This is a genomic window from Planotetraspora thailandica, from assembly GCF_016863335.1.
In the GTDB taxonomy this organism is placed as follows: Bacteria; Actinomycetota; Actinomycetes; order Streptosporangiales; family Streptosporangiaceae; genus Planotetraspora; species Planotetraspora thailandica.
Genome location: NZ_BOOR01000080.1, coordinates 1 through 48,578, shown reverse-complemented (window position 1 = coordinate 48,578; position 48,578 = coordinate 1). Strand labels below are relative to the sequence as shown.

Here is a 48,578-nt window from a genome sequence, read left to right as displayed (position 1 = left end):
TCGCCTTCGCCGGGCGGCGCCGGACGGCATCGACGTGTACTGGGACACCTCCGGCCACCACAACCTCGAGCAGGTCGTCCCGCTCCTCGCCCACCGCGGCAGAATGATCATGATGGCCAATCTTGAGGCCCGCCCTCCGCTCCCGGTCGGCGCGCTCTACACCCGGGATGCGAGCCTGCGCGGCTTCGCGATCTCCAATGCCTCGGCCGACGAACTGGCCCACGTCGCGGTGGCACTCAACTTCCTGCTCGACAGGGGAAAACTACGCGCACGGGAGCTCCAGACGCTGCCGCTCTCGCAGGCCCCACTAGCCCACACCCTGCTGGAGGAAGGGCGGGCGACGGGCCGCATCGTCCTGCTCCCGGATGCCTGAACCCCGTACGGCCTTATCACGACCGCGAGCGTCAAATGCGTGAGGTGTGACCGACCGCTTCCTCCGGAAGGCCCTTCATCTGGGACAACGCCGCCACGTGGAGTAGCTCATCGACGTTCGGCCCAACCAGGGAAGGCGCCCTCCATCGACACGAACTCCTCGCGCCGCCCCTCCCGAACCGCCTGCTCCGCCCGGTCGAAGTCGGGATCGGAGACCGCGGCCGCATGCAACCGCCACACGCGCAAGAGCTCCCGAAGCTGCTGGAACCGCCACACCTCGTGGGCCGCGTCCAACGCGCTGTGATACTCGCTGAGGAACTGCTCGTGCCACCGCTCCGGCAGCACACGCAAGATCTCCGCCGGGTCGTCCCCAGCGGATGCAGCGGCTCAGCAGTCATGCTCCCAGGCCACTGCGCTGCAACAGACGGGCACCGCGAATCTACGCAGGCGTCGATGACTCAACTGACGGTGCCCCCACCCGGAGCAGCACCAAGCCATCGTCATCCCATTCGGACCGACTCTGCGGCGGCGGCAACTCCACGCCCGCCAGCCCAGCTACGCAGGAGAAGTCCTCCAGAAGGTGATCTATAAGCTCCTCAGCCTGGCGGAGCGTAACCGCAAGATCGCCTGAAGCCTGGACACTGAGGCCGAGAACGGCCGCCCCTTCGTCAGTGATCGTGATGATCGCCTGGGAATGATCACGCCCCCTGAGGTACAGCGAGAACCCACCTCCCCCACTCTCGGGACGAAGCTCATCAAGAGCCCTCACATCCGCATCGCTAACCGCCCCCAGGAGATAGACCCGCCGAAACGCAGCGAAGCGCTCATCACCGGGATCATCCGCATCAACGTATGCAGAAATGAACCGATCAAGAACACGAGGCAGTGGATCCGCTACCCAGACGTACGCGTCGAGACAGAGCTGCACGGACGCAGCGTAGATCACCAAGGCCGGCGGCAGATCCGGAAGTCAGGTAGACATCGTCCAGTCGCGGTCCAACCTGAGGATCGTTCAGCCGGGGGGTCCCCCCCGGGGTTGGACACGGGGCGCCGGCGGCTGGATGCTCGACCCCATGAACACGGTCACCCGCCAGCGCCTCGTCGGGCGCGACGACGAGTTGCGGTCCCTATTCGGACATCTGGACGGTGTCGGTTTCCGAGGTCGCGCGATCGGGCTGCTCGGAGAGCCCGGGGTCGGCAAGAGCGCACTGCAGGCGGAGGCTGTGGAGCATGCGCGGTCTCTCGGGTTCGCCGTGCTCACTGCGCGGGGCAGTCAGTCCGAGACGCACCTTCCTTTCGCCGGCCTTCACCAGGTGCTCCGACCGTTGTTGCCCCGCGTCGACCGGCTGCCGACCACGCAGCGCGACGCGCTCCTCGCCTGCTTCGCCATGGGCGATTCGACCGAAATCAACCCATTCTTCACATTCTTGGCGGTCTTGGAGCTGCTCGTCGACGCGGCGAGACAGACGCCCGTCCTCGTGTGCCTCGACGATCTCCACTGGATGGACCAGCCGTCGATAGACGCCTTCGCCTTCGTCACACGCCGGATCGCCAGTGAGCGGATCATCGTCCTCTGCACGTCCCGCCCAGAGGCGCTGCCGTTCGCTGACGCGCACACGGTCGAATGGACGGAGCTAAACGGCATCGACGAGACCGCATCGGCCGCGTTGCTGGACGCGCGGGCGCCGCACTTGTCTTCGACGCTGCGCGATCGCGTGCTGTGGCAGGCCCGCGGCAATCCACTTGCCCTGCTGGAGTTCGCCGCTGCGCTGGAGTCGGGACGGTACGCGTGGACCGAGTTCGATGAGGACCTGCCCATGACCACTCGCCTGGAACAGGCGTTCGCCGCGCGTGCCGAGCACCTCGCCCCAGCCGTACGCGCGGTCCTGACCGTTGCCGCGGTCGACGACGGCGACGACATCAACGACGTCCTCGCGGCCGCGCAGATCCTCCATGGTTCGCCCCTCGACCGTGCCTTGGTTCAGCCGGCGTTCGAGCACGGGCTCTTGACCGTGGTCGGCGAGAGGTACCGCGTCGCCCACCCGCTGGTCGGCTCGGCCCTTCGGCAGGCCATGCCGCCGGCCACGCGCCAGCAGGCGCATGCGGCGCTCGCGCGCGTCCTGGCACCTCATCCGGACCGCGCGGTGTGGCACCGATCCTTCTCGCTGTCAGGACGTAACGAGCAGATCGCGGCCGAGCTGGAACAGGCGGCCGACAACGCCCAACGCCGCGGTGCGGTCGCCTCCGCCGCCGCCTGGCTCGAGCGGGCGGCGGCGCTGAGTCCGGACCCGCAGTCGAGAGCCGCCCGCCTGCTCAGCGCCGCAGAACTTGGTTACCAACTCGGCCGGTTCAGCCAGGTTGAGCAGATCAAGGCGCAGGTCACGGGAATGACACTGCGACAGCGGGATCGGTCCAGGCTGACCTGGCTCGAGGGCGTCTTCCACGACGGCTCAACGGGTGAACCTGCGGAAGTACGTCACCTGGTCGGCATGGCACAGCACGCCACGGACGCACAGGACGTCGACCTTGCGATGCAACTGTTGGTCGGCGCAGCCCGCAGGGTCTGGTGGCGCGACCCCGGTGAGACGGTGAGGCACGAGATCGTCCAGGCGGCGCAGCAGGTGAGCGTGCCGGCACATGACCCTCGGCTGCTGGCCATCTACGCGCTCTCCGAGTCCCACGAGCAGGGGCCGACGGTCATCGAGCAGCTCACGCGGTGGCCCGCGGACGCCGGCGGGCGACCGGATCTGGCCGGCCTGCTGGGAATCGCGGCATTCTGCACGGGCGATTTCCGCCGTGCCGTCGCCTTCCTGTCCACACCAGTCCAAGAGCTACGCGCGCAGGGCCGCATGAGCCTGCTCGCCGAGGCGCTGGCGATACGAGCATGGGCCGAGATCTACCTGGGGACCTTCGACGTGGCGAGTTCGGCCGACGAGGCCATGCGGCTCGCCGACGAGACGGGTCAGTCCTTGTGGGCTGCCACCGCACGCATCGCCGTAGCACTGATCGACGCGGTGGGCAGGGGCTGGGACGCAGGCCACGACCTGCTCTCGGAGGCCGAGCACGTGGCGTTGCGGACCCCGAACGCGGCATCGTCCCTGCTCGCCGGCGTCCAGCTCGCTCGTGGCATCGCCGAGCTGGGCGCGAACCGTCACGATCAGGCGTACGGCGAGCTTCGCCGCGTGTACACGCCGGCCGACCCCGCGTTCCAACGCGTACAGCAGGTGTGGACTCTCAGCTACCTGGCCGACGCCGCCGTCCGCACCGGTCGCCGCGCCGAGGCGAGATCCGTGTTGACCTCGGTGGAAGACCTCGTGGGCGCTTCCCCCTCGACGGGATCGACCATCGCCCTGGAGTATTCGAGAGCAGTGCTGGCGGACCCCGCGTCGGCCGAGTCGCTCTTCCGGACCGCCATGGAGGGCGCGGGTCGCCGGCTGCCTTGGCATCGAGCTCGGGCTGAACTGGCCTACGGCTCCTGGTTGCGCCGGCAGCGACGCGTCGTCGACTCCCGTGAACCACTGCGGGCGGCGCGGGCCACCTTCGACGCCTTAGGTGCCCGCACGTGGGCGCAGCGAGCTGACCAAGAGCTGCGTGCGACGGGCGAACGCGGGTGGCAGCCGACGTCGAACCCGCGCGAGTTGCTCTCGCCGCAGGAAGCCCAGATCGCCGAGCTGGCGGCCCAGGGCCTGTCCAACCGCGAGATAGGCCAGCGTCTGTTTCTGTCACACCGCACGGTCAGCTCGCACCTGTACCGAATGTTCCCCAAACTCGGAATCGTCTCCCGCAATCAGCTGGCTGCCGCGCCGAACAACCCCGGCAACCAGGCCAGGCGCGACCACCTTCAGTCAGGTGACGCTAGCTGATACCCCTGACGCCGGTTGCCCGGGGCAAATGACTCACGCCCACGACTGAAGCCGGCAGGTCCTCCGCCGTCCTACGGTCTACGCGACGGCTGTGGTGCGTTTGGCGCCCAGCTCATGACGAGTGGAGAAAACCGTGGGAACGCCCGTGCTCTTCATCCATGGTCTCTGGCTGCATGCCTCGTCCTGGGATCCGTGGGTGGAATATTTCCAGGACGCCGGCTACTTGCCGCAAGCTCCGGGCTGGCCCGGCGACGGCGACACGGTCGCGGCATCGCGGGCGAATCCCGACGCGATCGCCGGCCACGGCATTGACGACGTGGTGGAACATTTTGCCGGCATCATCGAACGGCTGCCTTCGGCACCGATCCTGATCGGGCACTCATTCGGCGGAATGATCGCCCAGAAGTTGCTCGGCCTCGACCTCGGCGCAGCGGCGGTGGCCATCGACGCCGCCCAGATCAAGGGCGTGCTGCCACTACCGCTGTCGGCGCTGCGGTCCGGCTTCCCCGTGCTCGGCAATCCGGCGAACAAGAACAAGTCGGTTTCGCTGACCCCCGAACAGTTCCGCTACGCCTTCGGCAACGCCATCTCGGAGCAGGAGTCCCTGGAGCTGTATGACCGCTGGTCCATACCCGCCCCCGGCAAGCCGCTCTTCGAGGCCGCCGCTGCCAACTTCAACCCGCACTCGTCAGCCAAGGTGAACACCGCGAACGAGTCACGCGGACCGCTGTTGCTCATCGCAGGCGGCAAGGACCACACCGTGCCCGAGACCGTGGTGCGCGCGACTCTCAAGCAGTACCGCCACTCCCACGCGGTCACCGACATCATCGACTTCCCGGACAAGGCGCACTCGCTGACCATCGACTCCGGCTGGCGCGAGGTCGCCGAGACGGTCCTGACCTGGCTGAAAGAGCAGAACCTGTGATAACCCCTCTCGAAGAGCCGACCGGTCGGGGCTGGAACGTCCGGGCCTTGACGTGAGCCCCTGCCGCCGCTTCGCTCTTGAGCACAGACGGCGGCGGGGCCGACCTCACTGACAGGCCGTCGTTACCTGCAGCGGGAGATGCTCGGCGGCTCAGCCCACCCTCGTCTGCCCCAGGATCGCCGATCCTGGGGTATCGGGGTCCTCACTGGTGATCAGCACCCAGACGCCCTCGGCGTACTCCTGGCGGGAGATCCTGCCGTCGCCGTCGGTGTCCAGTTGCGCGAAAGCCCCCTCGGCCACCTCGTGCGGGATGCCCAGTGCGCTGAAGAGGCGATCGAGTTCCGGCGCCGAGATGAACCCGTCTTCGTCGATGTCGGCGGCGTCGAAGCCCGCGCACGACAGCGCGAGGGTCATCTGCTGGAACTGCGGATGGCTCGCGACCAAGTGGTCCACCGCCTTGATGAATTCCGACTCGCTCACCACGGCGTCGCCATCGAGGTCGGCGTCCTCGCGGATGTGTTCCCACCAGTCCGCGCACAACTGCTGAAGTGCCTGGTGCTGACGCGAACCCGGGTCGAGGGCCAACGCGGCACATGCCCCGTCGGCGATGCGCTTGAAGTCATCGGCAGCGATCTGCCCATCGCCAGTGCTGTCAAGCAGGGCGAAAAGGGCAGCGACGTTGGACTCACGGAGAGAACGGGTCACAGGAGCACCTCTCGGATCGAACGGCATGGACCACGACCGCTCCCTAAGTATCCGGATCGCTCCGCTCAGTGACAGAAGGTGTCATGCTAGCGACGCGGCAACACTAATGTGCCTTGAGAGACTCCTTCGACACCGCTATGGCCACGGTCAGCGTGCCCAGCGGGCGGGGAGGCCTCTGCCGCCACAGCCGATGGCGGGTCCAGTTCGCCGAAGTGCACGCCTATGTCGATGGCGAGACTGACGGCCAGGCGCACGCGGAGTGCTACGACCCTGGCCGCCCCGGCGTACGCGCCATTCTCCAAGCGCTATCCATGACTCAGAAGACGAGGTCCGGTAAGCCGTTTCTGCTATCCAAAGAGATTAAACGGACGCATGGAAACATATGTCGCTCAAGAGTCATATGTCATCCTTATGGCGCCCTCATCCATACGCCGAGAGGATCTCAGGCCATGCACGATGACGCCGCCCTACGAGCGCGGTGGGTCGAATGGCACGATGCGGGTGAGGCGATAACGCGCCTCCGGCGGCGCGTGTACATGGCCGAGCAGGGCTTCGGCGAAGACATGGTGCATCACCCGAAGGACCCGGACGGCCTTCACCTGTGCGCCCTGTCCGGTGACGAGACCATCGGTGCGCTGGCCGCCTACGTCTACGAGCCCGGCGCACCCGAACTGACCCATCTGGAGTTGCCGAAAGTCGACGGCCTGTCGGTTCAGATCGGCAAGCGGCTGGAGGAGGCCCCGTATCGGGGCGCCCTAATCAGCGAACAGCTCGGCACGTCGATGATGCTGCAGATCTCCGAGTCGCTGCGCCCGGTCCGGTTCTTCCTCACCGTTCGTGGCACTCATCGCCGACTCATCGACAGGTACGCCAGGCGAGGGTTCGTCAGGCATGCCGACATCGGCTCCGGCGCCGACGCCGTCACGGTGATGACCATCGAGGGCGCAGCGGCCATGGAGAAGCTGTACGTCGAATACCGTGCGCTGGGCAAGCGGTCGATGCACAACGGAACCCGGATAGCCGTCCCCTCGCTCGTCCCCTTCCTTGCGGACACCGACCGGGAACACCTGCTGGCGGGAGATCTCCTGGGGGCGGAGAACATCTACTTGGACCCGCTGCCTCGTAAGGAGGAGCTGCCCAGACTCGCCGCACAAAGCCGGCTGATGGCCGCCGAGCAGCGGCCGCGGCTCATGGCGACCGCCTTCCCTCCCCCGCCCGCTTCGCTGCTCGACGTCGGCACCGGGCCGGGAGACGCCCTCGCGGCGGTCGCAAAGGAGCCGCCGTTCTCCGGCTACCGCATCCGGGGTGTCGAACCCTCACCCGACCTGCGCGCCACAGCGCGGTCCGCCTTCCCCCAGCTGGACGTACGGCGCGGGACGGCTTACGCCACCGGCGAGCCGGACGCGTCCCACGACGTGGTCATGGCGAGCTTCCTGTTCATCCACCTCCGCAGCCCTGACCTCGCTCTGCGAGAGATGTGGCGAGTGCTGCGGCCGGGCGGGCTGCTGTACGTCGTCGACGTGAACGACGACACTTTTACGGGGCCGGACGAGATCCGCCGCATGGTCGAGATGCACGACCACTACTACCCCGGTGACCGCACGATCCTGACCGATCTTCCGCGACGCGCTGGGGAGTTCGGTTTCGAGCTGGAGAACCATTTCGCCACCACCGTGCGCAACACCGGAGATTCCGAGCCGGTCTTCGGACAGGACGAGATCGTCCTGAGGCTGCGGGAGGGGTGGGGTCTTCTGGCTTTCATGCGCTCGCAGGAGACCACCGCCAAGCTGTTCGAGGAAGCCCAGAAGCACTATTTCCGTACGCAGTGCGAACTCAGCTTGGGCATCGAGACCCAGGTGTACCGCAAGCCCGCCGCTCAGCCCGACGAGCAACTCCAGCACTTGGAGAAGTGCAGCGCATCCCGAGCCGCACCCGCGGAGTCCTAGCTGTCCGAGCGTCCGAGTTCTGACCCGGACGCGGTCGCACCCCGCGAAGAAGGTCCCACCTGCCACGATCTCTCTTATGGGTATCCGTGGAGGAGTCGAGCGCTACCAATTGATCCAACGGATCGGGCGCGGAGGAATGGGAGTCGTCTGGCTGGCCCACGACGCTCTCCTCGACCGCTATGTTGCGGTCAAGGAAATGACCGTCACCTTGGACGACATCTCCGTACGCCGGATTGCGCTCCAAGAAGCACGGTCGGTGGCCCGGCTGGCGCGTCCAGGAATCATCACTGTCTACGACGTCGTTGAGAACGACGGACGGCTCTGGATCGTGATGGAGTTCGTCCGTGATTCACTCACGCTGGACCAAGTCATCCGCAGAAATGGACCGCTCTCCCCTCTCCTTGTCGCACGGATCGCCCGCCAACTGCTCGACGCCCTTGGCCACGCCCATGCCGAAGGCATCCTCCATCGAGACGTGAAACCCGGCAATGTACTGCTCACCCCGCGCAGGGTCGTCCTTATCGACTTCGGAATCGCCCGTACTTGCCGCGGCCCAGCCCGGCCAGTCACTCGACCACGCCGACCTCTATGCCGTGGTCTGGGCCGTCAACCACGTTCATGTGCTCACCCCGCTTGCGCTCCAGATCGCCGACAGCGGCGCCCCGTGGACGGCCGAGCGGTGGCAGCAACTGCGGGCAGCCGTCGTCACCGCCGTCGGCCGCATCGTCCAGGACTCGGCAGGTTCCTAGCCGAGCAGGAGTTCAGCCGCTCGTTCCGCGATGGCCAGTACGGCGGCGTCGGTGTCGGCCCCGATCAGCGAGGGCATCACGGAGGCGTCGGCGATCCGCAGCCCGGCGACTCCGTGCACGCGCAGTTGAGGGTCCACCACGGCCGACGCCGCGTCGGGTCCGATGCGGCAGGTTCCCACGGGGTGGGCCGCGCTGTGCGTCGTGCGGCGCAGGAAGGCGGGTTCGCTGAAGAAAGCGGGATCGATCAACGGGGCGGCCCCGGGGTCCGGCCGAAGCGAGGCGCACGGTGCCACGGCTGCGGGGTGCTCAGTACCGTGGGGATGATGCCGAAGCCGCAGTTCCACGGCCACCGCGATGGCGTGCTTGCGCAACTCGTCCGCCGGACCTATCCCGGACAACATCAGCACCTGCGCAGAGCCGAAAACTCCGCCGCACAGCACCCGCATCACCAGCGGCAACTTCCGGCTCATCACCCGCCTCGGCGTCGCCGACCGGATCCGCACCATCCAAGCCGACCTGGACCAGACGTGGCCGGCCCTCGGCCCTGCCGACCTCGTGTGGGCGTCCGCCTCCCTGCACCACATGGCGGTAAGCAGCATTGAACCTGGTCAACGGTCCGATCCATCAGGGGGGCGAGCGAGGACTTTCGAGCGTGAGCGTCGCGGATCAAAACCTCCTTAAACGACAAGCTGAGCAGCGAGATCAGATGGGGCGAGCCGGCCTGCTCACAAAGCGACCGTGGTCTGTCCCAGAATGTCGGCGAGGCGCGTGTAGTCGACATCCCGCCCTTCTTCGATGTCGACGGCCTTGCGTTCCCCTTGGCCCAGTGCTCGGATGAAGCCCTTGACCACAGGGATGTCCGTGGCGTTGAACACCATGAATGACACCTTGTTCCGGGAGACCGCTATGACGGCCGCGAATTGGCCGTTCTTGAGGAAGTGCGGCTTGCCGTATTGCAGCCGTTCTTCGACCGTGGGAACCGTCTCGTGGACCATTGCGCGCAGTTTCTCGCAGACGTCGATCTGCCAGGGCGCGGTCTTGTTGATGTACTGGGTGACGTCGTTGTTCATGCTGTTCTCCGAATGTCGCTTCCGCAGGTTGCCTTGCGCGGGTCCCTCCAGGGGGAGGCATCGCGTTCACGCTCGTCCCAGCCCGCGGCATCGGTCCGCGGGTAAGGGTCTATGCCTCCCCGGCACCTGTCGTGTCAGTCGACGAGGGCTCCGCAGGAGATGTTCACCTGCGTGGAGGTGATGCTCCTGGCGTGTTCCGACGCCAAGAACGCGGCGACTCGGCCGACATCGTCCAGGGTCGCGGCTCGCTTGAGAAGCGTCGCATCCACCATCTTCTGCTTGTAGGGCGCCATCTCGGGAAGGTCGCCCAGGGAATCGGGGATCCCACCGGTACGCATCGAGACCACGCGTACGGAGTGCGGGCCGAGCTCGCAGGCCCACTGGCGGCGCATGGCCTCGACCAGGTCGCAGCCGACCTGTACGGTTCCCAGGCCGGGCGAGGAGTTGGCCGGGTCCGAGCCGCCGAAGTGCAAGATGACTCCCGAGCCCTGCTTGACCATATGCCGTGCCGCGGCCTTTGCGGTCAGCAGAAACGAGCGCGCCACCTTGTCCATCGCGCGGCCGAAGTCGGCGACGGGCATGTCGAGCAGCGGCACGAACAGCGCGTCCTGGGAGATGACGTTGACCGAGACGTCGATGCTGCCGGTCTGTGCCGCGATGGAGTCGACCCAGCCGTTGACGGCGCTCTCGTCCAGGGCGTCCACGATCGCCGTCTCGGCCAGGCCGCCCTGACTGCGAATGTCCGCGGCGACGGTGTCGAGCTTGCCGGGAGTGCGTCCGGCGAGGAAGACTCGCGCTCCCTCGGCTGCGAAGCCCCGCGCCATCGCGCCGCCGATGGCTCCGCCGCCCCCATAGATCACCGCGGTCTTGTTCTCCAGAAGCATGTGCGTCTCCGTTCGTCGGTTCGATGGCTCGAATCTAGGGACAGCATGGCAAGGCGGGCATCGGCCTCACGACTGTTCTGACAGATCCGCTGACCAGGACGGGCGGCGACGAGAGCGGCGTACCTCAGGCCGGTCCGCGGCGGGTGCCGGCCATGGTGACGAGTAAGTAGGTCGACTGATACGGCTCACAGCTCGAGCTTGGCGAGCTCCATCCTGCGGGTCACGCCGATCTTCGGATAAGCGCGGTAGAGGTGATGTCCCACGGTGCGCGGGCTGAGGTACAGGCGCGCCGCGATCTCCCTGTTGCTGTACCCGGCTGCGGCCAGTCGCACGACCTGGAGTTCCTGTGGGGTCAGCCGCTGGAGCGGGTCGTCGGCCTGGGCGTGGGCCACGGGTCTGTCGCCGAGGACCGTCAGTTCGGTGCGGGCGCGCTCGGCCCAGCGTGCCGCGCCGAGCCTGGCGAAGGTGTCCTCTGCTTGCGCCAGAGCGGCGCGAGCCTCCGAGCGGCGGCGCTGGCGGCGCAGCCATCCTCCGTATGCGAGCTTGGTCCGCGCGAGTTCGTACGGCCGGTCGGGGATGAGCCGCAGCGCGGCGCGGTAGTGACGTTCGGCCTGGTCACCGTCGGTGAGCAGGGCCTGGCAGCGCAACTCCAGAGCCTTGCCGACGTCATTGTGCCCGGCCCACGCCGACAAGGCCGGCAGGTGTCGTCGGGCCAGGTCGGCGCGTCCGGTGCGGATGGCGGCTTCGACGTGATCCGGTACGGCCCTGATGAGCAGATCGTGCCGGGCAGGGCCCCCGCATGCTTCCTCGAACGCGTCGAGCGCCTGCTCGGAACGTCCCTCGGCGAGGTCGAGCAGTCCAACGCCCCACGAGGCGAGGGCCGCGTTGGTGGGGTGCAGGGCAGCGTGTTCACGCACCTCGGCGGCCAACGCACGGCACTCGGCGGCGTCGCCGATGACGGCGGCCAGCCACACCGCGATGGCCTTCAGTACGGTCACCTGCATGTCCATGCCGATGTCGGACGCCAGCGAGATGCCTTGAGCGAGGTCGGCCTGAGCGCCGCGGAAGTCGCCCCGCAGCAGCCGGCCGATGGCCAGCGGCTCCAGCACGTACGGAAGCCAGCCGAGCGACCCGTCCGCTCTGACGTCGGCCGCCAGCGACTCGAGCACGTCCGTCGCCGCCACGTCGTCGGCGGTCAGCAGCCCCATGAATCCGGCGATCACCCGCTCGACGAAGTCCTGGACGGTTCCGGTCCGGACAGCCTCGACCAGCGCGCGCATGGGCACGACCGCCGCGCCGAAATCACCGTCGGCGTGCCTGCCGTACCCGATCAGGGCCGCCACCACGGGCGCCAGCGCTGCGCCGGAGGGCAGCCGGACGGTCTCCAACTGGGCGACGGCTTCTTTGACGAGATCATGGGCGCATGCGTCGCGGGCCGCCCACACGGCCTCGGTCAGCATGGACACCGCCCGCTCCGGATGGCTGCCGGTGATCAGCATGGCGCCCTCCAAAGCCAGGGCTGCGTCGGCGGCCGGCGAGGTGCTTTCGTAGGCCACTTGCGCACGCACGTAGGTGGCCTCGGCGACGACAGCGGCCCTGCCGGTCAGCGCAGCGGCCTCGGTCGCCAGCCGGGTCGCCCATTCCGGGCGGCCGGCGTCGTAGGCAGAGCGGGCCGCGCGGACCATGCGCTGTGCCTTGCCCTCCTGGCCGGTGCTGAGCCGTGCGGCGCGCTCGTACGCCAAGGCGACCGCCACCGCCCCACCGCGATCTCGGGCTCGCTCGGCAGTGTGTTCCAGCTCGCCGGCGACTTCATCGTCGGGGCCGGTGGCCGCGGCGGCCCGATGCCACGTGCGGCGGTCGGAGTCCGCCACAAGCGACAGCGCGCCAGCCAGGGCTTGATGTACGGCGATGCGCTGATGATGAGGAGCGCTCTGATACACGGCCGAGCGGATCAGCGGATGACGGAACCTGATCTCGTCGGCTGACGTCACGACCAGACGGGCCTCTTCAGCCGGACCGAGATCGACGGGTGACACACCGAGGGCGACGCCCGCCCGCAGAACCACATCGAGTTCGCAGGCGCCGTCGGCCGCCGCCAGTAGAAGGAGCAGACGGGTGGCAGCGGGCAGCTCCTCCAGCTGGGCCCGGAAGGCGTCCTGCACGCGTCCGGCGATCCTCAGCGGACCGACCGGCGTGGCCAGGCCGTCCCTCGACGCGTGGGAAAGCTCCATCAGGGCCAGCGGATTGCCGCCCGCCTCGTCCAGGAGCCTGTCACGCACCGGAACGGTCAGCTCGGGCGCGCATTCCGCCAGCAGTTCCACGGCGGAGTCACGGTCCAGTCCGTCCAGCCGCATGACCTCGATCCCCGGCGTGAGGAACGGTTGTGCGGTGTCCCGTACCGCGAAGACCATCACGATCGGATCCTCATGAAGCCTGCGCGCTGCGAACAACAACGCGTCCGAGGACGCCCGATCCAGCCATTGAGCATCGTCGATCAGGCACACCAGCGGCCGCCGCGCGGCGAGGTCCGACAGCAGCGTCAGCGTCGCGGCGCCGACGAGGAACGGGTCGCGCACCGGAACCTCGGCCAGCCCGAACACTGACCGCATGGCGGCCGCCTGCTGGCCCGGCAAAACCTCCAGCCGGTCCACGAACGGATGCAAGAGCAGGTGGAGCCCACTGAATGGCAACTCGGCCTCGGTCTCGATGCCGGACCCCCGTAACACCCCCATCCCGTCCGCGACCGACGCCAGATCCTCGAGCATGGTCGACTTGCCGATCCCCGCCTCACCCTGCACGACCAACGCCCCGCTCCGCCCTTCGCGGGCCTTCGCCAGCAGCTCCTCCAAACGGGCGCGCTCAAGGTGGCGTCCTATCAACATGACGGCACAGTAGCGCCCACGCCAATGTGGCACATAAACGGGCACAGACCCCATCAACCACTCCATGAACTCGCCCCCGCCTCGACCCCGCTGCCGACCACAGGTCCCAGTCCCGGCGACGGCTCTCGTCTACCTACTGACCGACAACATGAGCGTCTACGCTCGGCACCACGTCTGGCGTCATCAGTCAGGCGAAATAGATCAGATCGAATGGGACTACGAGCCGGAGCCCTCTCCAGACCTATCTGATCCACCGCAGGTCAGCTTCCCCGCGTGGATCAAATCGGGCGCGAACTGACAACCTCGACCTCTGCAATTTCCAGCCCCAACATGGCGACCGCCCGACCGTCCTCGGCTGGCTGGCTGCTCCGCTTTCACCTTTCGGCGCGCACTTCCAAAGGAACTGCATCAACCTGTAGAACGAAACCAGGGGTTCAACGCTCCCCGGAGGCTCTCTTACTGCCGAGACCGTCAACGTCGTCAGGAAGGTGCGGGGCCATCACTGGACAACTTCGCTCCGTTGACCGCGAGGGCCCTTCCACTCCAGTGGATCAGGCCCTCGCCTTGCGACACCACAAGATCGACTACTTGATGAATCAGCCCTTCCGGGGCGGGCGCCGTCCAGGGACGCGGACGGAGGCAGCCTTGCGCCCATCGCCCCTACCTGCGCTGAGGGTTACGGTTCCACCCCTGCTGGCGAAAACGACAAGCAACACCACCAGGGATACGCCCGCCGCGGCCGCAATGCCGATAGTCACCCACGGGTACTCCGGCCACGCGGCCACAGCCGTGATCGGTGTCGCGATCGAGACGATCGCCGCCTTGCCCAGTCTCACTCGTTGACCCTTTCGGATTGAAGGAAACCGAAGGGATCAACCAGACAACCAACATACCGGCGCATAGGCAGGTAAAGTGGTCGACGTAAACGCCCTGTTTACGACTGAGGGAAATCACCTTCGGTACGAGAACGCCGGATCGTTGCCCGCGATCCGGCGTTCTTAATTTAACGGCCAGAGAGACTCATGACGCGCGTATCGGACAACGCGTTGACCGGCTAAGCAGAAATGACACACTGCGGCCAGTTTATCGCCCATTGAACTAGCCCCTACGTCTCAAGTGAATCGCCAGTCACCAGGTGGCTAGTCCCCAAGACCCGGAACCCGGTTCATGCGTGCGGATGTGATGCGACTTCGCGCGTCCAGCGTTGGCTCGCCGGAGAAGACCCACCCATGTCGCAGCTGTTCTAAAACCTGCAATTCAGCTGCGCTTTCATGCCGGGCGATGCCATCGCATAGGTCGGCGCACAAAAACCCACAGACCACCTTGGAGCACCGAGATCACCCAAAGAAGCGCTTGAGAAACATCAATATTGCGGAGTCACAGCTGAAACAACGTGCGTTCTTGCCTCAGGTCTCTGCATGCAAAAGCCCTGCAGAACGGAGCGCTGAAAATGAGTCGTTGGATACCCTCATCCGTTGGATTGTTGGGCCTCGTCGCGGCCGGGTGCGGCGCAATGTCCACGACATCCGTCGAGAACGCGACGAACGCCGCAACAGCACCGCATCCGATTGCCTACTCCGCTAACGCCACGACAGGCCAAGACGACGTCACCGACCTCTTCCTCACCCCCCACCGAGGCCGACCTGGCCGGCGGGCAAATGCGAACCGTCCCGGGGGGCAGCCTTACGCAGCTGAACGTCTGCGTCCTACTCAACCCAGCGCGAAGCCGATAAGGCCTGGCAGCGCGCCGAAGCCAAGCTCGAGGAGGCCATTAGGAGGGGCGGGCTGCCGTGCCCGCCCCTCTGGTGCGCGATCAGGCGCTGCTGGAGGCCGCGTAGATCTCCACGGCTCGCCGGGCATCGACCACGCCCTGGTAGACCCGGACCTCGTCCAGCGCTCCGGAGAAGAACTCGCTGCCGACTGAGCCGGTCAGCCTGCGCCCGACCTGAACACTGACGGTGGAGAAATCCCAGGTGTTCGGCCACACAACCTGCGAACCCCCGAACTGCCCGTTGACGTACAGGCTCACCACGCCGGTCACCGCGTCGAAGGCGAGTGTCAGGTGGTCACCCCGGCCCGTGGTCTGCGGTGACCCCGCACTGTCGTCAGCCGAGGTTTCCTGGGGCGTCGCGGCGTCCTGATCAGTGACCACCAGCTGCCACTTGCCATGGGCAGCGGAGTACCGAACCACCACGGCGGTGGCGTTCGGGCCGGCCAGCGACATCACCGTCTCGTCACCTCTCGGGAGCGCCGAACCCATCCGGGCCTGCGCCGCGATGGCGAAGCTGCCCCGACGGGCCAGGAGTCCGGCATCGCGTGAGGCGTAGGACTCAGGGGTGCCGTCAAGCAACAGGTGTCCGTCACCGGTCAGGGCCGACTCAGGAGCAGCACATTCGGGATCCAGCTCCGGTTCGCAGGAGGCGTCCACGTGGTAGATCGACGCGCCGCTGCCGAGGGCCAGACCGGCTTGGCCGGAGGCCTCCGGGGACACACCGTTGAGCACGTCCTCCAGCGGCCAGTAGGACACCAACTCCGGCGGACTGCCCTGTGCCGCGGCCAGTTCCTCCTCCGACACCATCCGGTCGTAGACCTGGACCTCGGACACCGAGCCGGTGAACGCATTGGTGTAGCCGGACATCGCCAGCTCCCGGCCGATCTGCAGGCCGCCGTCCGCGTTCCACGGGGTGGGGCGCGACACCGGAGCCGCCGCGGGAACGCCCTGCTTGTACAGCAGCAGCTGCTGCTTCACCGCGTCGTACTCACCGACCAGGTGGGTCCAGATCCCGGCTACCGCCGGCGTGCTGTCCACGACCCTCCAGTCACCCATCGAGTCCAGCGGCGTCACCGGCGTACGGAAGACCCACTTCTGGGTAGCGCCGTCGTAGCCGAGGCTGAAACCCGCGCCACCCGTGCCATCCTGGCTCACCACCGTCATGTCCTGGCTCGGCAACGACGGCAGGTAGACCCACGCCGCGACCGCGAACGACTTGTCCGTGGCCACCACCGGTCCGCTGGTGGACAGGTAGCCGCCGTCGGTGCCGTCGAGCTTCACAGCGACCCGGCTCTTCTGGTCACCCTGCTGGTCGACGCCGAAGATCGCGCCGGAACCCGCCGTCAGCACAGGATCACCCGGGCGTCCCGCAGCCTGCGGCGCGCCCGCAGCGTCGTCCAGCTTCCACACGGCCGCCGGCAGCCGGCCCGCGCCCACCAGGAACGGGTAGCCGTTTGGGTTCTTCTGGCTCTTGCCCGCTGCGTCCACCGCAAACACCGTCAAATCGTGCGGGCCCTCCCACATGGGCGTCCAGCGGATCGTCGCCGGCTTGCCGGCGCCAGTGCCCGCATTCACCGTGAGCTGAGGCTCACCATCGAAGAAGTATCGGTAGGCGACCACGTCCGAGGAGGCTGAAGTGAAGGTGAAGCTGCCCTCGTCACCCACGCCCGGGTGCCACTGGTCGTCGTCCGGGTACTGCGACGACGTCACCTCCGGCGGGGCCGGCGTGGTGTGGCCGTACATGAACTCGCATTTCACTGGGGACCAATCTCCCCAGGCCGTGCCATCATTGCCCCGCGCCCGCCAGGAGACCACGACGTTCTCGGGGATGGTGTAGGTGCTCGGCGCGGAGACCGTACCAGAGGTGCCGACCTTCGCCGAGAACATGTGCTGCCCGGTCTGGGTGTTGGAACTGCTGACGCTGGAGGTCGTCGCAGTGCCGGTGGTGAACGTCTTGGTGACCGTGCTGCCACCGCTCGGCGTCCAGGAGACCTCGAACTGAGCCTTCAGCGTCTCAGTCTGACCGGGGTTGTCGTTGTGGTCGTAGTCCTGGATCGTCGCGTACATCATCGGCAGGGAGTCGGTGTACGGACGGGACGCGCCGTGCACGCACGCTCCACCGGGGCTGATGGACATCGTGGACTGCGACGGCGCCAGCGGCGGCCGGTTGTAGGTGACCTCCAGCTGGCCGTTGCCGCAGAACCGGTTCCAGTAGGCGTAGCCCGACTCATCGCCCGCGGCCAGCCGGAAGGTCGTGGTCGCCCAGCCCGAGTCGGCCGCCTGCTGCACCGCCGACTTGGCGTTGAACCGCAGGTTCTGGTTGGTCGAGGTGCACGATCCCGCCCGCGCCGAGGTCGACGCGGTGTCGACGGCCGCCTTGGAGGAGGGCTGGTTGGACCAGTTGGTCGAGGAGCTGATCGCACTTGAGCCGGTGCTGTTCACTCGGGACAGCGCCACCGAGCGGGCCGTGCCGTTGTAGGCGCTGGTCAGCGTGATGGCGAACTCTGCCGAGATGATGTCCTTGCCTGCGAGGGACGAAGTCGGCACCGCATAAAACTGCCGCTTCACATCGTTGCTGCTCGCGCACAACGACGAGACATCGGCCGGGCACCGACCCACGCCCTCGTCATCGGAGAACTTCCAGTGCTCCTGCCTCGAGTGATACGACGAGACCATCGCCCAGCCGGACCGGGTGTAGGTCTTGGCCACCGGGTCGATGTAGAGCGGATAGGTCGCCGAAGCCAGCAGTTGAGCATCCGGCGTCAGTACGAACGCGTCGTCGCGCACCTCCAGTCCGACGGGAGCCACCTGGGAGTCATCGCCAGGACCTTCCCGCAGATCCCCCGGCTCGGACTCCCCGCTCACACCCGCCGAAGTCGCCCTCGACATCACACCGGCCGGTGCCGCCGCGGTGCTGCTGTCCCACATGATCGGCTCGGGAGCCTCGAACACCGGGCCTCCCGCGCCCGACTCCACCGCGGCGATCCCGCCCCCGGGCTGCTCCTCCAGACGCACTCCGCCGGTCTCGACCGGCAACTCGATCCGAGCGAGATCCGGGTTCGCAGCAGCCTCGGCGGACTTGACGACCAGCAGGTGCGAGTAGCCGTCAACGTCAGCCCGGACCACCAGGTCGACGTCCGGAAGCACATTGCTGAACGTTGCCGTGTTCCCCTGAACGTGCGGCTGCGGAAGCGACCCGGGCCAGCCCACCGACATCGTCTTCCCCGCCTGGCGCATGGTCACGAACGGGCTATCACCACCGCCGGATATGAACAATCCCACTGTCGCCGCCTTGGGCGACCACGTCCCGTCGGGACGCCGGACCAGTGTGGTGTCCAGATCCTCCCACTTGCCGCCCTGCCACGTCCGCACCGGCTGCACATGCTCAACCGTGGTGAAAGTTCCATCCGGCTGCGCATACGTCTCACTGCGATCCGTGCGCAGATTCAACGCCTCCACCCGCTTGCCAGTGGAGGTTGCCGCGCTCTGGGCGTCATTCTCCGAGTACGCAGGCGCAGCCGGGTCAGCCTCGACCGCTGCCGCAGGCGACGCCGTCACCGGGCCGTGCGCCGGGTAGCCCACCAGCCCCGCCGCAAACACCATCCCGGCCGTGGCAGAAACGAACCCACCACGCCATTTCCCGCGCTGCCACCTGGCTCCAGGCACGCTCTTGCTCCCCATCGTCCGTGCTGTCTCTACCTCTGCCCTACTGCGACGCCTCACTGGACCACCGCCCCGAACGCGACACCGTCCGCCGGGATGCCACCCTGGCCAGGCGCCCATACAGTGATCGGCGAGATGGTCGCGGCACCAACCGCGCTCCAGGGGATGCCGAGCACCGCCCGAGCACGGATCGGCGCGAACGACTGCTCCCGTGTGAACGACCTGTTCGGATTCGCCCACACGGTCGTGGTTTCGGTGCGTTCGTCGGTCACCTCAACGCGCGCCTTCTGCGTGCGCGCCGCCATCGACGCAGACACCGCGTCCTGCCGGAAGGCAACAGCAGCAGACTTAGACGTCGTATTCACCTCAGCGGCCTGCGTAGCCCCGCTCAACACGAGAAGTGGATCCACTAGCACCGTTGGCACCATGGCGACGAATGCCCTGCGGCCAATCCCTCGCCATTGCCGCGTTCTGACATGACGGCGCATATCGCCCCACACCATCGTTTCCCCGCCCTGGGCATGTTCTTCATGACCGGGCAAAGTCAAGCAATTAGGGACATAACGGTTCAAGCACGCCTAAGTGAACAAACGATCAACGTCACAACCTGCAGCATCGACGCTTACTCGACGGCACTAGGTAAGCGTCAGGTTAACCAGCCGTTCAGGGCCTTTAGAAATAAAGGGTAAGTAAGATCATCCGAGTCCGGGACACACCCCTGCGCACACGTGTGGCGAGAGTGATGTTGATCATAGTTTGAGTTTTCAGCATCCAATACAGTGTCGGCCTGCACCTGGTCAATCACTAAACGCATCCATTGACTCGAGGCTCCACAGGCTTCAATCGCTATGCGACAGCCCTTGGCGTGAACAATTCTTTGTGCCGCACGGAAATAAAGGACGGCATACAAATGCCCGATTCATCCCCCAATGCCCGATTTGGATAGGGCCTTGTGTCCCGGGCAGCGCCTACCCGAGACAAGACACCCTGGCGTGAGAGTCAGGGCAAGTTCTGCTTGAGAGCCCGCCGAAATCGTCGCAGCATGAGAAAGTCGCTGCAGAGCCGCCAAACAGCGATGAGCGACGCCGACCCCTACGGCTGAGCGTCGTAGCCACTACTCCGGCCGCGCTCCAGGCGCGCGGCGCTGATGATGAAGCCGGCCACGAGTTGGCGACCGCCGTCAGAGAGCTCGATCACGGTGACACAACAAAAAAGCCACAGCATCCGATCTTGGATACTGGCGAGTGACGGTCGATCCGAGGGTCAGATCGGGGTCAGACGATCAAAAGGCCGGACTCCCACACATGGGATCCGGCCTCTGAACTGCGACAACCTGGTGGGCGACACTGGGATCGAACCAGTGACCTCTTCGGTGTGAAGCAGATTGGCGAGATTGCCGACCTGTTGGGCAAGGGGCCCTGACCTCAGCCAACAGTCCACGGACGTCCGTACCACCCTGCGGGCGTCCGTGGCCGTTGTCACTCAAATAGTCACTCAGATCAAGAGCAGGCCCGACGGGACATCACCGAGAGCGCCGTCTCCCGACCTCACTGTCAGTCGTTGGGTCAAACCCCGCCGAGAGGCGCTCATCCACATCATCACTGCCAGTCGTCGCCATCGCCGACGCTGAACCGCCGGCGACTGATCGCACGACGGAGTTGAGGGGACGCGCCGGGCGGGGCGCCCCCTCTCGTCCGCTATGCCGTACGGTCGAGCGCGTCGGCGAGGTCGTTCAGCGACTTCGCCAGCGTGGCTTGCGCGCTGACGGAGGTGTCGAGCTGGTGGGAGACGGCGCGAAGCTGCGCCACGGCGGCCTTCTTCTGCGGCCCGTCGGTGAACCGCTCCGCCCGGTCGACGAACTTGCGAACGTTCGCGGCCGTATTGGCTTTCAGGGTGCCGGTGCGCAGTGCCTGCGCGTAGTAGGCCCGCACGAGTTCGAAGCTCGCCGGCCAGCTCAGCTTGGGCTGGTGCTGCGCGTTGAACCTGTCGAAGCCGACCGTCGCGGCGGCGTCGATCTCCGCCTGGTCCAGGTGCTCGCTCGGGGTCAGCGCGAACGCGTCGAACCCGCGGGCGATCTCGCTGCCGTAGATATGGCCGTTGTAGTAGTACGCGGACCAGAAGCCGCCGGTGACCAGGGAACTCGCGTTGATCGGGCCGCGGTCGAAGAACGCGATCTCGCGCGGGTGTGCGGAGTCGGTGAAGTCGAACGCCGAGACGCCGCCCTGGTACCAGGCCTGGACCATGATGTCCCGTCCGGGTACGGGGATGAGCGAGCCGTTGTGCGCCACACAGTTCTCCTGCGTCGTCTGCGCGACCGGGAGCTTGTAGTAGCTGGCGAACTTGAGCTTGCCGTCCACGATGTCGTAGATCGCGTCCGCGCCCCACGAAGGCTCGTCGGTGGTCCGGCAACGCGCCCCGGTGCCGCCGCCCCACTCGTCGGTGAAGATGACCTTCGTCCCGTCGTTGTTCAGCGTGGCCGAGTGCCAGTACGCGAAGTTCGGGTCCGAGACCTCGTCGAGCCGGACGGGATTGGCCGGGTCGGAGATGTCCAGCAGGAGCCCGTTACCCGCGCAGGCGGCCGCAGCCAGGCCGATCTCGGAGTACGCGGTGATGTCGTGGCAGTGGTTGGTGACCGGCCGGGGCGACCAGTTCGAGCCGGACGGGTGCTGAGGAGTGGCCGGGTTGTTCTGCAGGCCGTCGAGCGCCCCGGTCTCCGGGTCCGCGAACAGCCGGGGCTGGTTCACGATCGAGGCGTTCTGCGGGGCGGCCAGCGGCACCCGGATGATGTCGATCCGCCACAGGGACGTGTTCGGGTCGGTCGCCGCCGTGTTCGCGCAGCCGGCCAGTTCGGCGCCCGAGCGGACACCGGCCGTGCCGGAGACGTAGACGTAGACGTTCTCCGGGTCGTCCTTGCTGGTGACGAGAGTGTGCGTGTGAGACCCGCGGCAGGTCTGCACGGCGGCCACCTGGACCGGCTTGGTGATGTCGCTCACGTCGAAGACGCGGACGCCGCGGAAGCGGTCCGGGTTGACCGTGCCACTCGCGCCCTGGGTGCCGCAGTCCAGCCGTCCTCGGGTCTCCTCCACCGACATGAAAAGGAGGTTGCCGTACACGGACATATCGCCTTGGCCGCCGGGGCACACCACGGACGTGGTCAGGACCGGGTTCGAGGGTGCGGAGATGTCGTAGATGTTGAAGCCGTTGAAGTTGCCCACGAACGCGTACTTGCCGCTGAACGCCATGTCGGAGTTGGCGTACGACAGGTTGCCCGGGTTGGAGGGCTGGTAGAAGCCCTCGGGCCGATCCTGGTGGGCCAGGAGCTCCAGCCCGCTGGCGGCCTGCTGGGCATCGAGCCACCCGGCGCCCAGCCCGATTCGTGGATCGGCGTCATCGGCCATCGCCGTCGCGGGCATGAGTCCCACCAGGACCGTTCCCGCGGCGATGACACTGAGTTTGCGTAACCAAGCACGTCCCCAATGTGCCGTACGGCCGATATGCATCGGTCGCACCCTCCTTTTCTGGGTCTTTCTGGCATGACTACGCGCCGCGTGACTTAACCACTGGATGTCTTATGTCCAGCCAATCCGGCAAGATCTACGCGATGCTGGGGAGACAGTAACTGAATTTTCGGTAAATGTGCTATAGGTGTCACATCCTCCGGTTTAGCCCGGCCCCCAGCACGTTCGGAAGCAAGCGCAGACCATGAAGTCATCGAAACTGTTCCAGCGGTTCCTTCCGCCTCTGCTGATCGCTGCCACGCTCACCGCGTGTACGGCCGAAGGCCCGAAAGCGACCGTCGTTCAGCCGGGAGCGCCAGGACAGACCAGCAAGGTACTTCCCGCCGACGAGGTGCCGCGCTCCGACGGACGCGAGTACACCGACGCCGACGTGCGATTCATGCAAGGCATGATCCGACACCACTCCCAGGCGTTGCGGATGACCGGTCTGGTCGCGGGCCGTAGCGCGAGCAAGGACCTCCCGCGGCTCGCCAAGCGGATCGAGGTCTCGCAGCAGGATGAGATCGGGCTGATGGTGCGCTGGCTTCGGGCGCGGCTCCAGCAGGTGCCCAGCGTGGATTCCGGCCACGACCATCAGAGCGGCGATCTGATGCCGGGAATGCTCACCGAGGAGCAGATGGCCGAACTGCAGAACGCCAAGGGCGCGACATTCGACCGGCTGTTTTACCGGTACATGATTCAGCACCACATGGGCGCGCTGCAGATGGTGGAGCAGCTCTATGCCGACAAGGGAGGCCAGGAACCGGAAATCGACCAGTTCGCCGGCCATGTCGACGCCGACCAGCGCATCGAGATCGACCGGATGCAGAAACTGCTCGCCCCGATGGGGGGATAAACGGGACAACGGGTCATTTCCATGATCGGGTGACGTGGAAACGCGGGGTCCCGGCTCATACCGGGGCCCCGCGCCGTATCCGGTTCAGGCATCGACTACCGAAACGAGGCCTATCACCGGGATCACCATCGGGTCGAAGTCAGCCGGCCTGTCGTCCTGATCTACTTCGATGCCGCCTGCACGGTTCTCGACCACTACACCTCTCGGTGGCTCGTCGACAGCCATTCATTAGGCCCTGAGCTGGCGCGCTTCCAGGACGGCCTCCCGGCCGAAGGAAGTGGTCATGCCCGGGTAGCACGGCAGCGACAGCTGCCGCGCGGCGGCGGACTCGGTCACCGGCAGCGGCCGGTCAGCCACGCCGGTGTAGGTTGCTGTAAAGCACGCCGTCCGATGACCAGCCTTTGTCATCCGGTCCCTAGCTGGTGGACCGAGACCCTAGGGCCGCCAGGCCCGATCGCAGGTTCCGTCTTCCGCCGCCACGCCCGGTCTACTCGGGGATCGGGCCGAGCCCGAGAACGGCGCGCAGAGCGTTCTCCAGGTCAGTGGCGCGATCGAAATCGCCGACATGGCCGGTGAGGAAGGCGAAAGTGTAGCCGTCGGCGGCGCCGGCATAGTTGCCGCCCAGGCCGCCCATACCGTAGTCGTCACCGTAGATGCCGAAGCCCAGCCCCCAGGTCGCCTGTGCCCCGAAGACCGCGTCCATCCCCGAGCATTGGGCGGTGGTGGCCTCGGCGAGCAGGTCGGCTGACAGCAGCCGCGGCAATGCGGCGTAGAACCCGGCGGCTGCCCGGGCGGTGCCGTGGCCGTTGATAGCGGGGATCTCGGCGGCCCGCCAGGCGGCGGAGTTGACCACAGCCGGGTCCTGGGCACCGGGCGGATTGCCGATCGCCCGGTGGTAGAGGTCGGGTTTGCCGTCCAGCGCGGCAGCCCGGTAGGCCGAGGTCAAGCCAGTCAGCTCGATCGCCCGTGCCTGTTCAGCTGGGCCGAGGCCGATGTGAAAGTCCAGCTCGTGAGGGCCGCAGACCTCCTCAGCGAGAAAGCGGCCGAGCGTCCGCCCGTCGGTGCGCCGGACCAGTTCGCCGACCAGGTGCCCGTAAAACAATGCCGACTCGCCGTGCGCGGTGCCCGGCTCCCACGACGGCTCCTGCGCGGCAAGAAGCACGCATATCCGGTCCCAGTCGTAGAAGGTCTCGGTGGGTACCAACTGGTCCAGTGCCACCACGCCCGCCTGGTGCGACAGGACATGTCGTACGGTCGCCGGCACAGCGAACTCGGGCCAGTAGCGCCGCATCGGGGCGTCCAACTCCAGCACGCCCCGATCCACGAGGAGCAACACACAGACCGCTGCGAACGGTTTGGTTACGGAGTACGGCATGACGATGCTGTCGCGTGACCAGCCGGGGCCGCCCCACAGGTCGACGATCCATCGGCCGTCCAACTGGGCGGCAACCGCCGCCCCCGCTCCTCCAGCCTGTCGCTTCAGGACATCGGCGAAAACGTCCCTTACCTGCTCGAAACCCGGTTCCACGGTTCCGTTGACCATGGTCACCCACCCTAGGAGCGGAGGTCAGCCGAAGCCAACCGGGATTCGGTCACGACAGTACGGGCGGCAGCCTGGTCGCGAACCAACCCGATCAGGCTGTAGAGTCCCGCGACCGTGGCCAGCCTTGCGGCGGCGTCGAGAATCGCGTTCCGGCTGCGGAGGCCGTCCGAACGAGGTCGGCGCTCAGCTCGCGCGTTTGGCGGACCGAACGCTGCGGAGATCGACAGGCTATGGCTGGACAGGCTCCCGAGGCCGGTCCAGCAGCGGGAGCCGGAGCACGAACCGCGCTCCCTTCGGGGAGTCCTCGATCGTGAGAGACCCGTGGTGGGCGTTGACCATCTCATGGCAGAGGGCCAGGCCGAGCCCGCCACCGCCGGGATCCAGGCGCCGCCCCTCTGCCAGGCGGACGAACGGTTCGAAGACCCGTTCCCGGTCCTCCGGCGCGATGCCGTCACCGTCGTCCTGAACGGTCACGACGGCCTGCTCGCCGGCGCACGCCACGGTGACTTCGACGCGGGAGTGCGCGTGCCGCTGCGCGTTCGTCAACAGGTTGCGCAGTACGCCGGCCAGTTGCACCCGGGCTCCGAGAACGGTGGGGCGGCACGTCGCCTTGAGAAGGATCGGCCTGCCGAAGGACAGTGAGCTGATCTCCTCCTGGAGCAGGGCCGGCAGGTTGAGCGGCTCGCCGGCGGACACGCGGGTCTCGATGATCCTGGTGTAAGCCAACAGATCGTCGAGGATCGCCTGGAAGCGTTCCGTGGTGTGCAGGGCCGTCTCGATCGTCTCACGCGGATCCACCTCCTGGGGGTAGAGCAGGGCCTCATCCAGCTGGGTGTGCAGGGCGGCGACCGGCGACCGGAGCTCGTGCGAGGCCGTCGAGGCGAAACGCCGCTGGTAGGACACTGCCTCCTCCAACCGTTCGAGGTACCTGTTCGAATTGCGCGCGAGATGGGCGATCTCGTCGTTGCCGGGCGGTGTCGGGACCCGCAGGCTCAGGTCCCTGGCCGTGGCCTCGCCCATCTTGTCGCTGATCGCCCGCACCGGGCGCAGGGTCCGGCCCACCAGCAGCCAGGTGGCCCAGGCCCCAGCGGCGGAGCCGAGGAGGATCGCGGCTCCGATGCCGACTTCCACAAGGTGGTCCCCCAGGCCGGAGGGTTGCGCGACACCGGCGTAGACGAAATGTGGCCGGCCGCTCCACACCGTGGAGGACGCCTGCGGACTGAGCCGGAAGACCGTGACGAGGATGCGACTGTCGCTCCAGGACGGGTGCACGGAGAGGTCGAGGAGCCGGTCGTCGGCGGGCGGGCGGACCGTGCTCAACGGTGGCTTGCCCGCCGCCGCCGGGTTGGCCGCCGTCACCCGTCCCTGGTCGTCGACGAGCTGGAGGTAGTCGACGTGCCGCACCGACTCGGTCGGCGGTATGTGCCCGGGGCGCATCGCGTCGGCCCAGGAGAAGGCGGCCCGGCGCGTGTCGTGGAAGACGTCGTTGTCGATCGTGGAGCGGATCCAGCCGTCAACGAAGATGCCGATGACCGTGAGCACGACCAGCAGCACTATCCCCACGATGAGGGCGTATCGGAGACGGATGGAGTGAGGGAAGAATCGAAAGTCGGCGCATGACCAGTGGTCGCGTCGGTCGGCCACGGTTCCTCCTCGGCGCCGAAGAATACATACAGATCATTTGATGGCACCGGCCCCGTCGCGGAGTCGGCAAGGTGCTCACGTCCCGAGCAGTCTCCCCACGCCCTGCCACAGCCGCGCGACAGCGTCGGGATCGTGGAACAGGTGCACCGACATGTTGAAACCGGTGAACAGGCCCATCAGCTCGAACGCCAGCTGATCGGGGTCGGCACCGTCCGGCAACTCGCCCACGTCTGCCGCTTCACGTGTCGCTTCGACCAGGTAGGCGCGCCATTGCATCATTCCGTCGACGACCGCGTCGCGGACAGGACCGGCGAGCGCGTCGTACTCGAAGGTCGCCATGCTGAACAGGCAACCACCCGGGCAGCGTTCCGGTTCTCCGGAGATGTAGCGGATCCAGCCCTCGGTCAGAGCCCGAAGCCGCGCACGGCCCGGAGGCGCCGCCGCCGTCGGCTCCAGCACGATCTCGACGATCAGCTCCCCTACTCGTTCCAGGATGGACAGCTGCAGCGTCTCCTTGCTCTCGAAAGGCCCGATCAGATCGGCCTCGCTCATATCCATGTCAGCCGCCAGACGCCTGATCGACAGCGCCCGCAGCCCTTTCACTAAAGCGACGGCCACCCCGCGATCGAGGATGTGCCGGCGCGCCGCAGCCGGGCCTTCCTGCGAGTTGCGAGGACTCATGACACACAGCCTGTTCGAGCTGAAGAACACCAGCAGACGAACGTTCGTGTGTTATCAGTCACTCTGAAGGGGCCGAGGCCGGCCGCCTCGGCGATCGGTTCGACGCGCGACAGGTCGGCGGCCACCCGTGACTCGATCAGCTCGCCGCCCGAAGCGGCCGCCTGAAGTCCGACCTCGACGACGGCGGCCTCGATCCGGGACCGGGCCGAGGTCCGCGTGGCCAGTTCGATGAGGTACAGCGCCATGACGTCTCCAGAGGTCCGGCATCGTACAGACAGGTCGGTCTTATGCATGGTACGGCATGGCGCAGAGGCACGTAGACTTCCAGGGTGTCCGCCCTCTCACCCGCACGCCCGGCCGAACGTCTGCTGGAGACCGCGAGCCGACTGTTCGCCCTCCAGGGCATCCGCGCCGTGGGGATCGACCAGATCATCGCCGAGGCCGGCGTCGCCAAGTCGAGCCTGTACCAGGCGTTCGGGTCCAAGGAGGCCCTTGTCGTGGCCTATCTCGAACGGCAGGACTCATTCGACCGGGCCGCCTACCGGGCCGCCGCGACCGGTGTGCCCTCTGGGCCGGGCCGGGTGCTGCTGTCCTTCGACCTGGCCTGTGTCGCGGCACAGCGGCGCAACTTCCGCGGCTGCCTGTACCTGAACGCCTTGACCGAGTTCCCCGACCCCCGCCATCCCGTGGCCGAGGCCGTGGAGACGCACCGGGTCTGGGTCCGGGCCCGTTGGGCCGAGGCGCTGTCCGCCCGGGGTGGCGACGGCGCCGCGCTGGTCGAGCGGGTGCAGGTGGTCTACGACGGCGGGGTCGCGGGGGTGAAGACCGCACGATCCACAGCGTCCATCACGCTGGCCCGCTCGATGGTCGCCGACCTCCTCGCAGCGGGCGGCCATGGATGAAACCTTTCTGTCTGGTAGGTTTTTAGCGACGGGCGCTCCTGCCGGACCGATGGGTCACGTTGCTGGCGTTTCCGTGATGAATCGACGCGGCGTGCTGCCGCGTCGTGGAAAACGATCGTTCTACGACTTCTAGGGGAGACATCGTGCCGTTCATCAACGTGGGGCAAGAGAACAGCGCCGCGATCGAGATTCACTACGAGGACCACGGTTCGGGCCAGCCCGTCGTGCTGATTCACGGCTACCCGCTCAACGGCGCGTCGTGGGAGAAGCAGGAGCGGGTGCTCCTCGCCGCGGGCTACCGGGTCATCACCTACGACCGTCGCGGCTTCGGCAAGTCCAGCCAGCCGACCGTCGGCTACGACTACGACACCTTCGCGGCCGACCTCGACAAACTCCTGACACACCTCGACCTGACCGACGTGGTACTCGTGGGCTTCTCTATGGGCAGTGGCGAGGTCACCCGCTACCTCGGCACCTACGGCTCGTCGCGCGTCTCGAAGGCCGTGCTGATGGCTGCAATCCCGCCGTTCCTGCTCAAGACCGACGACAACCCGGAAGGCGTCGACGGGTCCGTCTTCGAGGGCATCAAGGCCGCGGTCGTGCAGGACCGGCCTGCCTACCTCAAGAACTTCCTCGACAACTTCTACAACGTCGACGTCCTGGGCGGCACTCGGATCAGCGAGCAGGCCTGGCAGAACAGCTTCGCCGTCGCCATCGGCGCCTCCCCGTACGCCGCACATGCCTGCGTCGACGCCTGGCTCACCGACTTCCGTGGTGACCTGCCCAAGTTCGACGTTCCCACGCTGCTCATCCACGGCAACGCCGATCGGATCCTCCCCTACGAGGCGACCGCCGCCCGACTGCCCAAGCTGATCAAAGACCTGACCTTCGTCACGATCGAAGGCGGTCCGCACAACATCGCCTGGACGCACGCCGACGAGGTCAACTCCGAGCTGCTCGGCTTCCTGGCCAAGTAGCCGCCGGCAAGACCGGGACCGGGGATCGACACGGCTTCGCCGTCTGCCGGTTCCCGGTCACCGACCAGTCCGGGCGCGGTCGCACGGGGGCAGACGTGCCACGCGGAATCCGGTCCGCCGTTGTGCGGATGTGCCCGCTCCCCCAGGCCGCTCGAGTTGGTCGGGCGCTCGGGTCGCCGTCACCAGAGGTGAAGTAGCTGTGAGTGGCGGGAGCTCCGGGCGCCTAGACATAAAAGTCGTTAGCGGGTGAGAGACAAACTATGACATCGCGGCAGTACGCTGGCGAGGCAGGCAGCGCGGGAGATGTCTACGAGCGGCTGATCGTCCTTGCGGTCTTCACCCCCTGGACGCCCGAGCTCGTCGCGCTGGCGGCCGTCCGGCCCGGCGAGCGGGTCCTCGACCTGGCCTGCGGCACCGGGATCGTCACGCGAGCGGTGGCACGCACCGATGGCACCGATCTGATCGTCGGGCTCGACGTCAATCCGAGCATGCTGGCGGCGGCCCGCGACGCCGCGGCCGACCTGCCGATCGAGTGGCGGGAGGGCGACGCGGCCGCCCTGCCCTTCCCCGACGGCGCCTTCGACGTGGTCCTATGCCAGCAGGGACTGCAATTCTTCCCGGACAGGCCCGCCGCACTCGCGGAGGCCCACCGCGTGCTGGCGCCGGGCGGGCGGGCCCTCTTCAGCGTCTGGCGCTCCACGCGTGACACCCCCGGCTGGCGCGCGCTGGAGGAGGCGCTGGCACGGCGGGTCGGAGCCGAAGCGGCGGTACTTCCGCCCTTCTCACTCGGCGACGCACGCCGGCTACGCGCTCTGCTGTCGGACGCGGGATTCCGCGACATCCGCATCCGCTCCGAGGCGCACATGAGCCGCTTCCCCTCAGCCGAGGCATTCGTGCACGCGGCGGTGGCGGGCGCGCCGTCAATGCTCGGACCGTTGGCGGATCAGGGCGAGGCGGTGCTGGAGGCGATCGTGGCCGAGGTGGCCGCCGACCTGGCGACGGCGCTGGACGACGACGGCCTCGCCTTCCCGCAACCGAGCAACGTCGCGACCGCGGGCAAGCCCTGACGGCAGGGTGCCATCGCCGTAGCGCCGGCACAGGGTGGCGGAACAAGCTCTAGCTCACGCGCTGCTTGGGTCAGATCGCCCACAAGGCACTGACGACGATCGCTGGGCTGCTGGAGGGCGTCCGCGATACTCAGCTCCTGCTCACCCAGGTCACCACTGACCTGCTACGCCCGCCGGTGTCGGAGTTCAAGGCGTGGACGGACTTCGAGTTCCGCTCCCCCGAGTACTACATCCTGCTCACCGAGTTGGCTGGAGAACCCGTCGATTCGCCTCAGGGTCTGCTCCCCGACGATCTGGCCGGGAAGGTCAACGCTCAAGCGCTCGATGACACCCACCGTAGGGTCTCCCGTCGCGGCTACCAGGCTTTCGGCGCCCACTTCGCCCTCGCCCAGCGTCGCGTGATCCTTGGTGACGAGATGGGCCTGGGCAAGTCGATCGAGGCCATTGCTGCTCTCGCGCATCTCAAAGCCAAGGGCAGCGATCATTTTCTAGTGGTGTGTCCAAGGGGGCGGCACGTGGCTCGCCCCCTGGCCCTCACATCCGCCGCCCCTTTTGGGCAGCTCCTAACATTTGCCGACTTGCGGGCACCTGACGTGACCCTTGCTATCCCTGCAGCACTTGAGCTTGTGGTGGGAGCTGCATCTGTACCAGCACTTCGCGCCGGGCTTCGACTTGGCGCTCACAGCCGTCGGCACCTGGCACGACTGGAGCGTCATCGTCCTGAAGTGATCCGCGCCAGCCGACGCGGTCTGAGGACTCCGATCTGCATGATGGCGAGAGTGAGCAGCGCCGAGCCGAAGGCCAACGACATGGGCTTCCCCCGCATGAGTGCCTCCCCCCAGGTCGGGCCGATAGGCGGCGACCGGAAATTGGCGGTAGCGTCACGTCCGCGCAGCCCATCAGGGAAAACGCGCAGGTCGTTATGCGGGCCTGCCGTGCTCCGGTGACCACGGTCGCCGAGCTGTGATCCGACCTCGGCCCCTGACGGTCCCTACCGCCGGACGCTCCCGAGGAAGTCGAGCAGCAGCGCGTTGACCTCCTCGGGGGCTTCCAGGGTCATCCAGTGGCCGGCACCTTCGAGGCGTTCGTAGCGCCACGGGCCGGTGACATGGCGTTCGGTACCGGTTACCTGCTCCTCGATCAGGAAGCGGTCGCCGCTGCTCCACACACCCATGGTGGGCACCTTGAGCTGCGGAAGCGTGTTCGCGGGAAGGAGGAGCGACTCGGGGGTGATATTGGCGCGGTAGAAGCCGAGGGCCGAGGTGAGCGCAGCGGGGTCGCTCAGCCGGGCGACGACCTCGTCCGCCTCGGGGTGTCTGGTCCAGTCGCGCAGGGCGGCGAAGTCGTCCCGGCTGAGCCATTCCTCGGCGAGGCCGGGGAAGTGGAAGGCCAGCATGTACCAGGACTTCTCGCGTTGTGGGAGGCCCGCGGCGGCGAAGGCGGAGGCGTGGCCGACGGACAGGCTCGTGAGGCTCACGACCCGCTCAGGCAGGAAGGCAGCGAAGGCTATGGCGATGGCGGCGCCCGTGTCGTGCCCGACGAGGTGGACCTCGGGCACGCCGAGCACGCCGAGGATGCCGGTGAGATCGCGGATCTGCTCCTCCATCCCATAGTCGGCCACTTCCTGTGGTCGGTCGGAGGCTCCGTAGCCGCGCTGGTCGGGGGCGATGGTCCGATATCCGGCGGCGTTCAGCGCGTGCACCTGGGCGCGCCAGAGCGCGTGCGTGTCGGGGAATCCGTGGACGAGCAGGACAGCCGGTCCTTCGCCGCTGTCCTGAACCTCCAGGCTGACGCCGTCGACGTGGATTCTCATGGCAGGTCTTCCTTTCCATGGCCCGCCCGTGCCGTTGTGGCCGCGGGCCTCGTTCCTTCCGAAGGCGCGGCTGCGGCCTTCGTGATGTCCGGCAGCAAGGCCTTTCAAGATTGGCTGAAGAAGTCGACTGCGATCTGGGCCAGTGCCGCTCCGGCTTCCTCCTGCACGGAACGCCGTCCGGATCGGAGGGGGGACGGCGTGGTGGGCCTGTCAGGTGAGCTGGAAGCCGCAGTAGTCGTTACGGACGACGTCGGTGACGGCCTCCCGGTAGGCCGGTATCCCGGTGAGCCAGGCGAGCATCGTTCTGGGCTTACTTGGGCCGGACCCGATCCTGAACTGCGTTGCCTACGTCCGTCGTATCAGTACTTTCCCTGGCGCTGGTACGGCGGGGGTCCTGGCCGCGGAGCCGGTCCATCTCCCGCCATTCGGGCCGCAGCCCCGTCAGGCGTGTGGTGGGCGCGTAGGCCGCCCCGCCTGTGATCAGCACCGGTGCCGGCCCTGCGGGCGCCGCCGCCACCCGCCCACCAGCCCGCTGAGCGGGATCGGCCCAGGCGAGGGAGTCCGTCAACGCGTTGAAGGGATGAACGTGGAGTCGGCTTGGCGCCTACGTTCCGAGCAGTCTCCCGACGCCCTGCCGTAGCCGCGCGACAGCGTCGGGATCGTGGAACAGGTGCACCGACATGTTGAAACCGGTGAACAGGCCCATCAGTTCGAACGCCAGCTGATCGGGGTCGGCGCCGTCCGGCAGTTCGCCCAGCTCCGCCGCCTCACGTGTCGCTTCGACCAGGTAGGCGCGCCATCGATTCATCCCGTCGACGACCGCGTCATGCACCGGGCCGTCCAGTGCGTCGTACTCGAAGGTCGCCGTGGTGAACAGGCAACCACCCGGAAAGTGTTCCGGTTCCGCGGAGATGTAGCGGATCCAGCCCTCGGTCAGAGCCTGAAGCCGCGCGCGGCCCGGAGGCGCGGCTGCCGCCGGCTCCAGCATGATCTCGGCGATCAGCTCTCCTCCTCGTTCCAGGATGGAAAGCTGCAGCATCTCCTTGCTTCCGAAGGGCCCGATCAGACCGGCCTTGCTCATCCCCACCTCAGCAGCCAGACGCCCGATCGACAGGCCGCGCAGCCCTTCGACCGAAGCGACGGCCACCCCGCGATCGAGGATGCGTTGGCGCGCCGCTGCCGCACCAGCCAACGAGTTACGTGGACTCATGACGTACAGACTGCCTCACTCCGAGGCCGATAGCAACCGAACGTTCGCATGCTATAAGTCACTACGACCTGGTCAGGGCCCCGTCGTTCCCACGCCACCCTTGCCGGCCCCTGCCATGCCACCCAGTCGCCGGGGGCGGCCCTCGTCGAGGCGAACATGCCCGGTCCGACCCGCCCCGCAGACCACCGTCACGCCGGAGCCCGCTGCCGTTCACCCCTGCGTGCCCTGGCTGTCGTGGAACGGGCGAAGCCCCACACCGGCGTCGGCCCGGTGAAGGCGTAGCGACCCAGGAGGTTGATGTGCTCGTAACAGATCGGCAAGAGCCGGGCGCACACCGCTCGTGCCTATACGACCATCCACAATTCGAGTTCCGGGCGGGACACAGTCGCGCCACATTCGTGCAGTCGCCGATAACGACTACCTCGATGCGGTTGTCGGCGACTGCGTGCCCGTCAGGTGAACGCGGACAGGAATAGTCCTCGCCCCAGGTGGCAGACCACTGCTCCCCACAGCCGAGCGTCTCACCCATTCAGTGCATCGGGCGCATTCCGCCCGCTGCTCGGCCTCTTTGAAGAGGAGTCAGACGTCTGGTGACGGCACCCACGACATGTACGAGCCCGGCCCGCTCGATATTGGCGAGCGCGAACGAGACCGCGGGCTTGGACAGTCCCGACCCTCGGGCGAGTTGGGCACGGAAAGATCATTGACATTCGTTAGGGAGATTTACAAACTATCAACGACGGCAGTTTCGCTGGGACACCTCCTTGGTAGTCGCAGACCCGGGAACGGAGGTCGCCGTGTCACATCAGGTGCGAACACCGCCACAGCCTTCTCCTTTCCTGGTCTCGCCCCCCGTGCAACGGAGATCGGAGTGTTGCTGTTGAAGAGTCCGCGATCATTATCGGCGCGCCGCAGCCTTCGCCGCAGAACGGCCTTCGCGGCCGTTCTGGCGATGAGCCTGAGCTCAATCGGTATCACCTCGGCCGCCGGCGCGGCCGATGGGCCTCCCGTGGGAGCCGGTCAGCCCACAATCGTTCAAGGAGCGGTCGGGAACGCCACCCCGATCGCCGGATGGAAGCTTAAGTCGTCGAGCGCTGTGAGGTCGGGCGGTGAGGACGTATCTCAGCCCAACTTCAAGGACACGGGGTGGCTGCCGGTGTCCCCGCGCTCGACGGTGCTCGCCGGCCTGGTGGAGAACGGCCGCTATCCCGACATGTTCTACTCCACGAACATGCGCGATAACGTGGACAAAGCGGACTTCAAGGTTCCCTGGTGGTACCGAGAGGAGTTCGTTGTCACCGGAAAGCCGGGCCTGACGACGACTCTCCGCTTGAACGGCATCATCTCCCGGGCGGACATCTGGCTGAACGGACAGCAGGTGGCCACGAAGGATGAGGTCGTCGGCGCGTACAACATCAAGGAACTTGATGTGACCGACCTCGTCCGCCCTGGCAAGAACGCGCTGGCGATCGAGTCGTATCCGGCAGATCCCGACCGGGACCTGTCCATCGGCTGGATCGACTGGGCGCAGTCCCCTCCGGACAACAACATGGGGATCTGGCGTGACGTGGAGATCGTCCGTTCTGGGCCGGTGTCGCTGACCGAACCGCGGGTGCTCACCGACGTCGCCCTGCCAGGCCTGGACCATGCCGACCTGACCGTCAAGGTAGACGTGCGCAACGCCGGTGACCAGCCCCGCACCGTGTCCGTCGAAGGCAAGATCGACAACATCGCGGTCAAGAAGGCGGTCACGCTGACGCCGCGGGAGGTGCGGACGGTCGTCTTCACCCCTGAGGAGTTCGGTCAGCTCTCGATCGACAACCCGCGGATCTGGTGGCCCGCGCAGATGGGCAAGCAGCCACTTTACGACCTCGATCTGACGGCGCACGTGGACGGAGATCTCTCCGACCGGGCGCACACCACCTTCGGTATCCGCGACGTCACCTCGCACGTCAACTCCGACAACGGTCGCCAGTTCGTCATCAACGGCAAGCCGCTGCTCATCCGGGGCGGGGGCTGGGCGTCCGACCTCCTTCTGCGGCCCGAGCTCGGCAAGATGGAAGACCAGTTCCGCTATGCCGTCGACCTCGGACTGAACACCATTCGCACCGAAGGCAAGCTGGAGAGCGACGAGTTCTACGCACTCGCCGACCGCTACGGCATCATGATCATGCCGGGCTGGGAATGCTGCCATAAGTGGGAGAAGTGGACCGGCACGAACAAGTGGACCGATGAAGACCGGCGGGTCGCCGGGGAGCTGATGGCCAGCGAGGCGAAGTTGCTGCGCAACCACCCGAGCGTCATCGCCTTCCTGATCGGCAGCGACAAGGTTCCGCCGGCGGACATCGAAAAGCTCTACGTCGACACGCTTCGGGACAACGACTGGCGCAACCCGATCATCCCCTCCGCCGCGACCACGACGGGGGCGATCACCGGCAAGTCGGGAATGAAGATGTCCGGCCCATACGACTGGGTACCGCCGAACTACTGGTACAACAAGCAGGTTGGGGGCGCAGAGGGCTTCAACGCCGAGCTGAGCGCGGGCAAGAGCATCCCGACGCTCGACAGCCTGCGCAAGATGCTCTCCCCCGCCGAACAGGACGCCTTGTGGCAGGACTTCAACGCCGCGCAGTATCACGCCGCACCCTCGTCCACGTTCACCAATCTCAAGCTCTTCAGCAACGCGCTGGCGGGCCGCTACGGCGCGCCGAAGAGCCTTGAGGACTACGTCGCCAAGGCGCAGCTGGCGAACTATGAGAACGTGCGCGCGCAGTTCGAGGCATATATCCGGAACATGAACGACACCAGCAAGCCGTCGACCGGGCTCATCTACTGGATGCTCAATAATGCCTGGCCGTCGCTGAACTGGCACCTCTACGACTACTACCTGAACCCGGCAGGCTCGTACTTCGGCGCAAAAAAGGCGAATGAGAACCTGCACGTGCAGTACTCCTATGACGACCGTTCCGTCGTCGGGGTCAACCAGACCGCCGAACCCGCGAAGGACCTGACCATCTCGGCGGAGGTCTACAACCTCGACGGGACATTGCAGTACAGCAAGCGGGTCGGCGACGTCAGCCTGTCCGCCAACCGGTCCGAGAGGTTGCTGACCCTCCCGCAGCTGAACGATCTGTCGCGGACGTACTTCGTCAAGCTCGTCATGACCGACCGCGGCGGGGCCACCGTCAGCCGCAACGTCTACTGGCTGTCGACGCAACCCGACGTCATCAACTACGCCAAGTCGGACTGGTACTACACGCCGACGACGCAGTACGCCGGGCTGTCCGACCTCGCCGACCTGGCTCCGGCCACGGTGAGCACGAGCACGAGTTCGCGCGAGAGCCGCGACGGCACCGGGGAGACGACGGTCGCCCTCACCAATACCTCCGACAAGATCGCGTTTTTCGTGAACCTCACCCTTCGCCAGGGCCCCGGCGGAGACACCGTCACACCGGTCACGTGGAGCGACAACTACGTGTCGATCTGGCCTGGAGAGTCGCTCACTGTGACGGCCACGTACCGTCAGACCGACCTGGCCGGCAAGACCCCCAGCATCGACGTGTCCGGCTGGAACACGCCGACCGTGACCCTGTCAGGGCGCTGACCAGCACTGCGCCAAAAACGAGGGTGGGTCCCTGAGCATCGACGCAGGGACCCGCCCTTTGACCCGGATCCACGAGCGGCCGGACCAGCGATGGTTACTGACCGATGCAACCTTGGCAGCCGGATCAGTCGGACAAATATGGGAGAACTTCGCATGAGATGCTTCTCTAGGGCGCGGGGTCGAGGGACACGCTTGATGTCGCGTCTTAGCCTCCTAATCGCCACGGTCTTCACGGTTTCGTTTGTGCACGTGCCGGCATCTGCTGCGCTGGCGGCCCCGAGCCTCACGATCTCCGCAACCCACAGCCTCGACACATTTCTCAAAGGACAGCCCGACAACACAACCGTGTACTCCGGAACTCTTCAGCTGACGGTCACGAACTCCGGGGATGGCCTGACCCAAAGCGCGGTTACCGTATCCGACGTGCTACCGGCCGGCCTGTCAGCGCTTGTCAACAACGCTGGGTTCGGTGCCGGGCCGGTCGCCGCGTCCGGGAACGGGTGGACCTGCTCCGGCGCATCGTCCATCACGTGTACGCGCAGCGACCCATTGCGCGCGGGGTCCTCCTACCCTCCGATCACGATCACCGTGAAAGTGGCCACCAATGCAGCGGCGTTGCTGACCAACACCCCCACGGTTGCCGGTGGTGGGGACGAGACTCCTAGCTCCGCCACCGATTCCATCCCGGTGACGCGGGACGCCTGTCCCAATGGGTGGTCGCCGGAGGAGGCGGTGTCGTTCGCGCCGCCGGTACCGGCGATTGACTCGGGCGTCCGCAACCCTGAGCGCGCCGACGGGTGCACGCTGCTCGACGTCATCTGGAATGCGGAACCCTTCAAGAACCACGGCAGCTTTGTCTCCACCGTGGCCCACGCTACCGATGAGTTCGTCAGGGAAGGGCTCCTGTCGCCGGCCCAGCAACGCGCGATCCAAAGGGCCGCCTCACGCTCGGACGTGGGTACGGAGAACGACAACCAGATCCCCAACTCCTGCCCCAACCGCCTTGCGATCACCTTCGACGACGGGCCATCGGTCTACCGACCACAGACCCTGCAGATCTTCCGTGACAACCAGGTTCATGGAGTGTTCTTCGATCTCGGCATGAGAGCAGAGGCCAACCCGCAGATCGAGAGGTTTACACGGAGCGAGGGCCACGTCCTGCTCAACCACACGTATAACCACACCGATATGAACGCGCTCTCCGACGCGGCGAAGATCGAGGAAGTGCAACACAACGAGGCCGCATTCGATGCGATTGGTGCCCCTTTCACCTTCAAGGGGATCCGAACGCCGTTCGGCAGCGCCAACACCCATACGCAGGAGGTCGTGAGCTCGCAGGGCTACACCTACTTCCTCACCAGAATCGAAACGGGTGCCGACTACGAGCCGGACACGACCGCGGAGCAGACGCGCGACTCGATCCTCGGCCAACTGCATCCAGGTGCCATCATCGGTCTGCACGATGGCCCGATCGACACGCCGGCCGGGGCCGCGACGGTGGATGCCGTGAGACAGATCCTCCCCGCGGCCCGCGCCATGGGCTACTGCTGGGGCAAGGTCGATCACACCGGCCAGGTCGTGGCCGATCGGTATGTCTCCTCCGGCAAACCCATTCCGCAGATCACCAACCCCGTGCCGTACAACTTCCTGGAACGCCCCGGCACGCCCCCGGAGCCCTGGTTCGTCGCTCCGGACCCCATAGCAATCTCCGCAGCCCACAGCCCTTCTACGTTCGTGCCGGGACAGACCGGCACACTGACGCTGACGGTCACGAACACCAGCGGCAAGCCGAGCGATCCCGATCCCATCGGCGGAAGCACGGTCACGGTACAAGACGTGATCCCAGCCGGCCTCACGGCCACGGCGGCGTCGGGTCCAGGTTGGACCTGCAGCGGATCGAGGACGAGAACGTGCACCCGTAGCGACACTTTGGGCCCGTATTCGGACTATCCGCCGATCACGATCACCGTGAACGTAAGCAACAATGCCCCGACGACAATCGTGAACGACCCCACGGTCACAGCTCACGGGCAAGCGTGGAAGGACCAGGCCCGTGACACGATCAGCGTTGCTCGGCCGTAGCTTCACGGGGCCAATCCCCGGACCGCTGTAGTCGGAGCAACTGTGCAAGCGGGGTCGACCCGAGCCGGTCGACCCCGCGCGGTGAACCGCGCTGGGGTTGCTGGAGGCTTCATCGGTTGGAAAGGATGAAGCCCATGTCGGGTCGATCTGGTTCGTCGCATCCCTCCCTGCGTCGGTATCCGCCGGGTGATAGAGCGGGCGGTTCGGATGGTGCAGGAGGCCACTGAGCAGTCCGGAGTCGTTCGGTGTCATCACTCGCGTTGCCCGGCGTTGGGCATCGGGTCGGAGTCGCTGCGCAACTGGGTCAGGCAGGCCGAGATCGATGGTGGTCAGCGGCCGGGTACCACGACAGAAGAGGCCAAACGGATCGCTGAGCTGGAGCGCGAGGTCCGCGAGCTGCGCCGGGCCAACGAGATCCTCAAGGCGGCGTCGGCTTTTTTCGCCAGGGAACTCGACTCTCGACCGCCCAGATGAACGCTTTCATCGACGCTCACCGCGACCGGTTCGGCATTGAGCCGATCTGCCGGGGTCTTGCAGGCCGCGCCCTCGACGTACTACGCAGCTTCTACCCGGCCGCCGTCCGCGCGAGCAGTGCGCGACGAGCAGCTCAAGGCGGAGATCACCCGTATCTATCAGGACAACTATTCCTCTTACGGCGCTCGCAAGGTTTATCGGCAGTTACGCCGTGAAGGGCATGCGGTCGCCCGGTGCACGGTCCAGCGGCTGATGGGCGAGCTGGGCATTGTCGGGCTGGTCCGCGGGAAGGCCCGGAGCACCACCACCACAGCCGATCTGGCCGGTCGGCCGGCCGACATGGTGAACCGCCATTTTCACGCGCCAGCGCCGAACCGGCTGTGGGTCACCGACCTCACCTATATCCGCACCTGGTCGGGCGGGTGCCGACCTGAACGGCCCAGCCTGCCAGCAGGGCGCCGAGCGAGATGCCGACGTTGGTCACGGCACGGAGGTAGGCACGGAACTCCTGTGGCCGGTCTCCTCGGAAGTGCCTGATGAGCGGACTGCGGGCAGCCAGGCCGGCCGCCTTCGCACCGGTGGCTACACCTACCGCGAGTACAAATAGGCGGCGAGGACGCGTCGTGGTCAGGCGTCCGGCAACAGTTCGGGCATTGAGGCGGCTCGCGTCCAGGACAGGCTTCAGATTCAGTTCAGCTTGGGTCATGTGCCCTGCATGTGCCCTCGGCGGCGTCCACGACATCGATGAGACCCCGTCATTAGGCGAACCAATTCTCTGCCCGCGGGTACGGTCCGCTTTCGTGGAATGCGACGAGGTCATGGCCCGCCTCGTTCTGCCAGTGCTCGGCGACGATGACCGTCGGTACGGTCCGTTTACGACTCAGTCGCTGTGCACGTCTCCAGTCCACCATGTGTACCAGGAGTTCTGCGGCGGGCACGTCTGAGGAATCGCCCCAGGTGAGGCCTTCATCGCACCATTGCACGAGCCATGTAGCGCCTTCTGCGAGCAGTCCAGCCGCCTCGTCCGGCTCTAACCATTGGGCCATACGGTGCCACGGCCGGCCGCTACGGTCCCACAGACGCCCATCTCCGAAGTCGTTCACGTACGGCATGCATAGATCGTTGTCCTCGGTCGTTGGCATCGCAAGCGGCTTCTTTGCCAGAGCATGAGTGAGGCAGGAAAAACCCCAGTGCCGGAGTGCCCTCGCCGGAGGCGTCACCACACCCGTGGACGCAACCCAGCGCCGCCGCCTGGCGGCTGTGCAGCTACTTGGGGTGAAGTTCTCGGTGTCCAGCATCAGGTGCAGGCCGCCTGGCAGGTGAGCACCAGCGTGCTCGGGGTAGGGCGGGTCGACCTTGAACTCCACGCCGAGCTTGGCGTAAAAGGCGACGGAGGCATCCAGGTCGGACACCACGATGTCGATGATGCTCATCGTCGGGTTCATGTCTCCTCTCCTCTGTGAGGGCTTCTACAGCGGAGACGGTCGGGAGCCGACGCCACACGACAGGCTTAGGTAGATCTTTAAGCCCACGTGAGGCGCTCTTCCAGCAGCGCCTGCTGGGCCGGGTTGGCGGTCAGTTCCAGCGCCCGCCGGTCGGCCTCCTGCGCCTTGTCGTGCCTGCCGAGCTCGCGCAGGAACTCGGCGCGGGTGGCGTGGAAGAGTGCGTACCTGTACAGGGCGTCACCGATCCGGTCCAGCTGCGCCATGCCTGCTCTCGGTCCTTGCGCATGCCGTACGGCTATCGCCCGATGCAGCCGCGTCACCGCGGAGGGAGCCAGGAGCAGCAGCATGTCGTAGAGGACCACGATCTGCTCCCAGTCGGTGTCCTGCCAGCGGGGCGCCTCCGCGTGACAGGCCACGATCGCCGCCTGCATCTGGTATGGGCCGGGCGACAGGTGGCGCTGTGCCGTACGAGTCAGCAGCCGGATGGCGGCGGCGATACCGTCGTGGTCCCACAACGAGCGGTCCTGGTCGGCCAGGAGGACCAGGTGGCCAGCGGCGTCGAAGCGGGCCGCCGTGCGGGCCCGGTGCAGGCGGATCAGCGCCAGCAAGCCACCCACCTCCGGTGCGTCCGGCATGAGCCCATGCAGCAGCGCAGCCAGCCATTCGGCGTCGTCGACCAGGTCACGACGGTGCGCCCGCTCGCCCGCAGTGGCCAGGTAGCCCTCGTTGAACAGCAGGTAGATGACGGTCAGCACCTCGTTGACGCGCGCGGGCAGGTCCTCGCCGCATGGGATCCGGTATGGGATGCCAGCATCGGCGATCTTGCGCTTGGCGCGGGTGATGCGCTGGGCAACAGTGCCCTCGGGCACCACGAAGGCGGCGGCGATCTGCGGCGTTGTCAGCCCGCACACCACGCGTAGGGTCAGAGCGACCTGCGCCTCCCGTGGCAGCGCCGGGTGGCAGCAGGTGAAGATCAGCCGCAGCCGATCGTCCGGCTCCGGCATGATCGGCCAGATGACCTGGGCCAGCTTCGCCCGGTAGTTGGCCTCGCGGCGCAGCATGTCGAGCCCGCGCCGGCGCGCCACGGTGAACAGCCAGGCGTCCGGCCGTTCGGGGACGCCCTCCACCGGCCACCGCCTGAGCGCCGTCTCGACTGCATCCTGGACCAGGTCTTCGGCGGCGGAGAAGTCGCCGAGCAATGACATCAGTGCGGCGGCTAGGCGGCCCGCGTGCTCGCGGACCGCCTGCGCCAGCGCCTCCTGCGCGTCGCTCATCCCTCGACCGGGCGGATCTCCACGACGGGGCAGCCCGGCCAGGACTTGACCATCGCGATCGCCTCGTCCAGATCGGCCAGCTCCACCTCCAGGAACCCGCTGATCACCTCCTTGCCCTCGACGAACGGCCCATCCGTGACCAGCGGCTCGCTGCCCGTGTCCAGCCGGACCGTCGTGGCAGTGTGGGCGGGCTGCAGCTTGGCTCCCCGCTGCGTGATCTTGTCCTGGTGCTCGGCCAGCCAACGGCCGACCTTCTCGAAGGCCGAGTCCCGCTCATCGGCGTCCATGGCGGCCAAGTCCTTCTCGAACTGCTCGGTCTCGATGAACATCAGCACGTACTTCACGTGCATCACCTCCTTGCCCTACAGACGATCGGGAACGACGTCCATACGACAAGCGTCAGCGCCGTCCCACCGAATTCTGAGGCCCCTTGATTGTCGGACGTCAGGCGCAACATGACCCCCCTGGGGGTCTGACCCAAAATCTCACCTTGGCCAGGCGGGCGGCAGCGAACCCTTGGCTGTGAGTGCCGTCATAGTCGGTCTGAGCAGGGTGTCAATCAGGCGTGGTTGGACTCGTTGATGACTGCCTTCCCGCCTCCCTCCCCATCCAGCGGAGGTCGCTCGCATCTTCCTCCCATCGCCGTAAGGCTGGCGACCGCATACTTGGGAGCCACCCTGGAAGCCACCAGAGCGGACGACGCGCGCTCTTGCCCTAGCGACCCTCATGTTGTCAGGTGCGATTCTCCTACCGCGGTGAGCGTGGTCGGGTGGACTGCCGCCGTCGACGGCGAGTCTGCTCCTGCGGGGCCAGGTCCTGCTCCGACATTTCCGGCCGTTCGATACGGGTGGGATTGCCGCGTACGAGCTCATCGTGGATGCGCCAGCGAGCGGTGGTGACGGCGCGCCCCGCCGCCACGTCGCCCTGCTCGATGCGCTGTCGCAGCAGCTGCATGGCGATGCGGCGGTTGAGGCTGAACTGTCGCTCGGTGTCGACCACGACGACGATCCCCGAAGGCCGGTGAGTCGCCCGTACCGCCGTGCTGGCCTTGTTGCGATGCTGACCGCCGGGGCCGCCGGTGCGGCAGGCGACGATGTCGACATCTGCTTCCGCGAACGTCGTGCGCGGGGTGTCGACCTGACACGCTTGGGCGATGACGTACCAGTTCTTTCGGCCGGTGTTGGCCCGGTAGGGGCTGGGGGCCTGCCAGCACAGAGTTCCGGTCCACGAGGCAGCGAACATCTCGGCGCCGGCTCCTGCGATCTGGACCAGGACCGATCGGTAGGTGCCGGGCCGGTCACCGGCAACGGTCTGGGCCCGACGGGTCTCCAGATCCTGCCGGGTGGCGTCGGCTTCCAGCCGGCGCAGCAGCCGGGCCAGCGCCCAGGCACACTCCTGCGGACCACGCCCGGCCGACAGGAGCAGGTGGACGCTCACGGCCGGCCTCCCGTGCGGCGGCGATCCCGGCGATCCCGTCGGGGCGTGGACCCGAGGTCGGGCGTCTTGTAGGTGACCAGGGGGACCGTGGTGGCCACGGGCGTAGCCAGGTCATGGTCGACGAGGTCGGCGATCACTTGCTCGATGCGCTTGTAGGCCGTTGGTGCCTCCTCGAAGAGCAGCTGCCGGTCGCCGCACACCACCAGCGACCCCACCGGCGTACGGCGCAGCTCCTCGACCGTGTGCTTGGCCCGGCCCCGGCGCAGGGCGTCCGCACGCGACATCTTGCGGCCCGCGCCGTGCGCCACCGAATGGTTGGCGTCCGGCCCGGCGTGGGCGGCCACGAGGTAGGAAGGGGTGCCTCGCGTGCCGGCGATGAGCACGTCGCGGCCGTCACCCGGCGCCGCCCCCTTGCGATGCAGGTAGACCTCGTCGCGGATCTCGACCAGGTTGTGGCACTGGTCGACGATCGGCTCGGTGGGCTCGGCCCCCAGGGCATGGGCTACCCGGGCGGCCATCAGCCGCCGGTTGAGCGATCCCCAGCGTACGGCGTCGTCATGCATCGCCAGGTAGGCGGCGGGATCAGGGGCGGGCCCCGCGCCGTGGACCTCGGTGTGCGCCCGCAGGATCCTCTCGCCCAGCCCTCGGGAACCGCTGTGGACGATAAGAACGAGGTCGCCGGCGGCGAGCCCGAGACGGCTCGCGTGGCCCGGCTCCAAGACGGTCTCGATCCGCGCCAACTCGACGAAGTGGTTGCCCCGGCCGACCGTCCCGAGGCCCTCGAGGTGACCGGCGGGAATATCGCCCTTCACAACGGCCCAGGCCGGGTCATCGGCATTCTGCTCAGGGTCCAGCGCGCGGTCGAGGTCGGGGAACCGGGCGGCAAGCTTCGCCGGTACGGCGCGCTTGAGCTTGATGGGGAACACGGCGATGCCGCAACCGATGTCGGAGCCCACCAGAAACGGATACAACACGGTCGACGCCATGGCGGCGCCGATGGGGGCGCCCTTGCCGGGGTGCAGGTCCGGCATGGCGGCGACGTGCATCATGCCGTCGAGGGCGGCCACCTGGTGGCACTGCGCGAGGGCGCCGGACTCGATCCAGCTTGTGGGGGAAGCGAACACGGTGACTGTGGCCGAACCCATGACGGAGTTGGACGGCAGCGGGAACTCCTGCCGGGAGTGTTGCTGAGACAAGACGCACTCTTCGCTGAGAAGGGTATGGGCGGACGGCATTACGGCATGGGTCGGCGCCGTGGGATCTCGAAGTAGCAGGTGCTGCTGTGTCCGTCAGAACGTCATGGACACCACGTTCCCCTGAGCCCGCCGCGCGAGGCAAACGGTTTTCGGCCGTACAGAACCGCACTCCTGCACGGCTCACCCTGTCGTAGCCGGCTGCTAGCCTCCCGGCCATGCTGGAAATGGGGGACGTCGCGGCCATGCCCCTTCGGCTAGGCGGTTACGGTGCTTGTCAGGTGAGCGGGCTAAACGCCGATGGTTTCCTGACTGTGTGCGCGCTCGACTGGCATTCTGATGCGATACCCACCCTGGATGACCTGGCCTCGGCTGGCCCTATGACTCTCGACCACCACAACTGGTCGGCCAGGCCGAACGCTTGCATGGTCTCCCGTTCCGATGCCCTCCGCCTGATTTCGTCTGGCTCGGACACCTACCGGTTCACCCTGACGCACCAGGCACGGTGAACGCTTTCGGTGCATGGGAGAGCCTCTCGTTGCATGTCGTCTCCCAGCGGAGATGGGACCTGCTGGTGCCTGCGGAGGCTAAGGCGGCCTACAAGAACGCCACCAACAACCCAGTCGTGGTCAATCTCGGTGACGAGCCGCAGACCATGCGAGCGACAATCTGGGATGTCGACCTTACAGCGCACCTCCCCCAGGTCCGCTGGTCGGGCCTGGACGCGCTTCCGCGCCTGACCACCCTGAGGTGGTCAGGACCTGATCACGGCCTTACCGAAGCTATCGCCGCCCGCCCCCTCATCGTGGATCTGATCTGGAACGACCCGCCGAGCACCATCGACCTGAGCGCGACACACCTCACCGCAGTGACGATCTCTGGAAATGGGCTGCGGCGCCTTCGCCTTCCGCCCGGGCTGATGAATTTGCGGCTGACCTCTGATCCGCCCCAGGTAGTTGAGGCAGCCGAGGACGGTCGATGGATCCGACTGTTGGCCACCTCACCTGGCCATGCCATCCCGAGCGGTCTGCACGGGGTTCGCCGTCTCGATCTCCAGGTGGCCGGTGACCTGTCCCTGACCGGGTTAGGTGCCGCGGCCGACCTGGAGGAACTGACCATCACGTGGACCGGGCCACATGGTCAACTGCTGGACGCTGTCGACCTGCACGGGCTTCGGCGGTTGCATACGTTGCAACTCACCGATGCGTACGGTGTCGAGGCGTCATCGCTGCCGCGCCCCGGGACACCCCTGCGCCGACTGAGCATCGGGGGAATCCGGCGCAGTCAGGCCAAACTCGTCAAGGCTCGCTACAAAGGCACGCCCGTGTGGGTGACTGTCTGGGGCGCCAAGTCCGACACCTGGCTGGCGGCCAATGTCAGCAACCCCCTGCGCGACTGGGTGGACGACGACGAACAGGCGGGCACCGCCGCCTGCAAGGCCTACGCCGCCGCACTTCGCACCATCGACCGTCTACCCTCCGGCGACGCCATGGGCACTAATGCACGGCCGGTCCTTCACAAGTTGATCGCGGAACTCAACGCAATCGATGAACGCTACGAGATCATCGACACGCTCCGACGGGAACAGGCCGCCGACGCGTTCTTCGACCTAGCGCGGCGCGCCAACATCCCCGACTCCGAAGCAGCTGACTGGTTAGACGAGTGGCGCGACTTCTAGGACCGCAAGAGCACACCACGGACAGGCCCACAGACACTGGCCCGCGGAGGGTCAGGGCCAGCGCCGACCGAATAGGTCGAACCCAAGATCCCCCTTATTACGAGGAAAGGGCAGGTGCTTCGTTCAGGGACACGCCGCCCTGTTCGGTTGGTAGATGGGGACCGGTGGCGCGTAACTGTGTAAGGCGACGTTGCTGTACGGGTTGCTGTACAGCACTCCTGCGGGTCACGACCCCTTCGATGCGAACCCTGGGTAAGGGTGCCGGAGCAGATGTCCAAGCGCCAATCAGTGCCGTCAAGTGCAACCCGGATGCTGCCCTGTGGGGTGCGTGGCCGTTCAGTGTCAGCAGGTTCGCTGACTTTTCGCTGACTCGCTGCACGGTCGCCGGGCGAAGGTCGACACCCCGGCGTTGTTGATGAGCAAGGTCGTATCGGGCGGCCGTGCCCGCGGCCCGGATCACGGCCACGTCATCCGTCACATCCAGGGCCAGCGGCACGACGCCCGGGATGTCGGGGACGGTCTCGGGGCGATCGCGTGTCCGCGAGCGGTCCAGCATCGACAGTTTGACCAAGGATCAGCCAGCTTCCATCTTCCACAGTCTGCTGTTGCGCTGCTGGTCGTCGACGGCCAGTGGACGGCGCTCTCTTGCAGAACCCGCCGTCCGCCGGCAGATCGCCGCCCTAGCGTCGGGCGGGTTCCTCACCGAAGCCCGCAACGTCGTCTTCCCACGTGCGGTATATCCCGCCGCCGCCAGCGTCGTCGAGCACGCACGTCGGCTGCTGCAGGCACCCGGAGGCGGTCTCATGTTCGATTCCGCGAGAGGAAGCTCCGACCGAGCTGCTCAACTCGCACCGAGCAACTCGGTGATCTGTGCGTAGAACGCGGCGGGGTCGCCCACGAGCGACGCCTTCACCATTGCGGTCCAGTCATCGACGATCACCTCGATCAAGCCGGCGGCCAGGCCGTCGAGCGAGCGGCGCGGCACGTCGCGGGGATCGATCTTGGGTCCGTCGTATCCGGCCATGATGTCCGTGTCGGCGGCGCCGAGGAGGACGCCTTGGACGAGCGTGCCCTGAGCCGCGAGCTCGAGACGGACGCCGTTCGTCATGTTCCACTCCGCAGCCTTGGCTGCGGAGTACGAGCCGGTGCCCGGGCCGGCGAACCACGACAGCGCCGACAGGATGTTCACGATTGCACCTCCGCCGTTGGCCGCAAGGACGGGGCTGAACTCGCGGATCACGTCGAGCGTGCCCCAGAAGTGCGTGTCCATCTCGCGGTGGACCTCGTCCACATCACCCGTGACGAGGGCGGCACCGGTCGCGATGCCGGCGTTATTAACCAGGAGGGTCACATCCCGCGCGGTCGCCGCTGCCGCGATGACGGACTCATGGTCGACAATGTCGAGTCGCAGCGGCACCACCCGGGTGTCGTCGAAGTCGAGGCTCTCGGGGCGGCGAGCCGTCGCGTAGACCTTGCTCGCCCCGCGCTCGAGCAGTTCGTGCACGAACTGACGGCCGATACCGCGGTTGGCTCCGGTGACGAGGGCGATCTGGTCGGTGACGTTCATGGGTTCCTTACTTCCTGCATAGGTCTCTCGGGTTCGGCGAGCCGCATCCGGCCCGGCATCGGCTACCCTAAAACCTCACATTGACGTCAAGGGCAAGTCGAGAACCGCGAAGCCGGAGGAGGACGCAGATGCGGATAGGCGAGATCGCACACCAGGCGGGGGTCAGCACCAGAGCTCTCCGGTACTACGAAGAGCAGGGTCTGCTCACCTCGGAACGCACCCCCAGCGGCCAGCGAACCTACCCCGAGTCAGCCGTCGAACGTGTCCGGCTGATCCAGCAGTTCTTCACCGCCGGCCTGCCCAGCCGGACCATCCTGCAGCTGCTGCCCTGCGTCGATACCGGGCACGCCTCCCCCAAGGCCTTCGAGCTGCTGGCATCAGAGCGCAACCGCATCACCGCCGCCATGGCCGACCTTGCTGCCGCACGCGACGCTCTCGACCGCATGATCGACATCGCGAACCATCCAACTCCCGAACACTGCCCTGCCCTCCGTGAGCCCGCCTGGGCGCCATACAACCCTGCCGACGCAACGCGGACTGCACCTCACCCAACTGCGGCTCGCGTTGCGTCAGCCACGCTCATCACCATGTGACCGTGGCACAGCGGAGACCTTCAGCCGCGACCCCTCGGCGCTCGACGCACCGGGTCAGACTCCGCACACAGTTACGTCCACGTCACCGCGGTTGCCACAATGCCAAATCTGCGGACACCGAACATCAGGTGCCAACTAGCCGCTCTTCCATGTGAGTAGTCACATGTTCAGACCGAAACCGATTGTTACCGCTTGATCACCTAACTAGTGG

General features: G+C 66.8%; 39 protein-coding genes, 3 pseudogenes and 1 other annotated feature. Of the genes and pseudogenes, 18 read left to right on the top strand and 24 right to left on the bottom strand.

Annotation, left to right across the window (positions count from 1 at the left end):
• On the top strand, positions 1-373 hold a 373-nt coding region (locus tag Pth03_RS37745; RefSeq protein ID WP_203949299.1), incomplete at its 5' end, for a zinc-binding dehydrogenase.
• Positions 374-480: 107 nt separating this feature from the next.
• Here the strand turns inward: Pth03_RS37745 and Pth03_RS37740 are convergent.
• Positions 481-738 (bottom strand): annotated as a pseudogene (locus tag Pth03_RS37740) (DUF6247 family protein); the annotation flags it as partial.
• Between the two features lie 73 nt (positions 739-811).
• Positions 812-1,300: a hypothetical protein gene (locus Pth03_RS37735; protein WP_203949297.1), complete on the bottom strand. Its 489-nt coding sequence runs from the start codon at positions 1,298-1,300 to the stop codon at positions 812-814.
• 145 nt (positions 1,301-1,445) lie between these two features.
• On the opposite strand from Pth03_RS37735, the gene Pth03_RS37730 reads away from it, so the two are divergent.
• Together Pth03_RS37730 and Pth03_RS37725 are read left to right on the top strand one after the other, a co-directional pair.
• Positions 1,446-4,235, top strand: a complete 2,790-nt coding sequence (locus Pth03_RS37730) for an ATP-binding protein (RefSeq protein ID WP_203949296.1) — start codon at positions 1,446-1,448, stop codon at positions 4,233-4,235.
• A 133-nt stretch (positions 4,236-4,368) separates the two neighbouring features.
• A complete protein-coding gene (locus Pth03_RS37725; RefSeq protein ID WP_203949295.1) occupies positions 4,369-5,160 on the top strand; it encodes an alpha/beta hydrolase in 792 nt (263 codons plus the stop codon).
• A 150-nt stretch (positions 5,161-5,310) separates the two neighbouring features.
• On the opposite strand, the gene Pth03_RS37720 is transcribed toward Pth03_RS37725, so the two are convergent.
• Complete coding sequence (locus Pth03_RS37720) at positions 5,311-5,892, bottom strand: EF-hand domain-containing protein (protein ID WP_203949294.1); 582 nt, start codon at positions 5,890-5,892, stop codon at positions 5,311-5,313.
• A 422-nt stretch (positions 5,893-6,314) separates the two neighbouring features.
• On the opposite strand from Pth03_RS37720, the gene Pth03_RS37715 reads away from it, so the two are divergent.
• The 3 genes and pseudogenes from Pth03_RS37715 (at position 6,315) to Pth03_RS37705 (ending at position 8,560) form a co-directional block, all read left to right on the top strand.
• On the top strand, positions 6,315-7,811 hold the full coding sequence (locus Pth03_RS37715) for a class I SAM-dependent methyltransferase (protein ID WP_203949293.1): 1,497 nt from the start codon (positions 6,315-6,317) through the stop codon (positions 7,809-7,811).
• A gap of 76 nt (positions 7,812-7,887) precedes the next feature.
• Positions 7,888-8,304: pseudogene (locus Pth03_RS42710) on the top strand (serine/threonine-protein kinase); the annotation flags it as partial.
• On the top strand, positions 8,300-8,560 hold the full coding sequence (locus tag Pth03_RS37705) for a hypothetical protein (protein WP_203949292.1): 261 nt from the start codon (positions 8,300-8,302) through the stop codon (positions 8,558-8,560). The pseudogene Pth03_RS42710 and the gene Pth03_RS37705, both read left to right, overlap by 5 nt.
• Here Pth03_RS37705 and Pth03_RS37700 read toward each other — a convergent pair.
• Positions 8,557-9,030, bottom strand: a complete 474-nt coding sequence (locus Pth03_RS37700; RefSeq protein WP_239119683.1) for a GMC oxidoreductase — start codon at positions 9,028-9,030, stop codon at positions 8,557-8,559. The genes Pth03_RS37705 and Pth03_RS37700 overlap by 4 nt on opposite strands.
• Before the next feature lie 10 nt (positions 9,031-9,040).
• Here Pth03_RS37700 and Pth03_RS42780 point away from each other — a divergent pair.
• Positions 9,041-9,148, top strand: a pseudogene (locus Pth03_RS42780) (SAM-dependent methyltransferase); the annotation flags it as partial.
• 137 nt (positions 9,149-9,285) lie between these two features.
• Here Pth03_RS42780 and Pth03_RS37695 read toward each other — a convergent pair.
• From Pth03_RS37695 to Pth03_RS37670, 6 genes are all read right to left on the bottom strand, one after another.
• Positions 9,286-9,630: a DUF1801 domain-containing protein gene (locus Pth03_RS37695; RefSeq protein ID WP_203949290.1), complete on the bottom strand. Its 345-nt coding sequence runs from the start codon at positions 9,628-9,630 to the stop codon at positions 9,286-9,288.
• Between the two features lie 134 nt (positions 9,631-9,764).
• On the bottom strand, positions 9,765-10,514 hold the full coding sequence (locus Pth03_RS37690) for an SDR family NAD(P)-dependent oxidoreductase (protein WP_203949289.1): 750 nt from the start codon (positions 10,512-10,514) through the stop codon (positions 9,765-9,767).
• A 185-nt stretch (positions 10,515-10,699) separates the two neighbouring features.
• Positions 10,700-13,396, bottom strand: a complete 2,697-nt coding sequence (locus Pth03_RS37685; protein WP_203949288.1) for an ATP-binding protein — start codon at positions 13,394-13,396, stop codon at positions 10,700-10,702.
• Between the two features lie 1,813 nt (positions 13,397-15,209).
• Positions 15,210-18,548 (bottom strand): laminin G domain-containing protein, encoded by a 3,339-nt coding sequence (locus tag Pth03_RS37680; RefSeq protein ID WP_203949287.1) that lies wholly within the window; start codon positions 18,546-18,548, stop codon positions 15,210-15,212.
• Between the two features lie 338 nt (positions 18,549-18,886).
• Positions 18,887-19,135, bottom strand: coding sequence for a hypothetical protein (locus Pth03_RS37675; RefSeq protein WP_203949286.1), 249 nt, complete (start codon positions 19,133-19,135; stop codon positions 18,887-18,889).
• Positions 19,136-20,527: 1,392 nt separating this feature from the next.
• Positions 20,528-22,243, bottom strand: coding sequence for an LVIVD repeat-containing protein (locus Pth03_RS37670; RefSeq protein WP_203949285.1), 1,716 nt, complete (start codon positions 22,241-22,243; stop codon positions 20,528-20,530).
• A gap of 289 nt (positions 22,244-22,532) precedes the next feature.
• Here Pth03_RS37670 and Pth03_RS37665 point away from each other — a divergent pair, with 289 nt between their 5' ends.
• The gene (locus Pth03_RS37665; protein ID WP_203949284.1) at positions 22,533-23,183 is read left to right on the top strand and encodes a DUF305 domain-containing protein; all 651 of its coding nucleotides are present in this window, start codon (positions 22,533-22,535) and stop codon (positions 23,181-23,183) included.
• A 228-nt stretch (positions 23,184-23,411) separates the two neighbouring features.
• Here Pth03_RS37665 and Pth03_RS41860 read toward each other — a convergent pair whose 3' ends face one another.
• From Pth03_RS41860 to Pth03_RS37645, 5 genes are all read right to left on the bottom strand, one after another.
• A complete protein-coding gene (locus tag Pth03_RS41860; RefSeq protein WP_239119682.1) occupies positions 23,412-23,540 on the bottom strand; it encodes a DegT/DnrJ/EryC1/StrS family aminotransferase in 129 nt (42 codons plus the stop codon).
• Between the two features lie 130 nt (positions 23,541-23,670).
• Entirely contained in the window at positions 23,671-24,726 is a 1,056-nt protein-coding gene (locus Pth03_RS37660; RefSeq protein ID WP_203949283.1) for a serine hydrolase domain-containing protein, read from the bottom strand.
• A 228-nt stretch (positions 24,727-24,954) separates the two neighbouring features.
• The gene (locus Pth03_RS37655; protein WP_203949282.1) at positions 24,955-26,289 is read right to left on the bottom strand and encodes a sensor histidine kinase; all 1,335 of its coding nucleotides are present in this window, start codon (positions 26,287-26,289) and stop codon (positions 24,955-24,957) included.
• 156 nt (positions 26,290-26,445) lie between these two features.
• A complete protein-coding gene (locus Pth03_RS37650; RefSeq protein ID WP_203949281.1) occupies positions 26,446-27,051 on the bottom strand; it encodes a TetR/AcrR family transcriptional regulator in 606 nt (201 codons plus the stop codon).
• Positions 27,048-27,296: a hypothetical protein gene (locus Pth03_RS37645; RefSeq protein ID WP_203949280.1), complete on the bottom strand. Its 249-nt coding sequence runs from the start codon at positions 27,294-27,296 to the stop codon at positions 27,048-27,050. Before Pth03_RS37645 ends, Pth03_RS37650 begins: the two co-directional genes overlap by 4 nt.
• An 84-nt stretch (positions 27,297-27,380) precedes the next feature.
• On the opposite strand from Pth03_RS37645, the gene Pth03_RS37640 reads away from it, so the two are divergent.
• The 3 genes from Pth03_RS37640 (at position 27,381) to Pth03_RS37630 (ending at position 29,997) form a co-directional block, all read left to right on the top strand.
• Positions 27,381-27,953: a TetR/AcrR family transcriptional regulator gene (locus Pth03_RS37640; RefSeq protein WP_203949279.1), complete on the top strand. Its 573-nt coding sequence runs from the start codon at positions 27,381-27,383 to the stop codon at positions 27,951-27,953.
• 143 nt (positions 27,954-28,096) lie between these two features.
• On the top strand, positions 28,097-28,930 hold the full coding sequence (locus Pth03_RS37635; RefSeq protein ID WP_203949278.1) for an alpha/beta fold hydrolase: 834 nt from the start codon (positions 28,097-28,099) through the stop codon (positions 28,928-28,930).
• 260 nt (positions 28,931-29,190) lie between these two features.
• The gene (locus tag Pth03_RS37630; protein ID WP_203949277.1) at positions 29,191-29,997 is read left to right on the top strand and encodes a class I SAM-dependent methyltransferase; all 807 of its coding nucleotides are present in this window, start codon (positions 29,191-29,193) and stop codon (positions 29,995-29,997) included.
• A 164-nt stretch (positions 29,998-30,161) separates the two neighbouring features.
• On the opposite strand, the gene Pth03_RS37625 is transcribed toward Pth03_RS37630, so the two are convergent.
• Positions 30,162-30,482 carry a hypothetical protein gene (locus Pth03_RS37625; protein ID WP_203949276.1) on the bottom strand — a complete coding sequence of 107 codons (321 nt, stop codon included), beginning with the start codon at positions 30,480-30,482 and terminating at the stop codon, positions 30,162-30,164.
• Between Pth03_RS37625 and Pth03_RS41855 the strand changes: the two genes are divergently transcribed.
• Entirely contained in the window at positions 30,414-30,944 is a 531-nt protein-coding gene (locus Pth03_RS41855) for a hypothetical protein (protein ID WP_239119684.1), read from the top strand. The genes Pth03_RS37625 and Pth03_RS41855 overlap by 69 nt on opposite strands.
• A gap of 44 nt (positions 30,945-30,988) precedes the next feature.
• Here the strand turns inward: Pth03_RS41855 and Pth03_RS37620 are convergent, their stop codons facing one another.
• Entirely contained in the window at positions 30,989-31,810 is an 822-nt protein-coding gene (locus Pth03_RS37620) for an alpha/beta fold hydrolase (RefSeq protein WP_203949275.1), read from the bottom strand.
• Positions 31,811-32,414: 604 nt separating this feature from the next.
• Positions 32,415-33,020 carry a TetR/AcrR family transcriptional regulator gene (locus tag Pth03_RS37615; RefSeq protein WP_203949274.1) on the bottom strand — a complete coding sequence of 202 codons (606 nt, stop codon included), beginning with the start codon at positions 33,018-33,020 and terminating at the stop codon, positions 32,415-32,417.
• Between the two features lie 607 nt (positions 33,021-33,627).
• Here Pth03_RS37615 and Pth03_RS37610 point away from each other — a divergent pair.
• The 4 genes from Pth03_RS37610 (at position 33,628) to Pth03_RS42705 (ending at position 39,717) form a co-directional block, all read left to right on the top strand.
• Positions 33,628-36,624, top strand: a complete 2,997-nt coding sequence (locus Pth03_RS37610) for a glycoside hydrolase family 2 protein (RefSeq protein WP_373318672.1) — start codon at positions 33,628-33,630, stop codon at positions 36,622-36,624.
• Positions 36,625-36,819: 195 nt separating this feature from the next.
• Positions 36,820-38,706: a polysaccharide deacetylase family protein gene (locus Pth03_RS37605; RefSeq protein ID WP_203949272.1), complete on the top strand. Its 1,887-nt coding sequence runs from the start codon at positions 36,820-36,822 to the stop codon at positions 38,704-38,706.
• Between the two features lie 207 nt (positions 38,707-38,913).
• Entirely contained in the window at positions 38,914-39,180 is a 267-nt protein-coding gene (locus Pth03_RS37600) for a transposase (RefSeq protein ID WP_203949271.1), read from the top strand.
• Positions 39,138-39,252 (top strand) — a sequence feature (AL1L pseudoknot). It overlaps the preceding gene by 43 nt.
• Positions 39,253-39,297: 45 nt before the next feature.
• Positions 39,298-39,717 (top strand): IS3 family transposase, encoded by a 420-nt coding sequence (locus Pth03_RS42705; RefSeq protein WP_203949270.1) that lies wholly within the window; start codon positions 39,298-39,300, stop codon positions 39,715-39,717.
• Positions 39,718-39,938: 221 nt separating this feature from the next.
• Here the strand turns inward: Pth03_RS42705 and Pth03_RS37590 are convergent, their stop codons facing one another.
• From Pth03_RS37590 to Pth03_RS37570, 5 genes are all read right to left on the bottom strand, one after another.
• Positions 39,939-40,625, bottom strand: a complete 687-nt coding sequence (locus Pth03_RS37590) for a VOC family protein (protein ID WP_203949269.1) — start codon at positions 40,623-40,625, stop codon at positions 39,939-39,941.
• A gap of 77 nt (positions 40,626-40,702) precedes the next feature.
• Positions 40,703-41,899: an RNA polymerase sigma factor gene (locus Pth03_RS37585; protein ID WP_203949268.1), complete on the bottom strand. Its 1,197-nt coding sequence runs from the start codon at positions 41,897-41,899 to the stop codon at positions 40,703-40,705.
• Complete coding sequence (locus Pth03_RS37580; RefSeq protein WP_239119681.1) at positions 41,896-42,243, bottom strand: YciI family protein; 348 nt, start codon at positions 42,241-42,243, stop codon at positions 41,896-41,898. Before Pth03_RS37580 ends, Pth03_RS37585 begins: the two co-directional genes overlap by 4 nt.
• Before the next feature lie 403 nt (positions 42,244-42,646).
• Positions 42,647-43,336: a peptide chain release factor H gene (gene prfH / locus Pth03_RS37575; protein WP_203949267.1), complete on the bottom strand. Its 690-nt coding sequence runs from the start codon at positions 43,334-43,336 to the stop codon at positions 42,647-42,649.
• Positions 43,333-44,532, bottom strand: coding sequence for an RNA ligase RtcB family protein (locus Pth03_RS37570; RefSeq protein WP_203949266.1), 1,200 nt, complete (start codon positions 44,530-44,532; stop codon positions 43,333-43,335). The genes prfH and Pth03_RS37570 overlap by 4 nt, the downstream gene beginning before the upstream one ends.
• Before the next feature lie 535 nt (positions 44,533-45,067).
• Here Pth03_RS37570 and Pth03_RS37565 point away from each other — a divergent pair.
• Complete coding sequence (locus Pth03_RS37565) at positions 45,068-46,207, top strand: hypothetical protein (protein ID WP_239119680.1); 1,140 nt, start codon at positions 45,068-45,070, stop codon at positions 46,205-46,207.
• Positions 46,208-47,048: 841 nt separating this feature from the next.
• On the opposite strand, the gene Pth03_RS37560 is transcribed toward Pth03_RS37565, so the two are convergent.
• Entirely contained in the window at positions 47,049-47,774 is a 726-nt protein-coding gene (locus tag Pth03_RS37560; RefSeq protein WP_203949265.1) for an SDR family oxidoreductase, read from the bottom strand.
• A 128-nt stretch (positions 47,775-47,902) separates the two neighbouring features.
• Between Pth03_RS37560 and Pth03_RS37555 the strand changes: the two genes are divergently transcribed.
• A complete protein-coding gene (locus tag Pth03_RS37555) occupies positions 47,903-48,367 on the top strand; it encodes a MerR family transcriptional regulator (RefSeq protein WP_203949264.1) in 465 nt (154 codons plus the stop codon).
• The last annotated feature ends 211 nt before the right edge of the window (positions 48,368-48,578 follow it).

Bases quoted from the DNA above. Each gene is read 5' to 3' on its own strand.
- Pth03_RS37730 (WP_203949296.1), top strand. From the start codon at position 1,446: ATGAACACGGTCACCCGCCAGCGCCTCGTCGGGCGCGACGACGAGTTG.
- Pth03_RS37720 (WP_203949294.1), bottom strand. From the start codon at position 5,892: ATGCCGTTCGATCCGAGAGGTGCTCCTGTGACCCGTTCTCTCCGTGAG.
- Pth03_RS37715 (WP_203949293.1), top strand. From the start codon at position 6,315: ATGCACGATGACGCCGCCCTACGAGCGCGGTGGGTCGAATGGCACGAT.
- Pth03_RS37705 (WP_203949292.1), top strand. From the start codon at position 8,300: ATGTACTGCTCACCCCGCGCAGGGTCGTCCTTATCGACTTCGGAATCG.
- Pth03_RS37700 (WP_239119683.1), bottom strand. From the start codon at position 9,030: ATGAGCCGGAAGTTGCCGCTGGTGATGCGGGTGCTGTGCGGCGGAGTT.
- Pth03_RS37695 (WP_203949290.1), bottom strand. From the start codon at position 9,630: ATGAACAACGACGTCACCCAGTACATCAACAAGACCGCGCCCTGGCAG.
- Pth03_RS37690 (WP_203949289.1), bottom strand. From the start codon at position 10,514: ATGCTTCTGGAGAACAAGACCGCGGTGATCTATGGGGGCGGCGGAGCC.
- Pth03_RS37685 (WP_203949288.1), bottom strand. From the start codon at position 13,396: ATGTTGATAGGACGCCACCTTGAGCGCGCCCGTTTGGAGGAGCTGCTG.
- Pth03_RS37675 (WP_203949286.1), bottom strand. From the start codon at position 19,135: ATGGCGGCGCGCACGCAGAAGGCGCGCGTTGAGGTGACCGACGAACGC.
- Pth03_RS37670 (WP_203949285.1), bottom strand. From the start codon at position 22,243: ATGCCCGCGACGGCGATGGCCGATGACGCCGATCCACGAATCGGGCTG.
- Pth03_RS37665 (WP_203949284.1), top strand. From the start codon at position 22,533: ATGAAGTCATCGAAACTGTTCCAGCGGTTCCTTCCGCCTCTGCTGATC.
- Pth03_RS37660 (WP_203949283.1), bottom strand. From the start codon at position 24,726: ATGGTCAACGGAACCGTGGAACCGGGTTTCGAGCAGGTAAGGGACGTT.
- Pth03_RS37650 (WP_203949281.1), bottom strand. From the start codon at position 27,051: ATGAGTCCTCGCAACTCGCAGGAAGGCCCGGCTGCGGCGCGCCGGCAC.
- Pth03_RS37645 (WP_203949280.1), bottom strand. From the start codon at position 27,296: ATGGCGCTGTACCTCATCGAACTGGCCACGCGGACCTCGGCCCGGTCC.
- Pth03_RS37630 (WP_203949277.1), top strand. From the start codon at position 29,191: ATGACATCGCGGCAGTACGCTGGCGAGGCAGGCAGCGCGGGAGATGTC.
- Pth03_RS41855 (WP_239119684.1), top strand. From the start codon at position 30,414: ATGGGCCTGGGCAAGTCGATCGAGGCCATTGCTGCTCTCGCGCATCTC.
- Pth03_RS37625 (WP_203949276.1), bottom strand. From the start codon at position 30,482: ATGATCGCTGCCCTTGGCTTTGAGATGCGCGAGAGCAGCAATGGCCTC.
- Pth03_RS37620 (WP_203949275.1), bottom strand. From the start codon at position 31,810: ATGAGAATCCACGTCGACGGCGTCAGCCTGGAGGTTCAGGACAGCGGC.
- Pth03_RS37615 (WP_203949274.1), bottom strand. From the start codon at position 33,020: ATGAGTCCACGTAACTCGTTGGCTGGTGCGGCAGCGGCGCGCCAACGC.
- Pth03_RS37610 (WP_373318672.1), top strand. From the start codon at position 33,628: ATGTACGAGCCCGGCCCGCTCGATATTGGCGAGCGCGAACGAGACCGC.
- Pth03_RS37605 (WP_203949272.1), top strand. From the start codon at position 36,820: ATGTCGCGTCTTAGCCTCCTAATCGCCACGGTCTTCACGGTTTCGTTT.
- Pth03_RS37600 (WP_203949271.1), top strand. From the start codon at position 38,914: ATGGTGCAGGAGGCCACTGAGCAGTCCGGAGTCGTTCGGTGTCATCAC.
- Pth03_RS37590 (WP_203949269.1), bottom strand. From the start codon at position 40,625: ATGAACCCGACGATGAGCATCATCGACATCGTGGTGTCCGACCTGGAT.
- Pth03_RS37585 (WP_203949268.1), bottom strand. From the start codon at position 41,899: ATGAGCGACGCGCAGGAGGCGCTGGCGCAGGCGGTCCGCGAGCACGCG.
- Pth03_RS37560 (WP_203949265.1), bottom strand. From the start codon at position 47,774: ATGAACGTCACCGACCAGATCGCCCTCGTCACCGGAGCCAACCGCGGT.
- Pth03_RS37555 (WP_203949264.1), top strand. From the start codon at position 47,903: ATGCGGATAGGCGAGATCGCACACCAGGCGGGGGTCAGCACCAGAGCT.